The 57671-nt window shown below is 71.5% G+C and carries 40 protein-coding genes (2 of these 40 cut by a window edge); 24 read left to right on the top strand and 16 right to left on the bottom strand.

Annotated elements, in window-relative coordinates; translation table 11 throughout:
* Positions 1–197, bottom strand: the 5' end (the start) of a protein-coding gene (locus FB391_RS14220; protein WP_141895397.1) for a glycosyltransferase family 2 protein. The gene continues 655 nt to the left of window position 1, outside the view; the window shows 197 of its 852 coding nt (coding positions 1–197); the start codon lies at positions 195–197; the stop codon falls past the left edge of the window.
* A gap of 96 nt (positions 198–293) precedes the next feature.
* On the opposite strand from FB391_RS14220, the gene FB391_RS14215 reads away from it, so the two are divergent.
* The 13 genes from FB391_RS14215 to FB391_RS14155 all read left to right on the top strand — a co-directional run bounded on the left by FB391_RS14215 (position 294) and on the right by FB391_RS14155 (position 27096).
* Positions 294–2522: an LLM class flavin-dependent oxidoreductase gene (locus FB391_RS14215; protein ID WP_141895396.1), complete on the top strand. Its 2229-nt coding sequence runs from the start codon at positions 294–296 to the stop codon at positions 2520–2522.
* 262 nt (positions 2523–2784) lie between these two features.
* Positions 2785–5172 (top strand): ATP-binding cassette domain-containing protein, encoded by a 2388-nt coding sequence (locus FB391_RS14210; RefSeq protein WP_141895394.1) that lies wholly within the window; start codon positions 2785–2787, stop codon positions 5170–5172.
* A gap of 166 nt (positions 5173–5338) precedes the next feature.
* Positions 5339–11398 (top strand): Ig-like domain-containing protein, encoded by a 6060-nt coding sequence (locus FB391_RS14205; RefSeq protein ID WP_141895392.1) that lies wholly within the window; start codon positions 5339–5341, stop codon positions 11396–11398.
* A 56-nt stretch (positions 11399–11454) separates the two neighbouring features.
* Positions 11455–12426: an AAA family ATPase gene (locus FB391_RS14200; RefSeq protein ID WP_141895390.1), complete on the top strand. Its 972-nt coding sequence runs from the start codon at positions 11455–11457 to the stop codon at positions 12424–12426.
* Complete coding sequence (locus tag FB391_RS14195) at positions 12426–13688, top strand: DUF58 domain-containing protein (RefSeq protein ID WP_141895389.1); 1263 nt, start codon at positions 12426–12428, stop codon at positions 13686–13688. The genes FB391_RS14200 and FB391_RS14195 overlap by 1 nt, the downstream gene beginning before the upstream one ends.
* Entirely contained in the window at positions 13685–16123 is a 2439-nt protein-coding gene (locus FB391_RS14190) for a transglutaminase-like domain-containing protein (protein ID WP_246093532.1), read from the top strand. Before FB391_RS14195 ends, FB391_RS14190 begins: the two co-directional genes overlap by 4 nt.
* Positions 16120–17598: an RDD family protein gene (locus FB391_RS14185; protein ID WP_141895387.1), complete on the top strand. Its 1479-nt coding sequence runs from the start codon at positions 16120–16122 to the stop codon at positions 17596–17598. Before FB391_RS14190 ends, FB391_RS14185 begins: the two co-directional genes overlap by 4 nt.
* Entirely contained in the window at positions 17598–18455 is an 858-nt protein-coding gene (locus FB391_RS14180; RefSeq protein ID WP_141895386.1) for a PP2C family protein-serine/threonine phosphatase, read from the top strand. The genes FB391_RS14185 and FB391_RS14180 overlap by 1 nt, the downstream gene beginning before the upstream one ends.
* Positions 18455–19831, top strand: a complete 1377-nt coding sequence (locus tag FB391_RS20115; protein ID WP_141895384.1) for an FHA domain-containing protein — start codon at positions 18455–18457, stop codon at positions 19829–19831. The genes FB391_RS14180 and FB391_RS20115 overlap by 1 nt, the downstream gene beginning before the upstream one ends.
* Positions 19831–21471 carry a serine/threonine-protein kinase gene (locus tag FB391_RS14170; RefSeq protein WP_141895383.1) on the top strand — a complete coding sequence of 547 codons (1641 nt, stop codon included), beginning with the start codon at positions 19831–19833 and terminating at the stop codon, positions 21469–21471. Before FB391_RS20115 ends, FB391_RS14170 begins: the two co-directional genes overlap by 1 nt.
* Positions 21459–22214 (top strand): hypothetical protein, encoded by a 756-nt coding sequence (locus tag FB391_RS14165; protein WP_425462960.1) that lies wholly within the window; start codon positions 21459–21461, stop codon positions 22212–22214. The genes FB391_RS14170 and FB391_RS14165 overlap by 13 nt, the downstream gene beginning before the upstream one ends.
* A complete protein-coding gene (locus FB391_RS14160) occupies positions 22211–26659 on the top strand; it encodes a type VII secretion EssC family protein (RefSeq protein WP_141895379.1) in 4449 nt (1482 codons plus the stop codon). The genes FB391_RS14165 and FB391_RS14160 overlap by 4 nt, the downstream gene beginning before the upstream one ends.
* Before the next feature lie 167 nt (positions 26660–26826).
* Entirely contained in the window at positions 26827–27096 is a 270-nt protein-coding gene (locus FB391_RS14155; protein WP_141895377.1) for a WXG100 family type VII secretion target, read from the top strand.
* A gap of 225 nt (positions 27097–27321) precedes the next feature.
* On the opposite strand, the gene FB391_RS14150 is transcribed toward FB391_RS14155, so the two are convergent.
* Genes FB391_RS14150 through FB391_RS14140 form a run of 3 tightly spaced genes read right to left on the bottom strand, consistent with a single transcriptional unit; the run spans position 27322 to position 30692 of the window.
* The gene (locus tag FB391_RS14150) at positions 27322–27789 is read right to left on the bottom strand and encodes a recombinase family protein (protein ID WP_141895375.1); all 468 of its coding nucleotides are present in this window, start codon (positions 27787–27789) and stop codon (positions 27322–27324) included.
* A gap of 44 nt (positions 27790–27833) precedes the next feature.
* Entirely contained in the window at positions 27834–29603 is a 1770-nt protein-coding gene (locus FB391_RS14145) for a cation:proton antiporter (protein WP_141895374.1), read from the bottom strand.
* Between the two features lie 39 nt (positions 29604–29642).
* Entirely contained in the window at positions 29643–30692 is a 1050-nt protein-coding gene (locus FB391_RS14140; protein ID WP_141895372.1) for a malate dehydrogenase, read from the bottom strand.
* Between the two features lie 95 nt (positions 30693–30787).
* Between FB391_RS14140 and ypfJ the strand changes: the two genes are divergently transcribed.
* The 3 genes from ypfJ to FB391_RS14125 all read left to right on the top strand — a co-directional run bounded on the left by ypfJ (position 30788) and on the right by FB391_RS14125 (position 34824).
* The gene (gene ypfJ, locus FB391_RS14135) at positions 30788–31663 is read left to right on the top strand and encodes a KPN_02809 family neutral zinc metallopeptidase (protein ID WP_141895370.1); all 876 of its coding nucleotides are present in this window, start codon (positions 30788–30790) and stop codon (positions 31661–31663) included.
* Positions 31660–32709: a prolyl aminopeptidase gene (gene pip, locus FB391_RS14130; protein WP_246093530.1), complete on the top strand. Its 1050-nt coding sequence runs from the start codon at positions 31660–31662 to the stop codon at positions 32707–32709. Before ypfJ ends, pip begins: the two co-directional genes overlap by 4 nt.
* A 546-nt stretch (positions 32710–33255) precedes the next feature.
* Positions 33256–34824: a DEAD/DEAH box helicase gene (locus tag FB391_RS14125; RefSeq protein ID WP_141895369.1), complete on the top strand. Its 1569-nt coding sequence runs from the start codon at positions 33256–33258 to the stop codon at positions 34822–34824.
* A gap of 270 nt (positions 34825–35094) precedes the next feature.
* Here FB391_RS14125 and FB391_RS14120 read toward each other — a convergent pair whose 3' ends face one another.
* A complete protein-coding gene (locus tag FB391_RS14120; RefSeq protein ID WP_141895367.1) occupies positions 35095–35679 on the bottom strand; it encodes a TetR family transcriptional regulator in 585 nt (194 codons plus the stop codon).
* Positions 35680–35782: 103 nt separating this feature from the next.
* Here FB391_RS14120 and FB391_RS14115 point away from each other — a divergent pair, with 103 nt between their 5' ends.
* Entirely contained in the window at positions 35783–37021 is a 1239-nt protein-coding gene (locus FB391_RS14115) for an FAD-dependent monooxygenase (protein ID WP_141895365.1), read from the top strand.
* A gap of 293 nt (positions 37022–37314) precedes the next feature.
* Here FB391_RS14115 and FB391_RS14110 read toward each other — a convergent pair whose 3' ends face one another.
* The 3 genes from FB391_RS14110 to FB391_RS14100 all read right to left on the bottom strand — a co-directional run bounded on the left by FB391_RS14110 (position 37315) and on the right by FB391_RS14100 (position 42367).
* Complete coding sequence (locus FB391_RS14110; RefSeq protein ID WP_141895363.1) at positions 37315–39051, bottom strand: GMC family oxidoreductase; 1737 nt, start codon at positions 39049–39051, stop codon at positions 37315–37317.
* Complete coding sequence (locus tag FB391_RS14105; protein ID WP_185843103.1) at positions 39048–40826, bottom strand: aldehyde dehydrogenase family protein; 1779 nt, start codon at positions 40824–40826, stop codon at positions 39048–39050. Before FB391_RS14105 ends, FB391_RS14110 begins: the two co-directional genes overlap by 4 nt.
* A 140-nt stretch (positions 40827–40966) precedes the next feature.
* On the bottom strand, positions 40967–42367 hold the full coding sequence (locus FB391_RS14100; RefSeq protein WP_246093529.1) for an MFS transporter: 1401 nt from the start codon (positions 42365–42367) through the stop codon (positions 40967–40969).
* Positions 42368–42480: 113 nt separating this feature from the next.
* Here FB391_RS14100 and FB391_RS14095 point away from each other — a divergent pair, with 113 nt between their 5' ends.
* Entirely contained in the window at positions 42481–43656 is a 1176-nt protein-coding gene (locus tag FB391_RS14095; RefSeq protein ID WP_185843102.1) for a glycosyltransferase, read from the top strand.
* 41 nt (positions 43657–43697) lie between these two features.
* On the opposite strand, the gene FB391_RS14090 is transcribed toward FB391_RS14095, so the two are convergent.
* The 5 genes from FB391_RS14090 to FB391_RS14070 are packed head-to-tail and all read right to left on the bottom strand — an operon-like array spanning position 43698 to position 47731.
* Positions 43698–44963, bottom strand: coding sequence for a kynureninase (locus FB391_RS14090; RefSeq protein WP_141895359.1), 1266 nt, complete (start codon positions 44961–44963; stop codon positions 43698–43700).
* Positions 44950–45930 (bottom strand): amidohydrolase family protein, encoded by a 981-nt coding sequence (locus FB391_RS14085; protein WP_141895357.1) that lies wholly within the window; start codon positions 45928–45930, stop codon positions 44950–44952. Before FB391_RS14085 ends, FB391_RS14090 begins: the two co-directional genes overlap by 14 nt.
* On the bottom strand, positions 45930–46778 hold the full coding sequence (gene kynA / locus FB391_RS14080) for a tryptophan 2,3-dioxygenase (protein WP_141895355.1): 849 nt from the start codon (positions 46776–46778) through the stop codon (positions 45930–45932). The genes FB391_RS14085 and kynA overlap by 1 nt, the downstream gene beginning before the upstream one ends.
* Positions 46779–46828: 50 nt before the next feature.
* Positions 46829–47431, bottom strand: a complete 603-nt coding sequence (locus tag FB391_RS14075; RefSeq protein ID WP_141895353.1) for a flavin reductase family protein — start codon at positions 47429–47431, stop codon at positions 46829–46831.
* Between the two features lie 42 nt (positions 47432–47473).
* Entirely contained in the window at positions 47474–47731 is a 258-nt protein-coding gene (locus tag FB391_RS14070) for a glutaredoxin family protein (protein WP_141895351.1), read from the bottom strand.
* 146 nt (positions 47732–47877) lie between these two features.
* Here FB391_RS14070 and FB391_RS14065 point away from each other — a divergent pair, with 146 nt between their 5' ends.
* The gene (locus FB391_RS14065; RefSeq protein WP_141895665.1) at positions 47878–49020 is read left to right on the top strand and encodes a glycosyltransferase; all 1143 of its coding nucleotides are present in this window, start codon (positions 47878–47880) and stop codon (positions 49018–49020) included.
* Positions 49021–49026: 6 nt separating this feature from the next.
* Entirely contained in the window at positions 49027–50253 is a 1227-nt protein-coding gene (locus FB391_RS14060) for an acyltransferase family protein (RefSeq protein WP_141895349.1), read from the top strand.
* Positions 50254–50255: 2 nt separating this feature from the next.
* On the opposite strand, the gene FB391_RS14055 is transcribed toward FB391_RS14060, so the two are convergent.
* Positions 50256–51464: a glycosyltransferase family 87 protein gene (locus tag FB391_RS14055; protein WP_141895347.1), complete on the bottom strand. Its 1209-nt coding sequence runs from the start codon at positions 51462–51464 to the stop codon at positions 50256–50258.
* Positions 51465–51636: 172 nt separating this feature from the next.
* On the opposite strand from FB391_RS14055, the gene FB391_RS14050 reads away from it, so the two are divergent.
* From FB391_RS14050 to FB391_RS14035, 4 genes are read left to right on the top strand one after another with little or no spacing between them, the layout of a single operon-like run.
* Positions 51637–52746, top strand: a complete 1110-nt coding sequence (locus FB391_RS14050; protein ID WP_246093527.1) for a glycosyltransferase — start codon at positions 51637–51639, stop codon at positions 52744–52746.
* Positions 52739–53593: a phosphatase PAP2 family protein gene (locus tag FB391_RS14045; RefSeq protein ID WP_141895345.1), complete on the top strand. Its 855-nt coding sequence runs from the start codon at positions 52739–52741 to the stop codon at positions 53591–53593. Before FB391_RS14050 ends, FB391_RS14045 begins: the two co-directional genes overlap by 8 nt.
* Before the next feature lie 59 nt (positions 53594–53652).
* Positions 53653–55362: a polysaccharide biosynthesis tyrosine autokinase gene (locus FB391_RS14040; protein WP_141895343.1), complete on the top strand. Its 1710-nt coding sequence runs from the start codon at positions 53653–53655 to the stop codon at positions 55360–55362.
* Positions 55359–55958: an arsenate-mycothiol transferase ArsC gene (locus tag FB391_RS14035; RefSeq protein WP_141895341.1), complete on the top strand. Its 600-nt coding sequence runs from the start codon at positions 55359–55361 to the stop codon at positions 55956–55958. Before FB391_RS14040 ends, FB391_RS14035 begins: the two co-directional genes overlap by 4 nt.
* Here FB391_RS14035 and FB391_RS14030 read toward each other — a convergent pair whose 3' ends face one another.
* Together FB391_RS14030 and FB391_RS19720 are read right to left on the bottom strand one after the other, a co-directional pair.
* Positions 55959–57104, bottom strand: coding sequence for a glycosyltransferase family 4 protein (locus FB391_RS14030; RefSeq protein ID WP_185843100.1), 1146 nt, complete (start codon positions 57102–57104; stop codon positions 55959–55961).
* On the bottom strand, positions 57104–57671 hold the 3' end of the coding sequence (locus tag FB391_RS19720) for an O-antigen ligase family protein (protein ID WP_185843099.1). Its footprint extends 749 nt past the window's final position; only the last 568 of its 1317 coding nucleotides appear in the window; the start codon falls outside the window, past its right edge — the gene reads right to left on this strand; it ends in the stop codon at positions 57104–57106. Before FB391_RS19720 ends, FB391_RS14030 begins: the two co-directional genes overlap by 1 nt.

The raw sequence follows: 57671 nt of genomic DNA, 5'->3' as shown, positions 1-57671 counted from the left end.
CGCAGCACGCCGCGCACCGGCTCGTCGACCACGCGGGCTCCCGCGCCCCGGGCGACCTCGGCCGTGTCGTCGTCGGACCCGTTGTCGACGACGATGATCTCGTCGGGAGCCCGCGTCTGCGCGGCCAGAGCGGCGAGGCAGTGGCGCAGCATCTCGGCGTCGTTCAGCGACGGGATCACGACGCTCAGAGTGGCCATCGAGCGCCAGCCTACGCACGCTCGACGCGCCGGGCCGAGAAGCATGCGGTGGAATGAACAGTGGATGCCGGCGGTTGGCGTCCGCGGAGGCTCTTCATGGACTACGGACACGCGCTCGAGTTCGGCGCGTTCATCACCCCCTCGGCCGCGGCTCCCGACGCACCCGTCCTGCTGTCGCAGGTGGCCGAGGCATCCGGACTCGACGTCGTCACCTTCCAGGACCACCCGTACCAGCCCGCGTTCCTCGACACGTGGACGCTCATGTCGTTCGTGGCGGCGCGGACCGACACGATCCGCATCGCCCCCAACGTGCTCAACGTGCCGCTGCGGCCGCCGGCGGTCGTCGCCCGGTCGGCGGCGAGCCTCGATCTGCTGTCGGGCGGGCGCTTCGAGCTCGGCCTCGGCGCCGGTGGGTTCTGGGACGCCATCGAGGCCATGGGCGGCGGACGCCTCACGCCCGGCGAGGCCGTCACCGCGCTCGGCGAGGCCATCGACGTCATCCGTGCGCTGTGGCGCACCGACGAACGCGGCGGCGTGTTCACCGACGGCCGCTTCCATCGCGTGCACGGCGCCAAGCGCGGCCCGCGCCCGGCGCACGAGGTGCCGATCCACATCGGCGCGTACAAGCCGCGCATGCTCGCGCTCACGGGCCGCAAGGGCGACGGCTGGCTGCCCTCTCTCGGATACCTGAAGCCCGGCGACCTCGATCGCGGCAACACGGCGATCGACGAGGCTGCCACCGGGGCGGGCCGCGACCCCCGCGAGATCCGCCGCCTGCTCAACATCGGGCAGCTCGCGGCCGACCCTGCGGAGTTCGCCGAGCGGCTCGCGCAGCTGGCGCTCGAGGACGGCATCGGCACCTTCATCCTCGCCGCCGACGACCCGAACCTCCTGCAGCTGTACGGCGAAGAGGTCGCACCGCGCGTCCGCGAGCTCGTCGCGCAGGCGCGCGGCACCGCCGGCATCGAGCAGGCGCCGGTGCGTTCGGCGGCCGCGCTCGCCGCTCGCCGCGACGGCATCGTGTACGACGACGTCCCCGCGGGCCTGCGCGCCATCGAGCCGGGCGACTTCGATTACGGCGATGTGCGCTCCACGTACATGCGCGGCGGTGCGCCGGGGATCGTCCTGCAGCCGGCGACGGCCGCGCAGGTCGCAGAGGCGGTCGGGTTCGCGCGACGGCATCCCTCGATCCCGCTCGCGGTGCGCAGCGGCGGCCACGGCATCAGCGGACGCAGCACCAACGACGGCGGGATCGTCATCGACCTGCGGCTGCTGAACGCCATCGAGGTGCTCGACGCCGACCGTCGCCTCGTGCGCGTCGGACCCGGCGCCCGCTGGGCGCAGGTCGCCGCGGCGCTCGGCGAGCACGGCTGGGCCCTGTCATCCGGAGACTACGGCGGGGTCGGCGTGGGCGGCCTGGCGACCGCCGGCGGCATCGGCCTGCTCGCGCGCGAGCACGGACTGACGATCGACCATCTGCGCGCCGCCGAGGTGGTGCTCGCCGACGGCTCGGTGGTGCGGGCCGACGCATCGACGCATCCCGACCTCTTCTGGGCCATCCGCGGGGCCGGGGCGAACGTGGGCATCGTGACGGCGTTCGAGTTCGAGGTCGACGAGGTGGGACAGGTCGGCCACGCGCAGCTCGCGTTCCAGGTCGACGACGTGCCGGCGTTCCTGGAGGGCTACGGGCGCATCGTCGAGTCCTCGCCGCGCGACCTCACGATGTTCCTGCTGACCGGCGCTCCGCGGCGGGGGCAGCCGCAGATCGTCCAGCTCTACGGGCTCGTGGACTCCGACGACCCCGACACGATCATCGCGCGCCTGCAGCCGTTCGCCGAGCTCGCGCCGCTCGTGCAGCAGCAGGTGCAGCTCACGACCTACGCGCAGGTCATGGCGAACGCCGACCTGGGCCCGCAGCACGGCGCCGGCGAACCGCACTCGCGCTCGGCGCTCGTCGAGCACGTGACGCCCGCGTTCGCCCAGGCGGTGGACGGGATGCTGCGCACCGGCGCGGTGCCCTTCTTCCAGCTGCGGGCGGTCGGCGGGGCTGTCGCCGACGTGCCGGAGGACGCGACGGCGTACGCGCACCGGTCGGCGAACTTCTCGGTCGCCGGGCTCGGCGGCAACCCCGACCGGCTCGACGCCGCGTGGCGGTCGCTGGCCGCGCACACCCGGGGCATGTACCTGAGCTTCGACTCGTCCGACCGCCCCGAGCGCATCGCCGAGGCCTTTCCGCCCGCGGCGCTGGAACGGCTGCGCGCGGTCAAGGCCGCATACGACCCCGAGTCGGTGTTCCGCGACAACTTCGCGGTCGACCCGGCCTGACCGTCCCCCGGCCCTGGTCGCAGCATCCACCCCTCTCCGCCCGATCTTGGCGACTCGCCGGATGTGCGCGACCGTACGTGCGATCTCTGGCGACTCATCCGGCGCGGCGTCGACGGCGAATGCGGCGAGTCGCCAGATTCGCGCGGTTCCCGCCGCGGTTCTTGGCGACTCGCCGGGATCGGGCGGCGAATTCGAACGACCAGGGGGCATCGAGCAGGATTGAGGAAGCGGGATGTCCGGGTTGCCGGGCAGACTGGGGCGCATGGCATCCGAACCCCGCAGCGCCGCGCCCCACATCGCCGACTCCCATGAGGTCATCCGGGTCGTCGGGGCGCGCGAGAACAACCTCAAGGACGTCTCGGTCGACATCCCCAAGCGCCGCCTGAGCGTGTTCACCGGGGTGAGCGGTTCGGGCAAGTCCTCGCTCGTGTTCGCGACGATCGCCAACGAGTCGCAGCGCCTCATCAACGAGACCTATCCCACGTTCGTGCAGCAGTTCATGGGGCAGCTCAACCGCCCCGACGTGGACGCACTCGAGAACGTCAGCCCGGCGATCATCGTCGATCAGGAGCGCATGGGCGCCAACGCCCGATCGACGGTCGGCACGGCGACCGACGCGCACGCCATGCTGCGGCTGCTCTTCAGCCGCATCGGGCAGCCTCACGTGGGCTCGCCGCAGGCCTTCTCGTTCAACATCCCCTCGGTGTCGGGCGCCGGTGCCGTGACGCTCGAGAAGGGCGGCAAGAAGGTCAAGGAGCGCCGATCGTTCGAGATCACCGGCGGCATGTGCTCGCGGTGCGAGGGCCTCGGCGAGGTGAGCGACATCGACCTCGACGAGCTGTACGACAAGACCAAGTCCCTCGCCGAGGGCGCGATCCAGGTGCCCGGCTACAACGCCGACGGCTGGATGGTGCGCGGCTACACCGAGTCCGGCTTCGTCGACCCGGCCAAGCCGATCCAGGACTACACGGAGCAGGAACTCGCCGACTTCCTCTACAAGGAGCCGACGAAGGTCAAGATCCAGAACATCAACATGACCTACGAGGGACTCGTCCCCAAGATCACCAAGGCGATGCTGCAGAAGGACCGCGACGCGCTCCAGCCGCATGTCCGCGCCTTCGTCGAGCGCGCGGTCAAGTTCATGCCGTGTCCTGACTGCGGCGGCACGCGCCTGAACGAGGGCGCGCGGTCGTCGAAGATCAAGGGGATCAGCATCGCGGATGCCGCCAGCATGCAGATCTCGGACCTCGCGGCCTGGCTCGACACGGTGGACGACCCCGCGGTCGCGCCGCTCATGGTCGGCCTGCGGCAGACGATCGCCTCGTTCGTCGACGTGGGTCTCGGCTACCTGTCGCTGGATCGCGCGTCGGGCACGCTGTCGGGCGGCGAAGCGCAGCGCACCAAGATGATCCGCCACCTCGGCTCTGCGCTCACCGACATCACGTACGTCTTCGACGAGCCCACCGCGGGGCTGCACCCCCACGACATCCAGCGGATGAACGACCTGCTGCTGCAGCTGCGCGACAAGGGCAACACCGTGCTCGTCGTCGAGCACAAGCCCGAGGTCATCGAGATCGCCGACCACATCGTCGACCTCGGCCCCGGCGCCGGCCGCGCCGGCGGCGAGGTGCAGTACGAGGGTGACGTCGCCGGCCTCCGCGCCTCGGGCACGCTGACCGGCCGGCACCTCGACGATCGCGCGAGGCTCAAGGATGCGACGCGCGGGGCGAGGGGCGGGCTCGAGATCCGCGGCGCCACGCAGCACAACCTGAAGAACGTCGACGTCGACATCCCGCTCGGCATCCTCACCGTCGTCACCGGCGTCGCGGGCTCCGGCAAGTCGTCGCTCATCCACGGCAACGTGCCGGCGTTCGACGACGTGGTGGTCGTCGACCAGTCGCCGATCAAGGGCAACCGGCGCTCCAGCCCGGCCACCTACACGGGCATGCTCGACACCATCCGCTCGGCGTTCGCGAAGGCCAACGGCGTGAAGCCGGCCCTGTTCAGCGCCAACTCCGAAGGCGCGTGCCCCGCCTGCCGCGGCCTCGGCGTCATCATCACCAACCTCGGGTTCACGCAGAGCGTCGAGACCCTGTGCGAGCTGTGCGAGGGGACCGGCTTCAGCGACGAGGTGCTGGAGTACACGCTCGACGGCAAGAACATCGCCGAGGTGCTGGCGATGTCGGCCGACGAGGCATTCACGTTCTTCACGAAGGGTCCCGCACACACGACCCTCACGCGCATGATCGACGTCGGGCTCGGCTACCTCACGCTCGGGCAGGCGCTCAACACGCTGTCGGGCGGCGAGCGGCAGCGGCTCAAGCTCGCGATCTCGATGGCGAAGAAAGGTGCGATCTACGTTCTCGACGAACCGACGACCGGCCTGCACCTCGCCGACGTCGACAACCTGCTCGCGCTGCTGGACCGCCTCGTCGAGGCCGGCAACAGCGTCATCGTGATCGAGCACCACCAGGCCGTTATGGCGCACGCCGACTGGATCATCGACATCGGTCCCGGCGCCGGCCATGACGGCGGTTCCATCGTGTTCGAGGGCACGCCGGCCGACCTCGTGGCGCGTGCGGACACGCTCACCGCCAAGCATCTGGGGGAGTACGTCGGCGCTTCGACGGGTTCGGCGACCGGTTCCTGATCCTGTCGGCGGATGGGTGATTGTCCCCATCGCGGGGTCACAGGTTCCCAGGTGGAACCGGTATTCTGAGGCGGATCCCCGTCTTCGGTGTGCGATTCCGGCGCCCCACATGCCAGTCTTCGCCGCACGGACGACGATGCCGCCGTCCCCAGGAGGCTGACGTTCCATGAGGTCTTTCGCGTGGTTGCGCGCGCGCCCGCGCACGCTGGCGTCCGCCGGCGTCGTCAGCGCCGCTGCCGTTGCCATCACCACCCTCGCGTTCGTCTATGACGGGCTGCCCACGACCGAGGTCGATCTGCACGACGGCGGGGTGTGGGTGACCAAGCAGTCGAGTCTGCTCGTCGGCCACTTCAACCACGAGTCCGAGGTGCTCGACGGCGCGCTGCGCACGCCGAGCCAGGACTACGACATCCTGCAGTCCGGCGCCACGGTGCTGATGGTCGACGCCGAGAACTCGACGGTCTCGACGGTCGACCCCGCCAACGTCGCCCTCGCGGAGCCGGCGGATCTGCCGGGCTCCGCCGTCGTCGCCCTCGGCGCCCAGACCGTCGCCGTGCTCGACCCCGCGAAGGGCGACCTGTGGGTCGCTCCTGCGGGCGGGACGCTGAAGGTCAAGGGCGCCGACCCGCTCGCCGAGCTCGGCAAGGGCGCTGACGTGGCGGTCGGCGTGGACGGGACCGTGTACGCGGTGTCGCCCGAGAAGGGCGAGATCGTCGTCGTGCGCACCGACGCCGAGGGCGAGCCCGGCGACCCGGAGCATCGGGCGCTCGAGGGCCTGAAGAAGGACGCGAAGGCATCGATCACCGTCGTGGGCGACCAGCCTGTCGTGCTCGACTCCGACAGCGGCACCGTCTTCGTGAACGGCGCGCAGCAGAAGGTGTCGAAGGCGACCGAGCTGCAGCAGCCGTCGGCGGCCGCCGACGCGGTGGCCGTGGCCACGAGCAGCGGACTCGTGCGCGTGCCGTTCGACGGCTCGAAGCCCAAGACGACGGATGCCGGACGCGAGGGCTCTCCGGCCGCGCCGGTCTACCTCGACGGCTGCACGTACGCGGCGTGGAGCGGCTCGGGCCGTTTCGTGCGCGACTGCGCCGGCGACGCCGACGACCTCAAGAGCGACGTGAAGGGCCTGGAGCCCACCTCGGTCCTGACGTTCCGCGTGAACCGCGACGTCATCGTCCTCAACGACGTGGTCAGCGGTGCGACGTGGATGGCGGTCGACGATCTGCAGCGCGTCGACAACTGGGACGAGATCACCCCGCCCGAGGGCGACTCCGAGGACGACGAGCAGACCACCGAAGACACCACCGAGACGACGCTCCCCAAGCGGTCCGAGATCAACACGCCGCCGACGGCGACCGACGACGACTTCGGCGTGCGTCCGGGCCGCACCACGATGCTCGCCGTGCTCGACAACGACAGCGACCCCGACGGCGACATCCTGACCGCGCGGGTGACCGGCGACGGCCCGTCGTTCGGCGAGATCCAGCAGGTCGACAACGGGCGCGCGCTGCAGATCGCGGTGCCCGAGGAGGCGACCGGATCCACGAGCTTCACGTACGAGATCACCGACGGCCGCGGCGGCACCGACACCGCGACCGTCAAGCTCTCGGTGCACGGGTGGGATGTCAACGAGGCGCCGAAGGCCAAGCGCACGACCACCGTCGCCGTCGAGGCGGGCGGCACGGTCACCTACAACGTGCTGCCGGACTGGTACGACCCCGACGGAGACGACGTCTTCCTGAAGTCGGCGTACGCGTCCGACGGCGACGAGTCCGACTTCACGTCTGACGGCCGCATCACGTTCCGCGCGGTCGGCGGCACGCAGGGCCGCAAAGAGGTGCCGGTCGTGGTCTCGGACGGCAACGACGACGGCGCCGGGCCCGTGCGCTTCGACGTCAAGCCGATCGGCTCGACGATCCCGGTCACGAACGCCGACTACGTCGTGGTCCGCGTCGGCAAGACGGCGACGGTCTCGCCGCTCGTGAACGACGTCAGCTCCACCCGCGAGCCGCTGCGCCTGGCACGCGTCGACGAGGTCGCGGGCGCCACGATCAATCCGGACTACCCGAACAAGACCTTCACCTTCACGTCCGGGACGCCCGGCACGTACTACGTGCAGTACCTGGTCGCCGCGGGCGTCGAGCCCGTTCCCGGCCTCGTGCGCGTCGACGTCATCGACGAGTCCGAGACCGACCTGCCGCCCGTGGCGGTGCGCGACATCGCGCTGCTGCCGGCCGGCGGCGAAGTGCTCGTCGACGTGCTGCAGAACGACAGCGACCCGAACGGCGGCATCCTCGTCGTGCAGTCGGTGACCGCGGAGTCCACCGCGGGCATCGGCGTCGCCGTGCTCAACCACGAGACGCTCCGCATCACCGATCAGGCCGCCCTGTCCGAGCAGGTGCGCATCTCGTACCGCATCTCGAACGGATCCCAGCAGGCCGAGGCCGACGTCATCGTGATCCCGGTGCCGGCGCCCGCGCAGCTGCGCCCGCCCGTGGCGAACGACGACCAGGCCGTGGTGCGCGCCGGTGACGTCGTCACGATCCCCGTGCTCGACAACGACTACCACCCCAACGGCGACACCATCCACGTCGCTCCCGACCTGGTCGAGCCGCTGCCGGATCCCGAGCGCGGCGAGGCCTTCGTGTCGCAGGACGCCGTCCGCTTCCGCGCGTCCGACGAGCCGGGCACCGCGTACGTGACGTACGAGGTCGTCGACAGCACCGGACAGAAGGATGCCGGGTACATCACGATCCAAGTCGTGCCGGTGAACCTCGAGACCAACGCCGCCCCGCGCCCGAAGGATCTGACGTCGCGGGTGCTCACCGGCAGCCGCGTGCGCATCGCGGTGCCGCTGGACGGCATCGACGCCGACGGCGACTCGGTCGAGCTCGTCGGCATCGACTCGCCGCCGAAGAAGGGCCGCATCGTCGAGACCGGGTCGGACTACCTCGTGTACGAGGCGTTCGGCGACACGTCCGGCGTGGACGGCTTCACCTACCGGGTGCGCGACCGTCTCGGCGCAGAGGCGACCGCGACGATCAGCGTCGGCATCGCGCCGCCCGAGGCCGCCAACCAGGCGCCGTACGCCGTGAAGGACACCATCGTCATGCGGCCGGGCCGCACCGTCGCGGTGCCCGTGCTCGCGAACGACTCCGATCCGGACGGCGACCGCTTCGGTCTCGTCTCGAACGCGCTCGTGCTGCCGGAGGGCTCCGGGGTGAAGGCCAAGGTCCAGGGCGACCGTGTCGTGGTGACGGCGCCCGACAAGCCGATCGAGACCTCGCTGCAGTACTCCATCAAGGACGCCCGCGGTGCCAAGGCGACGGCGGTGCTGCAGATCACGGTCGCCGAGGACGTGCCGCTGCTGCCGCCCGTCGCCCGCGACGACTTCGTGCGCGCGACCGACGTCGAAGACGGCGTCAGCGACGTCGAGGTGCTCGCGAACGACGAGGATCCGGACGGCACGGTCGAGGCGCTGACGGTGGCCGTGAAGGATGCCTCGGCCCGCGTGGTCAAGGACGGCAAGGTCCGCATCACGCTCACCGACGCGCCGCAGCTCATCCAGTACTCGGTGACCGACGAGGACGGCAACACCGCTTCGGCGTTCGTCCACGTGCCCGGCCTGTCGAGCCTTCCGCCGGTCCTCACGACCGTGAAGCCGCTGGAGGTCAAGAGCGGCGAGACGGTCGAGATCCCGCTGGCCGACCACGTGCGCGCCGCGGACGGCGGCGCCGTGATCCTCACGGAGGTGGCCAAGGTCTCCGCGGTGCACAATGACGGCGCGGGCCTCGTCAAGGACGCGAAGACGCTGGTCTACACGTCGGCGCAGGGATACTTCGGCGACGACGCGATCACCTTCGAGGTGACCGACGGGACCGGACCCGACGATCCCGAGGGTCGCGAGGCGACGCTGACGCTGCCCATCCTGGTGCTGCCGCCCGACAACCAGCAGCCGACGTTCGCCAACGGCGCGATGGACGTCGCGCCCGGCGAGGAGCCGACCGGGCTCGACCTGAAGTCCCTCACGACCGATCCCGACAAGGACGACCTGGACGGCATGTCCTACGAGATCGTGGGCGGCTCGCCCGCGGGCATGACGGCGTCGATCGCGAAGGGCGAGCTGCGCGTGAGCGCGGCGGCCGACACCAAGAAGGGCACCGCCGCCACGATCAAGCTGAAGATCACCGACGGCGTGACCGCACCGATCGATGGCACGGTGACGGTCAACGTGACGGCATCCACTCGTCCGCTCGCGACGGCGAACGACGATGTGATCGACGAGGCCCACCAGGGCAAGACGCAGTCGGTCGCGGTGCTCGACAACGACTTCAACCCGTTCCAGAAGGAGGGCAAGCCGCTCAAGGTCACGACCGCCTCGGTCGACACCGGCGACGGCGTGGCGAAGGTCTCGGGCGACAAGGTCGAGGTCACGCCGAGCAAGGACTTCTTCGGCACGATGGTGGTGCGTTACCGCGTTCAGGATGCCACCACGGACGTCGACCGCGAGGTCGAGGGCCGCATCCGCCTGACCGTGCAGGGCCGTCCGTCGACGCCGGGCACGCCGATCGTGTCGAGCGTGCAGGACCGCACCGTCGTCCTGTCGTGGACGCCTCCCGCCGACAACGGCGCCGAGATCACGGGCTACACCGTGACCTCGACGACGGCCGCCTACACCAAGCAGTGCACGTCGACGACGTGCACGCTGGACGGGCTGACCAACAACGTGAAGTACAACTTCACCGTCGTGGCGACCAACCGGGTGGGCGACTCCGACCCGTCGGCCCCGTCGGCCGAGGCTCGTCCGGACGCGCGTCCCGACACGCCGCAGGCGCCGACGCTGACGTTCGGCGACGCGAGCCTGACGGTGACGTGGGTCACCCCGCCGACGCCGGGCTCGCCCGTGGAGTCGTTCAACCTGCAGATCTCGCCGGCGCCGCCGTCGGGCGTCGCCCTGAAGAAGGGCGTGACCGGCAACTCCACGGTGTGGACCGGACTGGAGAACGGCGTCTCGTACCAGGTGCAGGTGCAGGCCGTGAACCTCGCACCCGAGCCGTCCAGCTGGAGCCCGTGGTCGCTCGGCGAGGTGCCCGCCAAGGCTCCCGAGCCGCCCGCAGCCCCGACGACGAACCGTCTCGATTCGCTCGGCACCCAGTCGCAGCTGGAGGTGGTGTGGAGCCAGCCCACCACGAACGGCGCCGCTATCTCGGGCTACGAGGTCCAGGTCTGGAACGGCTCGACGCTGACGAACACCGTCCCGGTGGCGGCATCGTCGACGCGGCAGGTCGTCAACGTGCCGAACACGACGACCAACTACACGTTCAAGGTGCGCGCGCAGAACAAGGCGGGCTGGGGCAACTGGAGCGCCGCGTCGGCGGCCAAGCGTGCGTTCGGCGCACCGGGCATCCCGCCGAACGTGTCGCTGTCGACCCCGGACGCCAACAGCGCTGTCGTCGTGGCCTACGGCAATGCGCCGGGCAACGGTGCGACCACCGACGAGGTCAAGTACGAGTACTCGCTGAACGGTGGCAACTGGGCGGCCATGCCGGCGAACAAGACCATCGGCGGGCTCTCGAACGGCACCACCTACACGATCCGCGTGCGGGCGTACACGTCGATGGACGGCGTGCGCTACACGGGCGACCCGTCGGCGCAGTCGAACGGGGCCATCCCGTACGGTCCGGTCAAGACGCCGGGCGTCACCGCGACGCGCAACGGCCAGAGCATCGACTACACCTGGAGCGCGCCCGCCTCGAATGGACGCGCGATCACGCAGATGCAGGTCCGCTTCGACGGAGGCGCCTGGCAGAACGTCGCGAACAATGGCTCGACGACGAAGAACTACGGCTACAGCCAGACCCACAAGATCGAGGGTCGCGCGCAGGATGCCGCAGGCCAGTGGAGCGCCATCGCCAGCGATTCCGCCACCACGGTGGCGCCGCCGGCGGTGGTGGCCGAGACCCGCAAGGGATCGCAGCACAACTCGTCCACCTGTTCCAATTCCTCGTGCGCCTACATGGTGCTGCACGTCGAGAACTTCCCCGCGGGCAACTACACGCTCGCGTGCAACGCCACCGGACCTAACGGCGGAACCTGGAGCAGCAACACCTACTACGTGCCGTCGGACGGCAATGTCCAGCTCAGCTGCTACTTCGGCGACCCGGGCGAGCAGGCGTGGGTGAGCATCAGCGGCCGCGCCGACGCCAGCAGGATGACCTGGTACTAGCCGCGGCATCCCCTCTTCACGAACACGACACGACGCAACGAGAGAACGAGACTCACATGACGATGACCCCTGAACAGGCGGCCTGGTTCCAGGGCACCTTCGCGCGACTTGTCGACAACGTCGACCAGGCGCTGATGGGCAAGCGCGACGTGGTGGCGCTGGTGCTGTCGGCGATGCTCGCCGAGGGCCACGTGCTGCTCGAGGACGCGCCGGGCACCGGCAAGACGAGCCTCGCGAAGGCTCTCGCCGCCACCGTGCAGGGCACGAGCACGCGCATCCAGTTCACGCCCGACCTGCTGCCGTCCGACGTCACGGGTGTCACGATCTACGACCAGACGTCGCGCCGGTTCGAGTTCCACCGCGGCCCGGTCTTCGCGTCGATCGTCCTGGCGGACGAGATCAACCGCGCGTCGCCCAAGACGCAGTCAGCGCTGCTGGAGGTCATGGAGGAGTCGCGGGTCACCGTCGACGGTGTGGCGCACGAGGTGGGCCGCCCGTTCCTCGTGATCGCGACGCAGAACCCCATCGAGCAGGCGGGCACGTACAAGCTGCCCGAGGCCCAGCTCGACCGGTTCCTGATCAAGACCTCGATCGGCTACCCCGACCTGGCGGTCGCCGAGCGCATCCTCGCGGGCGCCGCCGACCGCAACCCGTCGGCGCACCTGCCCGCGATCATCACGACGGGCGCGGTCGCCGACATGGCCGACCTCGCCGCGACCGTGCACGTCGACCCCGCCGTGCTGCGCTACACGGCGCAGCTGGCCGAGGCCACGCGTGACGACAAGGCGACGCGACTGGGTGTGTCGGTGCGCGGCTCGCTCGCCATGATCCGCATCGCCAAGGTGTTCGCCGCCGCACAGGGCCGCCACTTCGTGCTGCCCGACGACGTGAAGTCGCTGGCCGGCCCGGCGTGGACGCACCGCATCGTGCTCGACCCCGAGGCCGAGTTCGGCGGCACCACGGCCGAGACCGTCATCGCGCGCGTGCTCGAGTCCGTCGCGGCGCCGCAGGCGAGGTCCGCGGCCTGATGGCGACGGAGGCACTCGGGTCGCAGGCTGCGGCACAGGATCGCACCGCGGGGTTCGGTCGGCTCGCGCTGACCGCACTGCGCGCGGTCGGTCGCGTGCTCGGCCGCGTGTTCGGGGTCGTGCGCCCCGTGGCCTGGGTGCTCATCGCCGCGACGATCACGCTGTGGATCGCCGGGCAGTCGCTCGGCTGGTGGGAGCTCACCGTCACCGCCGTCGTCATCGGAGCCGCGCTGCTCCTCTGCCTGCTGTTCCTCATCGGCCGCACCGCGTACGACGTGTCGCTCGACCTCAATCGCACCCGCGTGGTCGTGGGGGAGCGCGCCGTCGGTGCGCTGACGCTGTCGAACACCGGCACCCGCGCCATCCTGCCGTCGCGCGTCGTGCTCCCCGTGGGCAACGGTCGCGGCGTCTTCGACGTGCATCGGCTGTCGCCGGGCGAGCAGGCCGAGGAGCTGTTCGCGATCCCGACGTCGCGGCGCGCCGTGGTCAAGGTGGGGCCGGTGAGCGTCGTGCGCGGCGACCCGCTCGGGCTCTTCGAGCGCGTGCACCGCCGCGACGAGCCGGTCGACCTGTTCGTGCACCCGCGCACGGTGCTCTTCGACGGCCAGTCGCTCGGGTTCCTGCGTGACCTCGAAGGTCTCCCCGCGACCGACCTGTCGCCGGACGACGTGTCGTTCCACGCGCTGCGCGAGTACCAGGCGGGCGACGATCTGCGTCACGTGCACTGGAAGTCCACCGCCCGCACCGGGCACATCATGGTGCGCCAGTACGAAGAGACCCGGCGCTCGCACTTCGTGATCGGCCTGTCGACGAGCCCCGCGGACTACCGCGACGACGACGAGTTCGAGCTCGCCGTCTCGGTCGCCGGCTCCCTCGGGCTGCGGGCGCTGCGCGACTCGCAGCGCGTGGAGGTGCGCGTGCAGGAGCGCGCGCTGCCCGCGGCCACGGGCAAGCAGTTCCTCGACGCGCTGTCGGGCCTGGAGCACTCCCGTGCGCGCGCCGGCGGCATCGTCGAGCTCGCCGGCTCCGTCGCCGCGAGCCTCGCGCTGGCGAGCGTCGTCGTGCTGGTGTGCGGCACCAAGGTCGACGCGAACGACCTGCGCACAGCCTGCAGCCGGCTCCCGTTCGGTGCCCGGGTGCTCGCCGTCGTCGTCTCTCCGGCCGGCACCGCGCCGTCGCTGCGGCGTATCGGCGACGCCGACGTCATCACCGTCGGGGCCCTCGAGCAGCTGCCCCTCGCCCTGCGGAAGGTGCTCGCATGACCGCGCCCGCACCGCAGCCGCCGGCACCTGTGCTGAGCGAGGGACGAGACGAAGCACCCACCCGCACGGCCCGCGCCGCCCAGAGCGCCCGGCCCGCTCCCGAGCCGCTGTCGCTGCGCCGCTGGGTCCTCGACCTCGCCGCCGTGGCGGCGCTCCTGCTGATCCCGATCATCGGGTTCTGGCCGACGTTCGACGGCCCGCGCTACCTGGTCGCCGGCCTCGGAGGCCTCGCGCTCGGAATGGGCATCGCGGTGCTGGGGCGGGTGTTCCGCTGGGGCGTCCTCGTGATCGCCGCCGCGACCATCGCGGCGTACTTCCTCTTCGGCGGCGCGCTCGCCCTGCCGGCGACGACGGTCGCCGGCGTCGTCCCCACCGTGCAGACCCTCGGCCTGCTGGCGCTCGGTTCGGTCATGTCGTTCAAGCAGCTGCTGACGACCATCGCCCCCGTCGCCGCCGACGACGGCCACATGGTCGTCCCGTTCCTGCTCGCGCTGGTGGCCGCGGTGCTGACGACGTCTCTCACGCTGCGGCTGCGCAGCGCGGGGTGGGCGCTGATCCCCGCGGGCGCGTTCCTGGCCGCCGAGATCGCGCTCGGCACCTCCCAGCCGTTCGCCCCCGTCGTGCAGGGCGTCGTCTTCGGGCTCGTCGCCGTGGTGTGGCTCGCCCTCCGGCAGGCGTGGCTGCCGCAGGCCGCCGCCGTCTCGGTGGGCGAGGCCGGGCCCTCGCACGGCGCCGGCGTCCGGCGCGTGCTGATGGGAGCGGGCGTCGTGACGCTCGCGGGCGTCGTCGGCGTCGCGACGAGCGCGTTCGCGGCGCCGCAGTCGCCTCGTTACGTGCTGCGCGACGTCGTGATCCCGCCGTTCGACATCCGTGAGTACGCCAGCCCGCTGCAGTCGTACCGCGCGTACGTCCGCGACCACTCCGACGACACGCTCTTCACCGTCAGCGGTCTGCCGAAGGACGCCCGCGTGCGCCTGGCGACCATGGACGAGTACAACGGCATGGTCTACAACGTGTCCGACAAGGGCGCGGGCTCGTCGGGCGCGTTCTCGCAGGCGCGCACGAACATGTCGGCCGAGGCGAAGGGCGTCGAGGCGACGGTGCGGGTCGAGATCGGCGACCTCGAGAGCGTGTGGATGCCGGACGCCGGCGCCGTGCGCAGCATCACGTTCGACGGCGACCACGCCGACGACCTGCGGCGTACCGCCCACTACAACGAGTCCACCGACACCGGCGTGGTGACCGCGGGGCTGGGCAAGGGCGACGCGTACACGCTCGACAGCGTGATCCCCGAGGTGCCCAGCGACGAGCAGCTCGCGAAGCAGAAGTTCGCGCCGGTGTCGCTCCCGAAGCAGCAGGGTGTGCCGAAGGACCTGGCGGATGTCGCGTCGACGGCGGTGGCCGAGGCATCCACTCCGATCGAACAGGTCCGCGCACTGCAGCAGTTCCTGTCGGAGGACGGATTCTTCAGCCACGGCCTCGAAGGACAGCCGCTCTCGCGCGCCGGACACGGTGCGGAGCGCATCTCGACCCTCCTCGGCTCGCAGCAGATGGTCGGCGACGACGAGCAGTACGCGACCGCCATGGCCCTGATGGCTCGCGAGCTCGGCATCCCCGCGCGCGTGGTCATGGGCTTCTACCCCGATGAGGACCAGGCGGGCGGGGCGGTCTTCGAGGCGAACGGCGACAACCTGCACGCGTGGGTCGAAGTCGCGTTCGACAAGGCCGGCTGGGTGCCCTTCGATCCCACGCCGCCCGAGGACCAGGTGCCGAGCGACCAGACCACGAAGCCCAAGGCCGACCCGAAGCCGCAGGTGCTGCAGCCGCCGCCCCCGCCGCAGGAGCCCGTCGACCTTCCGCCGACGGTGGCCGACGACCGCGGCTCGGAGGACGAGAACGGATTCGACCTCGGGCTGCTCTGGATGATCGTGTCGATCGGCGTGGGCGCGCTCGGCGTGCTCGCGGTGCTGCTCGCCCCGTTCATCGTGATCGGCGTGCTGAAGGCCGCCCGCCGTCGCAAGCGCCGCCAGGCCGAACGCGCCGCCGACCGCATCAGCGGCGGCTGGGACGAGCTCGTCGACCGGGCGTCGGACCTCGGTGCTCCGGTGCGTCCCGGTGCGACGCGGCAGGAGGATGCCGGCGTGCTGACCGCCGCGTTCGCCGAGCCTCGAGTGGGCACGCTCGCACATCGTGCCGACGTGGAGGTCTTCGGGCCGACCGAACCCACACCGGCCGACATCGACGCGTTCTGGGCGGAGGTGGATGCGCTCGTCGGGGGGATGGGTCGCAGCCGCTCGTTCTGGCGCCGCCTGCGGGCGCGCCTGAGCATCCGCACACTTCTCGAGGGCACCCGATTCGCGCTGCCGCCGCGCAGCACCGCCGATGCCCGGCGCGCGCCCGAGCGCACCGACCCCCCAGCACAGGAGAACGAATGACCAACAGCCCGTCCGGCGGCGAGGCCCCGGCGTCCCTCGGGCGCCGCGTCGGCGCGTACGCCATCGACACGGCGATCGCCTCGGCGATCGGGGCCGTGCTGATCGGCATCGCCGCCGGCGTCCTCGTCGGCGCAGGGCAGGGCATGTCGCCGACGGCGCTGGTGGCCGTCGCGCTGCTCGCATACCTGGTGATCGGCCTGCTGCTGTTCGCGTGGATGCTGGTCTACACCGCGATGCAGGCCGGTCGCGGCTCGATCGGCCAGCGCGCGCTGCACGTGCGCCTGCAGGACGCGACGACGGGCGCCCCGATCGGCTTCTGGCGCGCGGTGTGGCGCAACATCGTCTTCGGTCTGAGCTGCGCGATCGTCGTGGGCTACTTCACCCCGCTGTTCGACCAGAGCGGACGCCGTCAGGGATGGCACGACCTCGCCGCCAAGGCGGTCGTCGTCGATGCCCACGCTGCGGCCTCGCCCGCCTCGCCGGCCGTCCGCCCGGCGACGGCGAACCCGTATCTTCCGCCGCCGACCGGGATGCCGGCGGCCATGGCCGCCGCGCCGGCACCGGTGCCGGCCCCCGCACCCGGCTTCATGCCGGCCGACGACGACATGGTGGGCGCCACCGAGCTGCGTCCCTCGGCCCCGGCCGCCGCGTCCGGCTGGACCACGCAGAGCGCCCGCGTCGCGGGCGTCACGCCGCCGGCGGCGGCCGCGCGGCCGACGGTGCCGGCGGGTGTCATCGCCCAGGTGCCGTGGCACACGTCGAACCCCGGTGACGCCGCCATCGCGAAGGCACCGCCGGAGTTCCCCGAAGAGACGACGCCGTTCCCCGCGGCGACGACGACCGAGCCGCTGGACCCGTTCTCGGCGCTGTTCGGCACGTCGACCCGCGACCAGCCCGACCCCGTGCCGGTGGCCGCGCCGCCGGTGCCGACGCCGACGGTCGCCCCACCCCACCTCGCACCGGTCGTCACACCCGTGCCGGTGCCGGCCCCCGCACCCGCGACGGCCGCCGCCCCGGTCGTGGTGCCGGCGGCACGTGTGCTGAGCGAGCGACGGGACGAAGCATCCTTCCCCGCGCATGGCGCGGACGACCTCGACGCGACGCGCATGGCCGTCGCGCCGCCCGCCCAGCGTGCGGCGCTGTACCCCGACGCGCCCGTGATCGCGGTGCTGACGTGGGACGACGGCACGCGCATGGCCGTCTACGGCCGCACCCTGTACGGTCGCAACCCGGCCGGGGAAGAGGGAGCGGTGGCGATCGCCGTCCGCGACGAGACGCTGTCGCTGTCGAAGACGCACTTCGAGATCGGCGGCGACCCGTCCTCTGCGTGGATCGTCGACCGGCATTCGACGAACGGCACGATCCTGGTGCGCGACGGCGGGCGCATCCCGCTCGTCGCGGGCGTGCGCACGAACCTCCGTCCGGCCGACCGCCTCGAGTTCGGCGACCGGGCCGTCACGGTGGGGGCCGCCTGATGGCCGAGACGTCCGCACCCATCGTCGTGGCGTGCGGTGCCGCGACCGATCCGGGGCTGCGCCGCCGCATCAACGAGGACTCGTACCTCGCGCAGGCGCCGCTGTTCCTCGTCGCCGACGGCATGGGCGGCCACAACGCCGGCGAGGTCGCGAGCGCGGCCGTCGTCGAGGTGTTCTCGCAGCTGGTCGGCCGCCCGAGCCTCACCCAGGACGACATGCACGCCGCGCTGGCCACGGCCCGCCGTCGCGTCGCGTCGCTGCCGCCCGGCGGCGGTGCAGGCGCCGGCACGACGCTCGCGGGCGTCGTGGTCGCCGACATCGACGGCGAGGGGTACTGGCTCGCCGTCAACCTCGGCGACTCCCGCACCTACCACCTGAGCGACGGTCACTTCGAGCAGGTGAGCGTCGACCACTCCTTCGTCCAGGAGCTCGTGGATGCCGGCGAGCTGGCCGCCGACGACGCCCACCGCGATGCGCGCCGCAACGTCATCACTCGCGCGATCGGCGCCGGCAGCGACGCCGCGGCGGACTACTGGCTCATCCCCGCCGAGGAGGGCGACCGCATCCTGGTCTGCTCGGACGGGCTGTCGGGCGAGCTCGAGCAGGACGCGATCCACGGCATCCTGCTGGCCGAGACCGACCCGCAGGCGGCCGCGACCCGGCTCGTGCACGAGGCGATGGTGCGCGGCGGTCGCGACAACATCACAGCGGTCGTCGTCGACGCACTCGCGGTGCGCAGCAGGACCGACCGTCCGAACGAGCGCGATACGGTTCCGGTAGGAGCGCCCGCCGTCGCCGCCGATTTCGACATCGACGCCGACACCCTCCCCCGGGCTGCTGTCACTGGAGGTTCCTGATGCCGATGCTGTACGCCCCCGGCTCGACACCCGTCGTGGTGACGCCGCGCGGCTTCGCGGTGTTCGAGCACGGAGCGTCCGCGGCGCTGCTCGCGCGCGTGAGGTCGGTCGTGGCGGACGGGCGGGGCCTCGGAGGCGTGATCGAGTCGCTGACCGGCGCGTACGGGGCGTCGCTGACGGCGATCCCGTCCTTCGCGGTCGCGCTCGCCGAGGGCGACGGCGTGCGCATCGCGGTGCGCGGCGATTTCGCCTTCGACATCGACGCCGACGTCCCCGAGCGGGTCTCGGGCGCCGGCGTCACGACCTGGACCGAGCGCGTCGTCCGCGGTGTGCGCCGGGTGACGCTGCCGTCGGGACCGGGCGAAGGCACCGACCCCCCGGAGCTGCCGGTGGCCGACGGGGTCGTGCTCGCCGCGACGATCGTGTGGGATGCCGCGGGCCCGGCCGTTCCGGCTGCCCCCGCTGCTCCGGGTGAAGCCGCGCCGACCGCCGCTCCGGCCGCGGCCGCGCCGGCCGCCGCCCCGACCGCCGAGGCCCCCGCGCCTGCGGCCCGGGCGACCCGCGCCGATCTGGCCGCGGCATCCCTCTCGTCGGCGCAGCACCCGGCGCCTGCGGCGCCCACGCAGCAGCCGGCCGCCGCACCACCGGTCGTGCCCGCACCGGCGCCGGCCATCGCGGGCGTTCCGGGCATGATCGACTCGAGCACGGTGCAGAGCGTCGCCGGCGATGAGACGCTGCTGCCCGAGGACTCCGAGCTGTCGCAGCCCCGGCCCGAGGCTCCCGCGCGCGGCGACGACGTCGCGTCGACCACCGGCTACGACCACCTGTGGGGCGCGACGGTGATCCGCTCGGTCGAGGACGCCGCCGTGCGTCCCGACGAAGAGGATGGGGCACCCGCCGCCCCGGCTGCGCCCGGCGATCACGACGGTGCGACGATCTCGCTCGCGCAGGCCCGCGCGCTGCGCGCCGGTCGTGCCGCCGCCGAGCAGGCGCCGTCGTCGACCACACCGCCGCTGGCGCCGCCGCGTCCGCCGGCGCCCGGGCGCATCCGGGTGTCGACGGGGCAGGTGCTGCTGCTCGACCGCACGGTGGTGATCGGCCGCCGGCCGCGATCGACCCGCGTGAGCGGCACCGACCTGCCGCACCTCGTCGCCGTCGACAGCCCGCAGCAGGACATCTCGCGCAGCCACGTCGAGCTGCGCGTCGAGGGCGAGAGCATCGTCGCGACCGACCTGCGCACGACGAACGGCACGACGCTGCTGCGTCCGGGCTCGGACCCGGTGCGGCTGCACCCCGGTGAGGCCACCGTCGTGATCCCGGGCGACGTGCTCGACCTCGGCGACGGCATCACGGTCGCGATCGAAGGGCTCACCTGATGGCCAAGCGCGCGCCCATGGCGCCGCCCGACCTCCCGGGCTTCACGTACGTCGACCTGCTGGGGTCGGGCGGCTTCGCCGATGTCTACCTGTACGAGCAGGCGCTGCCGAAGCGGCGCGTCGCGGTCAAGGTGCTGCTGACCGACCGCATGTCGAGCGACTCGGTCGAGGAGTTCACCGCCGAGGCCAACGTCATGGCGATGCTCTCGACGCATCCCGCGATCGTCACGATCTATCAGGCCGGCGTCGCCCGCGACGGGCGCCCGTACCTGGTGATGGAGTACTGCCCGCGGCCGAACCTCCAGGTGCGGTACCGCCGCGAGCCGTTCTCGATCGCCGAATCGCTGCGTGTCGGCGTGCAGGTCGCGGCGGCCGTCGAGACCGCGCATCGCGCCGGCGTGCTGCACCGCGACATCAAGCCCGCCAACATCCTCGTGACCGAGTACAACCGGCCGGCGCTCACCGACTTCGGCATCGCGTCGACGACGACCGCCGCGGCCGAGTCCGCCGGTCTGTCGATCCCGTGGTCGCCGCCGGAGTCGTTCGCCGATGTGCCGCGCAGCGACCCGCGCTCCGACGTGTACGCGCTCGGCGCGACGGTCTACACGCTGCTGGCGGGCCGGTCGCCGTTCGAGCTCCCCGGCCAGCGCAACAGCGCCGCCGAGCTCATCTCGCGGATCGAGACGCTGCCGCTTCCGCCGCTCGGACGCGCCGACGTGCCGGCCTCCCTGCAGCGCGTGCTCGACCGCGCGATGTCGAAGTCGTCCGCCGATCGCTACGAGAGCGCACTCGCCTTCGCCCGGGCGCTGCAGACGGTGCAGATCGAGCTGTCGCACTCGGTGACGCCGATCGACATCCTCGACGACCAGGCGCCCGAAGACATCGAGCAGGACGAGGACGACGGGCTCACCCGCGTGCGCGGCGTCGTCAGCATCGACCCCGAGACGACGCCCGCCGCCGGCATGACCCGTCCGTCGGCGACCACGACGCCGGTCGCGCCGCGCTTCGGCCCGCCGCCCGTCACGACCGGCTTCCCGCCCGCGACGGCACCCGCGTTCGAGCCCGCCGAGGCATCGACGGTGCTGCGCGCCGCCCCCGCGGCGACCGCCGAGACCATGCGCCGCGAGCAGGTGTCGCTTCCCGTCTCGCTCGACGAGACCGTGATGCGCGCGCCCGTCCCGCTGCCCACGGCGGCGCCTGACGAGCAGGAAGCGGGTGCCGCGCCCCGGCGCCGTCGGACCGGACTGTGGATCGGGCTCGGCGCCGCGGCCCTCGTGGTCGTCGCGATCATCGTGGGCGTCTCGCTGCCGGGCCTCCTGGGCGGCACGCCCGCGCCGCAGCAGACCGAGGAGGAGTCCGACCCGCAGGACCCCGTCTCGACCTACGTGGAGCCGGTCACCGATGTGGTCGGCACGGTGGGGGCGGACGGCGTCACCTTCACGTGGACGAACCCCGACCCCCAGGAGGGCGACTACTACATCGTCGAGCCGGTGTCGCTCGGCGGCGACGCCCAGAAGGTCGACGACACCGTGGCCACCGTCCCTGCGGCCCCCGGTCAGACGTGCATCGATGTGACCCTGGTCCGCGCGAAGGGCACGCCGCAGGACTCGAACACCCCGACCCGGGGGTGCACCCCGTGACCCCGCCCGCCACCGACCAGCTGAGCGTCGAGTTCGCGGGCGAGGAGTTCGAGGTCGCGCCCGACCAGGTGTTCACCGTCGGCCGAGAGGGCGACCTCGCGATCGACGACAACCTGTTCCTGCACCGCAACTTCCTCACCATCCAGAACGTCGAGGGGCTCTGGCTGCTGTCGAACGTGGGCACCCGGCTGTCGGCCACCGTCACCGACACCGGCGGACGCGTGCAGGCCTGGCTCGCGCCGGGCGCGCGGCTGCCGCTGGTGTTCGCCGCGACGACCGTCGTCTTCAGCGCGGGCCCGACGACGTACGAGCTCACGATCCACGCGGCCGAGCCGACGTTCCGCGAGACGCAGCCGCCGCTCGACGACGATGACGACGGCCTCAGCACCATCGGCGAAGTACCCCTGACGCACAGCCAGAAGGTGATGATCCTCGCGCTCGCCGAGCCCGTGCTGCGTCGCGAGGGCACCGGCATGAGCGAGCTGCCGACATCGGCCCAGGCGGCCGAACGCCTCGGCTGGACCCTCACACGGTTCAACCGCAAGCTCGACAACGTGTGCGACAAGCTCGACCGCTCGGGTGTGCCCGGGCTGCGCGGAGGTGTGCGCTCCTATGCCACCAACCGCCGCGTGCGCCTGGTGGAGCACGCGATGTCGGCCCGTCTGGTGACGCGCGACGACCTTCCCCTCCTCGACCTCGAGAAAGAGAACTCTCACGCCATGAACGGAGAAGATGACGCGTGAGGGTGAAGTTCACGCTCCACCGGTCGCCTGCGCCGGTGGATCTCGAGGTGACGGCCGACGGCACGTCGACCGTCGGCGACCTGGCCCGCGCACTCGTCCTCGCTGATCCCCGCGGAGCCGCCGATCCGGGCAGCGTGACGCTGGCCGCGGCCGAGTCCGCGGGGCCGCGGCTGATCGACCCGACCCGGGCGGTCGCCGAGTCCGGCATCCGCTCCGGCCAGACCGTGCAGGTCGTCGCGGCGCCCGCCTACATCGGCGACGATGCGCCCGCCGCCGTCGTGCGCGTGCTCTCGGGTCCGCTGGCCGGAAGCGAGCTGCCGCTGCGGGCGGGGTCCAACGTGGTGGGCCGCGACCCGGGGGCCGACGTCGTCCTCGATGACGCGCTGGTGTCGAAGCGCCACGCGCGCATCAACGTCGACGCGGGCATCGAGATCATCGACCTGGGATCGGCGAACGGCCTGGTGATGGGCGGCGAGCAGATCGCACGCACCTCGCTCTCGCCCGATGACGTGGTGCTGCTGGGCTCGACCGAGATCTCGGTGATCCCGCTCACGCGGCCCGGCACCGTGCACGCGTCCACGTCGACGGTCGAGGTGGTGCGGACGCCGCGTGTCGTGCCGCGGTACGAGAAGCCGGACTTCCCGGCCCCGAAGCCGCCCAAGGCGCTGACGCCGCAGCGCCTGCCCTTCATCGCGCTCATCGCGCCGCTGCTCATGGGCGTCTTCCTGTATGTGATCACGCAGAACGTGCTGTCGGTGGTGTTCATCGCGCTGAGCCCGCTCATCATGCTCGCCGCGTGGCTCGACCAGGTCCTCTCGGCGAGATCGCAGTACAAGCGGGACGTGCAGCGGTTCGAGGCATCCCTCGAGCATTTCGAGACGCTCATGGAGCGCGAGCAGGGCGAGGAGCGCGCGGTGCGGATCGCCGAGGTGCCCGCGCTCGCCGACGCGCTGTCGTCGCTGTCGTCCTGGGGCGACCTGACGTGGACGCATCGCCCCGAGCACCCGCAGTTCCTGACCGCGCGGCTCGGCACGGGCCGACTGCCCTCACGCGTGGGCATCGAGCTCAACGGTCTCGACGAGACCGAGCCCGACTACTCCGACAGGCTGCTCGCCGTGCGGGAGCGCTTCGCGCTGATCGACGACGTGCCGGTCGTCGCCGACCTGCGCGAGGCCGGCAACGTCGGCTTCGCCGGAGGGAAGGATGCCGCAGACGCGGCCCGCGCGTCGCAGAGCGCGACCGCCGCCGCGCGCGCGTTCGCCATGCAGCTGGTCGCGACCCACTCGCCGGCCGAGCTCGTGGTGACGGCGTTCACGTCGCCCGCCACCCGTCGGGTGTGGTCGTGGCTGGAGTGGCTGCCGCACACCAGCTCGCCGCACACGCCGCTGGACGGACCGCACCTCGCAGCCAACCCCGGCACCGCCGCGGGCCTGCTCGCGCGTCTGGAAGGGCTGGTCGAGGAGCGGTCGGGCGGCAAAGAGGGCACTGCGCTGCGCGGGCCGGTGCCGTCGGGGGCCGAGCCCGAGCCGGCCGCACCTGCCGTCCCGGCCGTGGTGGTGCTCGTCGAGGACGGCGCGACCGTCGACCGCGCGCGCCTGACCCGTCTCGCCGAGCGCGGGCCCGACGTGGGCGTGCATCTCGTCTGGGTCGCGGCGACCGCCGCGGCGATCCCTGCCGCATGCCGGACCTTCCTCGTGGTCGACGGCGCCGCCGAGGGCACCGCCGCCGGCATCGTGCGCCGCGGCCTGTCGACGACGCCGGTGCGCGTCGAGCTGCTCGACGAGGCCACCGCGGTCGCCTGGGCCCGCGTGCTCGCCCCGACCGTGGATGCCGGAGCCCCCGTCGACGACGAATCCGATCTGCCGCGCGCCGTGTCGTTCATCGACCTCGCCGACGCCGACATCGGCGCGGATGCCGCCGTCATCGCCGATCGCTGGCGCGAGAGCGACTCGATCACGGTCCGCGACGGCCGCCCGCCCGAGCGCCGCAAGAAGGAGGGCAACCTCCGCGCGCTCGTCGGCCACGGCGGGGGCGGGGCATTCCACCTCGACCTGAGGTCGCAGGGCCCGCACGCGCTCGTCGGCGGCACGACGGGAGCGGGCAAGTCCGAGTTCCTGCAGTCGTGGGTGCTGGGCATGGCGTCGGCGCACAGCCCTGACCGCGTCACGTTCCTGTTCGTCGACTACAAGGGCGGCTCGGCGTTCGCCGACTGCGTCGACCTGCCGCACACCGTGGGGCTCGTCACCGACCTGTCGCCGCACCTCGTGCGCCGGGCGCTGACGTCGCTGCGGGCGGAGCTGCGGTACCGCGAGCACCTGCTGAACCGCAAGAAGGCGAAGGACCTGGTCTCACTCGAGCGCACCGGCGACCCCGAGACGCCGCCGAGCCTCATCATCGTGGTCGACGAGTTCGCCGCGCTCGTGGGCGAGGTCCCCGAGTTCGTCGACGGCGTGGTGGACGTCGCGCAGCGCGGTCGTTCGCTCGGGCTGCACCTGATCCTGGCGACGCAGCGGCCCGCCGGCGTCATCAAGGACAACCTGCGCGCCAACACGAACCTGCGTGTCGCGCTGCGCATGGCCGACACCGAGGACTCGTCCGACATCCTGGGCACGCCCATGGCCGCGCACTTCGATCCGTCGATCCCCGGCCGCGGCGCCGCGAAGACCGGCCCCGGCCGTATCGCGACGTTCCAGACCGGGTACGTCGGCGGCTGGACGACGGATGAGAAGCCGCAGCCCCAGATCGACATCCGCGAGCTCGACTTCGGCGTCGGCGCGCGCTGGGACGTCCCGGCGGCGGAGGTCAAGGCGGCGGCCGATCCGGGGCCGACCGACATCGCCCGGATCGTCCGCACCGTGAGGTCTGCGGCATCCGCCCTCGCCATCCCCGCACCGCGCCGACCGTGGCTCGACGAGCTCGCCGCCGCGTACGACCTCGCCCGGCTGCCGAGCCCCCGCACCGACGAGCGGCTGCTGCTGGGCGTGCTCGACGACCCCGCCACGCAGTCGCAGCCGACGACCTCGTACGAGCCCGACCGCGACGGCAACGTCGCGATCTTCGGCACCGGCGGCTCGGGCAAGAGCACCGCGCTGCGCACCCTCGCGGTCTCGGCGGCCATCACGCCGCGCGGCGGCCCGGTGCACGTGTACGGCCTGGACTTCGGCGCTGGCGGTCTGCGCATGCTCGAGGGCCTGCTGCACGTCGGCGCCGTGATCGACGGCGACGACGGCGAACGCGTGACGCGACTGCTGCGCATGCTGCGCGACATCGTCGACGAGCGCTCCGCGCGGTACGGCGACCTGCGCGCCGGAACGATCACCGAGTACCGGCGCCTGGCCGAGCGGCCCGACGAGGCGCGCATCGTCGTGCTGATCGACGGACTCGGTGCCTTCCGCGAGCAGTACGAGTTCGCGCCGGGCAGCGCCGGATGGTTCACGCTGTTCTCGCAGATCGCGGTCGACGGCCGCCAGGTGGGCGTGCACTTCGTGATGACCGGAGACCGCCCCAACGCCCTGCCGACGTCCATCGCCTCGACCGTGCAGAAGCGCTTCGTGCTGCGCCTGGCGACCGACGACGACTACCTGCTCGTCGGCGCGCCGAAGGACGTGCTCACCCCCGCCTCGCCTCCCGGACGTGCGATCCTCGACGGCGACGAGATGCAGTTCGCCGTGCTGGGCGGCAGCGCGAACATGGCCGTGCAGGCCCGCGAGCTCGAACGGCTCGCGACGGCGATGGAGCGCCAGGGCGTCGTCGCCGCGCCCCGCGTCGGCCGCCTGCCCGAGCAGGTGGCGCTCGCGTCGCTGCCCGCGACGACCGCGAAGGGCGACCTCGTCATCGGCCTCGCCGACGAGGACCTCGGCCCGCTCGGGATCGACCCGCACGGGGCGTTCCTGCTGGCCGGGCCGCCGGCATCCGGCCGCACCACCGCACTGGAGACGATCGGCCGCGCGCTGCGGCGGAGCGACCCCGCGCGCCCGCTCGTGCACCTCAGCGCGCGGCGGTCGGGACTGCGCCTCGCCTCAGACCTGCGGTACGCCGCGACGGGGCCGTCGGCGGTCGCCGACCTCGCCGGGCTGCTCGTCGACGCGATCGACGCGGGCACCCTCGCCGCGCCGGCCATCCTCGTCGAGCACCTCACCGAGTTCAGCGGAACCGAGGCCGAGTCGCCCCTGGACCGGCTCATCCGCGCCGCCGACCGCGCCGAGGGGTTCGTCGTCGGCGAGGGCGAGACGTCGACCTGGGGTCAGGCATGGACCCTCGCACAGCCGTTCAAGGCGGCGCGGCAGGGGCTGCTGCTGGCGCCGAGCGACGTCGACGGCGACACCCTGTTCGGGCTCTCGCTGGGACGCGTCAAGCGCGCCGACTTCCCGGTCGGACGAGGTTTCGCCATCCATCAGGGTCGTGCGCGCCGCGCGCAGATCGCCGTCTCGGACGGGACGGCATGACGTATATGACCGATGGGGAATCCTCCCCATCGCTGCCGCGTCCACGGCCCCGATAGCGTCAGGGACGTGAGGGCGGAACGCTCGCCCTCGACGGACTTCCCGGGCTTTCGGGGGCCTGTACCGGAATCACACCGCCCGCACCGCGGGCACAACATGAGGAGAACAACATGGCCGTTTGGGGTCTTGATGTCCAGCAGGTCCGCGAGCTCTCGAGCCAGCTCAACGGCAAGGCGAGCGAGATCCAGTCGATCCTGTCGCAGCTGACGTCGAAGCTGAACTCGACCCACTGGACCGGCCCGGACGCCGACCAGTTCCGCAACGAGTGGTCGGGCGAGCACACCGCGTCGCTCAAGAAGGTCATCGCCGCGCTGCACGACGCCGGCCGCAAGGCTCAGGCCAACGCCGCCGCGCAGGAGAGCACCTCCTCGTCGCTCTGATCGACGGATCCTGACACGAAGGCGGTCCCCCTCGGGGGACCGCCTTCATCGTCGTGGCGAGTCGCCAAGATCGGCGCGCGGTTTCGTCCCCCTGTGGCGAGTCGCCACATCCCAGCGTGCACGGCGGACGTGGCGAGTCGCCGAGCTCGGCGACGGACCTCCCGCTTCTGTGGCGAGTCGCCACGATCGGCGGAGTGGATGCCGGCGGCCGCGGCCGCGCCGCGCTCAGCGCCCGGCGTCGTAGAGGTGGCGTCCGCCGTGGCTGACGACCTTCACCACGATGCCGCGGCGGTGCAGCTCGGTGACGGTGCGGGTCTCTTCGTCGATGTCGCGGCCGAGCGCGTGCACGTTGGCCACGACGACGACGTCGCCGCGCGTGAGGCGGCCGAACAGGCGCGTCAGGCGCTCCTCCCACGACTCCAGCGTCTCGGGCGCGGGGTGGCGGAATCCCTCGATCGGCACGCCGAACCGCGTCAGGTCGTTGCGCTGCTCGACCACCGACGGCATGTCGTCGCGCGCGATCACGAGGCCGACCAGACGGGATCCCGCCGGTCGCGCGAGCCACCACGTGCGGTCGCCCTGCAGCTCGGTGAAGCACTTCGGGCACTCGGCAGCGGTGTGCGGAAGGGTGAGCGGCGCGGTGTCGGGCGTGACGGCATCCTCGGATTCCGCCTGCCGTGTCGTGTCGCTCATGTGAGTGCCCCCTTGCTCGGCCCCCATTGTCTCACCGTGCGTGCTCAGTCGTCGCGCAGGCGCAGCTCGACGCTGAGCTGGTCGGCGTCGAGTTCGGCCAGTGCGCGACGCAGGGCCGCGGTGCTGTACGCGCCGCCGTGGCTGAGCGTGCCGAGCTCGGCGCGCATCGCCTCGATCGACGCCAGCCGCAGTTCGAGCATCTCGCCGGTGAGTGCGCCGAGCTTGTCGTCGCGGGGCTCCATGATGCGCGCGTTGCGCGCCATCAGCTCTGGCGAGAACGGGGTGCCGTCGCGTCGCGTCAGCTTCGGATCGCGCAGAGCGGACGCCGCAGCCAGGCGCAGCTCGTCGTCCAGGCGATCCAGCTCGAGCTGGAGGTTCCCATCGCCCGCCGACACCGGGAACTTCAGCAGCTTCACGAGCCACGGGAGAGTGAACCCCTGGATCGTGAGGCTGCCGATCGCCACGGCGAACGCGATCAGCACGAGCAGCTCGCGCGCGGGCGTCTCGCGCGGCAGCGTCTGCGCGGCCGCCAGGGTGACGACGCCGCGCATGCCCGCCCACACGATGACGGTGCCGTGCTTCCAGCCGAGCGGCTCGCCCTGGTAGTAGTCGAGATCCTGCAGCATGCGGGTGACGCGGTGGCGCATCGACGTGAGGCGACGCTGGGCCCTCGGATCCTCGACGCGCGGCGGCGGCGCGTTGCCGCGCACGGGGAACGGTGCGGACCCGTCGGCGATCTGGTCCAACCGGTCGTTGAAGGACTCCAGCCGGGCCTTCGACCTCTGCTTGCGCCGCGCCCGCCTGCTCTGGCCCCACACCAGCACCGACACGTAGGCGGCGCGCACCGCGACGATCACGACGAAGGCGAGGGCGGCGATGCCGAGCCCGGTGCCCAGGCCGTTGTGCTGCGCGAAGTTGGCGCCCACGATGTCTTCGAGCTCGAGGCCCATGATGAGGAAGACGGCGCCTTCGAGCACGAGCTCGACGGTGCGCCAGTTGAGCTCGTCCGACCGGCGCTGCTCGGGCGTGTACCAGCGGGCTGCGCCCTGGCCCGTGACGATGCCCGCGACGACGGCGGCGACCAGGCCCGAGCCGCCGAGCTGCTCGGTCGGCAGGTACGCGACGAACGGCACCACGAACGCGATCGCGGTGTTCGCGGCCGAGTGGGGGATCAGCGCCCGCAGTCGCAGGTTGAGCCAGCCCACGATGCCGCCGACGACGACGGCGATGAACACGCCCCACGCGAACGCGGGGAGGAAGCCGAACGCGGCGTCCGTCGCCTCGACGCCGCCGGTGGCCGAGATCGCGAACGCCGCCGAGGCGACCATCGTGCGCATCAGCACGAGCGCCGTGGCATCGTTGAGCAGGCTCTCGCCCTCGAGCATCGTGACCACGCGCCCCGAGATGCCGAGGCGCTTGACGATCGAGGTGGCGACCGCGTCGGTCGGGCTGAGGATCGCGCCGAGGGCGACCCCGAGGAAGATGTCGACGCCCGGGATCATGGCGTGGAACAGCAACCCGAGCGCGATCGAGCTGATGAGCACGAGCACGAACGCGAGGCCGGCGATCGGACCGAAGTCACGGCGGAACTCGATCGCGGGGATCGACACCGCCGCCGAGTACAGCAGCGGCGGCAGCACGCCGACGAGGATCCACTCGGGGTCGATCTCGGGCATGTCGACGAACGGCAGCAGCCCCACGACGACCCCGATGACCACGAGGATCAGCGGACCCGCGATCCGCACCTTCGGCGCGATCGCCGTCGCGACCGCGATCGCGATGACGGCCAGGATCACGACGACCAGCGCTTCCATGGCTGAGAGCCTATTGCGCGGGCCGCCTCGCGCTGCGCGTCAGCCCAGCACGCCGAGCGCCCGCACGGCGTCGCGTTCGGCGACGAGTTCGTCGACGGATGCCGCCAGCAGGCGCCGTGCGCGATCGTCGAGGTCGAGGCCCTCGACGATCTCGTACCCCTCGCCCTCCGACCGCACGCCGCGGGAGCGGACGGGGAACGAGCTCACGAGTCCTTCCGGCACGCCATACTCGCCGCGCGAGACGACGGCGGCCGACGTCCACGTGCGGCCGGGCGTGCCCAGCTGCTCGTCGCGCACGTGGTCGATCGCGGCGTTGGCGGCCGAGGCGACCGACGACGAGCCGCGCACCTCGATGATCTCGGCGCCGCGCCTGGCGACCCGGGGGATGAAGGTGTCGTCGAGCCACGCCCGCGCCTGCTCGGTACCGCCCAGACGCTCGGCGAGCGCCTCGAGCACCGGCATCCGCTCCATCACGCCCTCTCGCACGTATGCGTGGGCGACGTCGGGGAACTGGCTCGCGGAGTGGTTGCCCCAGATCGTGACGTCCTCGATGTCGCCCGCCGGCACCTGCAGCGCCTCGGCGAGCCGGCCGACGGCGCGGTTGTGGTCCAGGCGCGTGAGCGCGGTGAAGCGCTCGGCGGGAACGTGAGGAGCCGCGGATGCCGCGGCGATGAGAGCGTTCGTGTTGGCGGGGTTGCCCACCACCACCACGCGCACGTCGTCGTCGGCCACGGCGCCGATCGCCCGGCCCTGCGGGCCGAAGATGCCCGCGTTCGCGGCGAGCAGGTCGGCGCGCTCCATGCCTGCCGAGCGCGGACGGGCGCCGACGAGCATCGCGATGCGGGCGCCGCTGAAGGCGGTGAGCGGATCGTCGGTGACGTCCACGTCCACCAGCTGCGGGAAGGCGCAGTCCTGCAGCTCGAGGGCCGCCCCCTCGGCCGCCTTCATGCCCTGCGGGATCTCGAGCAGCCGCAGCCGCACCGGGCGGTCCGGCCCGAGCATGTCTCCTGCTGCGATGCGGAACATCAGGGCATATCCGATCTGCCCGCCGCCGCCGGTGATGGTCACGGTCGTGGGTGCGCTCGCCATGCCCCGAGCCTATGCCCGTAGCATCCCGAGCCGGATCCCGCCATATCCCCGGCCATTCCGTGCCCCGATCAGGCTGTCGCGGTACCGTGACAGACATGACGTTCAACGAGAACGCCAACGTCGGGGGGAACACGGCGAGGCGTCGCGGAGCGGGCGTGGCTGTCGCAGGCGGCGGGGTCGTGGGCCTCGGCGCCATCGCGGTCCTGCTCCTTCAGCTGTTCACGGGGCAGGATTTCTCCAGCGTGCTGCCCCTCGGGCCGGGCACCGAGGCGTCCGGCGGCGGCGACACCGAGATCGCCCAGTGCGAGACCGGGGCCGACGCCAACGCGAACGACGAGTGCCGGCTCGCGGCCGGCAGCGTCGTGCTCGACGAGTACTGGGCGACACAGGTAGAGGGCTATCGCCAGCCCACGCTCGTGATCGTCAACGGGTCCGCGTCGTCGTCGTGCGGCACGGCATCCAATCAGACCGGGCCGTTCTACTGCCCGCCGGATCAGGCCGTCTACGTCGACCCGACGTTCTTCGCCCTCATGCGTCAGCAGTTCGGCGCATCGGCCGGCGACCTCGCCCAGCTGTACGTCCTAGCCCACGAGTACGGGCACCACGTGCAGAACATCACGGGCATCATGGACCAGCACCCGAACAACGGCACCGGTGCCACCAGCAACGGTGTGCGCACCGAGCTGCAGGCCGACTGCTTCGCCGGCGCGTGGGTCGGGGCGATGACCGAGCAGATCGACGACAACGGGGTGCCGTACCTGGAGCCGCCGACCCAGGCGCAGATCGCCGACGCGCTCAACGCGGCGGGCGCCGTGGGCGACGACAACATCCAGGAGCGATCCGGGGGCTTCACGAACCCCGAGACATGGACTCACGGCTCCAGCGAGCAGCGGCAGCGCTGGTTCCAGCTGGGCTATCAGGGCGGCGTCTCCGCCTGCGACACGTTCGGCGTTCCGGGGGGAAGCCTATGAACGAGCATCTCGACGACATCCTGTATCCGCCGATCGAGCCGTACGACACGGGCACGCTCTTCGCAGGCGAGGGCAACCGCCTCTACTACGAGCAGGTCGGCAACCCCGACGGCAAGCCCGTCGTCTTCCTCCACGGCGGTCCCGGTGCCGGAGTCTCGGCCTGGCACCGCCGCTTCTTCGACCCCGCGGTGTACCGCGTCATCCTGCTCGACCAGCGTGGCTGCGGGCGCTCCACGCCGCACGCCAGCGAACCCCGCGCCGACCTCCGCCACAACACCACCTGGCACCTCGTGGCCGACCTCGAACTGCTGCGGCGCAACCTCGGGATCGCGCGCTGGCAGGTCTTCGGCGGCTCGTGGGGGAGCGCCCTCGCGCTCGCCTACGCCCAGGCGCACCCCGAGTACGTCAGCGAGATCGTGCTGCGCGGCATCTTCACGCTGCGTCGCCATGAGCTGGAGTGGTTCTACGAGGGCGGCGCGGCATCCATCGTCCCCGATCTGTGGGAAGACTTCATCGCCCCCATCCCGATCCTCGAGCGCTCGCGCATGATGCAGGCCTACCACCGCCGGCTCGCAGATCCGGACCCCGCCGTGCACGTGCCCGCCGCCGTCGCGTGGACCCGCTGGGAGGCGGCGAACCTCACCCTGCTGCCCGACCGTCAGCTGGTCGCCGCGATGACCGACGAACGCGCCGCCGTCGCGTTCGCGCGCATCGAGAACCACTACTTCCTGCACGGCGGCTGGTTCGAGCCCGAGCAGCTCATCGCCGGCGTCGACCGCATCCGCCACATCCCCGCGGTCATCGTGCAGGGCCGGTATGACGTCTGCACCCCCGCCATGACGGCGTGGGACCTGCATCGCGCCTGGCCCGAGGCCGAGTTCGTGATGATCCCGGATGCCGCCCACGCGGCCTCCGAGCCCGGCATCGCCCGCGCGCTCCGCGCCGCGACCGACCGCTTCGCCGGCGCGGAAGGCGCTCCGGTGGCTTCTTCGGAGGCCGAGGAGCGGGATCGCATGCCCGAGCCCGACGGCGCCGAGCCCGTCTGACGCCCCCGCCCTCCCCCTGCCTCGCGCGACCACGCCCTTCCTCGCGCGACCTCGCCCCTTCCCGCGCGACCATGCCTCTTCCTCGGCGAGCATGCCCTTCTCGCGCGACCGTGCCCTTTCCCGCGCGACCGTGCCCTTTCCGGCCCGACCGTGCCCTTTCCCGCGCGACCGTGCCCTTTCCCGCGCGACCGTGCCCTTTCCGGCGCGACCGTGCCCCTTCGTTGGCGAACCCGCCCCTTCCTCGCAGGGGCATGCTCGCGCCGAAAGGGGCATGCTCGCGACGGATGGGGCATGGTCGGGAGCGGGAGGGCATGGTCGCGGGGCGGGTGGGCATGGTCGGGGATGCGGGGAACGCCCAGCCACCCACTGGTAGGGTGGAGAACCTTGCAGCGCCTTCGTGCGCTTCTCGCGTCGTAGAACGCTTCCCTCGCCGGCATCCGGATTCCCGATCCGAAGCACCCGGCTGACATCTTTCGTACGGCGACCCGCGGGCGAGATCCGCCCCGGCCACCGACAGGGCACCGTCGTGCCCAGAGACAGACATTCATGACCGACATGACTTTCGGCGCGCTCGGCGTGCCCCAGCCTCTTGTCACCGCGCTCGCCGCGGCCGGCAAGACCACCGCGTTCCCGATCCAGGTCGACACGCTCCCCGACACGCTCGCCGGCCGCGACGTGCTGGGCCGCGGCAAGACCGGCTCGGGCAAGACGCTCGCCTTCTCGATCCCGATGGTCGCGCGCCTGGGCACCACCCTCGCCGGCGGACCGCGCCGCAAGGGCCGCCCGCTCGGCCTCGTGCTCGCGCCGACCCGCGAACTCGCGACCCAGATCGACGCCGTGCTCGCGCCGCTCGCGAAGGCGTACAACCTCACCACGACCACGATCTTCGGCGGCGTGAACCAGAACCGTCAGGTGAACGCGCTGAACGCCGGCGTCGACATCGTCGTGGCGTGCCCCGGCCGCCTCGAGGACCTCATGAAGCAGGGCTTCGTGCACCTCGACGCCGTCGAGATCACCGTCATCGACGAGGCCGACCACATGGCCGACCTCGGCTTCCTCCCCGGTGTCACCCGCATCCTGGGCGCGACGCCGTCCGGCGGCCAGCGCCTGCTGTTCAGCGCGACCCTCGACAACGGGGTCGACAAGCTCGTGAACCGCTTCCTGCAGAACGAGGTGCTGCACTCGGTCGACGAGGCGCACTCGCCCGTCGCCGCGATGACGCACCACGTGTTCACGCTCGCCGACGCCGACGCCAAGAAGGACGTCGTCAAGGCGCTCGCCTCGGGCATGGGCCGTCGCATCCTGTTCATGCGCACCAAGCACCAGGCGAAGAAGCTCGCCAAGCAGCTCACGAGCCAGGGCATCCCGGCCGTCGACCTGCACGGCAATCTGTCGCAGGCGGCGCGCGACCGCAACCTCGCGGCGTTCTCGTCCGGCGAGGTGAAGGTGCTCGTCGCGACCGACGTCGCCGCCCGCGGCGTGCACGTCGACGACGTCGAGCTGGTCATCCACGTCGACCCGCCCATGGAGCACAAGGCGTACCTGCACCGCTCGGGCCGCACGGCCCGCGCGGGGGCGGAGGGTGCAGTGGTCACGCTCGTGCTCCCCGAGCAGAAGCGCGACGTGTCGCAGCTGCTGCGCAAGGCGGCGATCTCGGTCGAGCCGGTCGCCGTGACGGCCGAGTCGGCCGAGGTGACCGCGCTCGTCGGGCAGGTCGCCCCGTACGTGAAGCCCGCGCCCGTCGCGGCTCCCGTCCGCGGCGGTGGCCAGAGCCAGGGCGCCAACGCCCAGCGCAAGCGCGCTGCGCGCGAGGAGCGGACGGATGCCGGCGGCCAGGGCCGCGGCTCCGGCTCGGGCGGCGGCCGCCGTCGCCGGGGCGGTTCCGGCCAGGGCGGGCAGGCGCAGGCTGCCGGTCAGCGCCGGGATGCGGCATCCACTCACGAGAAGTCGTCGCACCAGCGTCACGACCAGAGCGCCGGACACGCGCGCACGGGCCAGCAGCAGGCGGGCAACCCGCGCACGCCCGGCCGTCGCGCGTCGTCCGGCGGCACCGGCAAGCTGATGGTCGGCTCGGTCGTCCGTCAGAACGGCGGCAACCGCCGCGGCGGCCGCTGACCCGGCATCCACTTCGCGAAACGCCCCTGTCGCCCCGTGCGGCAGGGGCGTTCCTGCGTCTGCCCCTGGGGTCGATCGTGGCGAGTCGCCAGGATCGGCGCGGGTGGCGTGCCGTTCTTGGCGAATGGCCAGAAACGTCCCGGGGGTTCGAAGCCGCTACGGGTCGTGGCGGGCGCGAACCGCTGTGCGTCAGGGGCGTTTCATGTGCGCGCGCTGGAGCGCGCTCCGCTCAACGACCGGGGGTCGCGGCGGGGCCGGAAGCGCTGTGCGTCAGTCCTCGGTGCGCCCGCGGTCACCGGCGATCGCCGCCACCGCGCGGGCGAGCTCGTCGCCGGTCGGCAGCGAGTCGGGGCTGATGATCCACAGCAGGCCGAGGCTCTGGACGAGCACGAACTCGAGCTTGGCGATCGCGTCGAGGTCGGCGGCATCGAGCTCGGGACGAGCGGAGCCCAGCACCTCGACGATGCCGAGGTGCGCCTCTTGCATGGCGCCCGCGAGCGTGCGGCTCGCAGCCGCGTCGCGCCAGACCATCACGGAGTTCTCGAAGCTCGCGACCAGGGCCTCGCGGTTCGCCGCGAAGATCTCGGGCATGCGGTCGAACAGCGCGGAGAACCCGTCGAGCAGGGGGAGTGCGGCGGTCTCGTCGACGACGGCCTCCATGGCGTCGCCGATGCCGCTGCCGAGGGATTCCGTGAGCGCGGCGCTGATCAGCTCGTCCTTCGAGCCGAAGTGATACCCGATCGCCGCGAGGCTGACGCCCGCGGCGGCGGCGATGTCACGAGCGGTCGCCCTGGCGACGCCGCGCTCGAGGATCACCTGTCGTGCACCGGCCAGAAGGTCTTCGCGATTGCCCATCAGCCCATCGTACCCAGTCGTCTGAGACATCCGTACTAGACAAACGTCTAAACGCTCTGTTAGACATATGTCTCATACAAACGTCTTAGAGATTGGATGCCTCATGAACGACTTCGACCGCACGCCCCGGGTCCTCGTCTCCGGCGCCGGCATCGCCGGCCTCGCCCTCGCCCTGCAGCTCGTCCGCTCGGGCGTCCACACCACGATCGTGGAGCGGGCCGCGGCCCCGCGGCCCGGCGGGCAGGCGGTCGACCTGCGCGGCGCGAGCCGCGAGGTCGCCGAGCGCCTCGGGATCATGGCCGACATCGACCGCTACCGCGTCCACGAGGAGGGCATGTCGTACGTCGATGGCGAGGGCAGGGTGTTCGGCCGCATGTCGATGGCCGACTTCGACGGCGAGGGCGCGGTGGCCGAGATCGAGATCGCCCGCGGCGACCTCGCACAGGTGCTGCTCGACGCACTCCGCACCGCCGCCGACGCCGCTCCCGGCCTGCTCGATCTGCGCTTCGGCGACCGCCTGACGGCCCTGACGCAGGATGCGACCGGCGTCGACGCCGAGTTCGAGCACGCAGCTTCCGGCCGCTTCGACATCGTGGTCGGCGCGGACGGCGTGCACTCGCTCACTCGGCGTCTCGCGTTCGGGCCCGAGGAGCAGTTCGCCACCTACCTGGGCGGGTACGCGGCGTTCTTCACGATGCCGACGCCGGTCGACCTCGAAGAGAACTGGTTCGCGATGCGGTTCGTGCCCGGTGCCACCTTCGGCATCCGTCCCGACCTCGACCCCGCGACGTCCAAGGCCATCCTCACCTTCCGCATGGACCGCGACCCGTCGCTGCGCGGCGACCGGACCGCGCAGGAGGCGCTGATCCGCGAGCGGATCGCCGGTGCGGGATGGCACGCCCCGGTCGTCCTCGAGGCGCTGGGTGCGGCATCCGATCTGTACTTCGACGAGCTCGTCCGCATCGACGTTCCGGATGTCGCGAACGGTCGCGTCGTGCTGCTGGGCGACGCCGCGTCGTGCGGCTCGCCCATGACCGGACAGGGAACGGCCACCGCGCTCATCGGGGCGTACCTGCTGGCGGCGCGGATCGCCGCGACGCCCGACGACGCCCCCGGTGCGCTGCGTCGCTACTCGGCCGATATCGCGCCGTTCGCCGAGAAGGGCAAAGAGATCCCGGGCGGCGGCATCAAGCGCATGGTGCCGGCCACGAAGTTCGAGGCCGCCATGTCACGCGCGATGACCCGGGTGATGTTCTCGAAGGCCATGCTGCCCCTCGTGCGCCGCATGTTCTCGGGCGGCACGTCCCTGCCGCTGCCCGACGTGGCGGTCCCGGTGGCGTGACGCGCGCTCAAGAGGGGGAGTGGATGCCGGCGCCCCGGCATCCACTCCTTCTTGGTATCGCGTGACCGCGGCGCGATCACTGCGGTGCGGACTTCGTGCAACAGGTCAACCGCGCGTCTGCAGGAGGATTCGCGCGAGGTTCTCCTGCGGAAGCGCGGTTGACCTGTTGAACCAGCGAGACGAAAGGCTCCGGGGGCGGGTCCGGGGCCGAGGCCGACCTTGTGCTCGGCGCGTTTCGTCTCGCTCGTTCCTCGCTCGCTCAACGGCCGGGGCCGGGGCCGTACCCCGAAGGATCAGCGACGGCCGCGCAGCAGGTCGGCGGCGACCTCGCCGATGACGATCGCGGGGGCGTTGGTGTGGCCCCGGATCACCGTGGGCATCACCGACGCGTCGGCCACGCGCAGGCCGGAGACGCCGCGCACCCGCAGCTCGGGGTCGACGACGGAGGCGGCATCCGTCCCCATGCGCGCCGTGCCCACCGGGTGGTAGAGGGTGTGCGAGTAGCGGCGCATCGACAGCTCGGCCCGCTCCTCGGGGGTCATGCGCTCGCCGCCCTCCGGCTGCACCCAGCCGCCGGTGGTGACCGTGCGCATCGCGTCGGTGTCGAGGAGGCGCTCGCATTCGGCGAGGCCGGCGAGCATCGTCGCCGCGTCGAGACCCTCGGCGTCAGAGAGGTAGGCGGGGTCGATCAGCGGCGCAGCCAGCGGATCCGCCGACGCGAGCCGGATGGTCCCGCGACTGCGGGGGCGCAGCAGGATCGCTCCGACCGTGAGCCCGTGGCGGGGCGTGGGCACGAGCCCCTCGCCCACGTACGGGACGGGCGCGAAGATGATCTCGATGTCGGGGAGGCCCTGCGGCATGCCGGCGCGATCCGCCACCGGCGTGCGCACGAACCCGTACGCCTCGCCGACGTTCGAGCTCAGCATGCCCCGCCGGCCGGTCAGGTACCGCACGAGCTCGATCGCCTTCTCGGCGTCGTACAGCGTGCCCGCGTCGGCGGCGGGCGCCAGGCCGGCGACCAGGTGGTCCTGCAGGTTGGCACCGACGTCCGGGGCGTCGACCACGACGTCGATCCCGTGCTCGGCGAGATGTGCGGCCGGCCCGATGCCGCTCAGCATCAGCAGCTGCGGCGTGTTGATCGCGCCGCCCGACAGGATGACCTCGCGCCGTGCCCGGATGTGCCGCGTGATGCCGTCGATGTCGACGTACACGCCGGTGGCACGCGGTTCGACAGGCTCAGCGCCCGCGACCGCGGGCGCATCGACCGCGGCGCCGACCGCGGCGCCCGGACTCCCCGTCCCGGTCCCTGCCGAAGGGGCGAACGTCACGCGCCGCACGTGCGCGCCGGTCACCACTCGCAGCCCCGCGCGCCGCTTCGCCGGTCGCAGGTACGAGTCGGCGGTCGACGCGCGACCGCCGCGGTGCTCACTCACCATGGTCTGTGAGAAGCCCTGGCCGGCCGGCAGATTCGGGGGAGTGACGGGATGCCCCGCCTCGCGCGCGGCGGCCAGGAACGCCGCCGTCTGCGACCGGGGGTCGCGCTGGTGCTCGACGGCCTGGGCGCCGTCGACGCCCTGTGTCGGATCAACGGGGTCGGCGGTGCGCTCGACGCGGCGGAAGTAGGGGACCAGGGCGTCCCACGACCAGCCTTGGCCGGCGGCATCCGCCCACTCGTCGTAATCGGCGGCGAAACCGCGGATCCACATCATCGCGTTGAGCGACGACGATCCGCCCAGGGTCTTGCCGCGCGGCCAGTACACGGTGCGGCCCTCGAGCTCGGGCTGGGGGACGGTGTCGTAGTTCCAGTCGTAGGCGCCGCGGAACAGCTTCGAGAAGGCGGCGGGGACGTGCAGCTCCAGTGCCTTGTCGGGCGCACCGGCCTCCAGCAGCAGCACCGACACGGTGGGGTCCTCGCTGAGGCGGGCGGCGAGGGCGGCCCCCGCCGAGCCCGCGCCGACGACGACGTAGTCGGCCTCGAGCCCGTCGACGCCGAACGCCTCGCGCCGTCCGGAGGCGCCGCGTCGGCTCATGCCTGCATGGCCTTGGTGAGCGTCGCGACGAGGCCGGGCAGCTTGCCGTCCACGAGGTAGCGGGTGAGTCCTGCGCTCACCTCGGCGCCCGTGCGCGAGCTCACGAACCACGGCGGCGTCGGCAGGATCGTGAACACGCCCTTGCCCACCGAGCGCGGGAACGGCCGGAACGGACCGCGCGCGACCGATCGCTCGACCCGGTCGAGCAGCAGCGCGTTGTGCACGACGCCGATGCCGCTCGACACGTCGGCGAGCGTCGCGCCGGGGAGCCCGCCCCACGTGAGGCGTGCGGTCAGGAAGTTGAACGCCGTCCACGTGTTGATGGCGATGTCGCCGTACCGCAGGTCGGCGATCGCCCGCTCGAAGCCGTCGCCGAGCGCAGCCTCCGTCACGGGATCGATGAGGACGTTGGCGCCGAGCGTGCCGGTGAGCTTCGCGTTCGCGTGGGCGACGGCCGCGTCGAGGAACTCCTGCCCGGTCCCCGCGACCTCGACGACCCCGAGGATCGGCGCGAAGTACTCGATGGTCTCGACCGGCGCCGGGTCGTCGCCGCCCTTGACCTCGACGATCGCGCGCGTGTGGTCGGCGCTCCACGCGGCGTCGGGATAGCTGGATGCTGCGTCCCCGAGCCGCTCGTCGCTGCGCGGGTACCACACCGGGCGTTCGGGAGCCGCGGCGTACGCCTCGTGCAGGCGGTGCAGGAACTCGGCGCGCTGCGGCCAGTCCGAGCTGACGATGACCACCTGGCCGGCGATGCAGTTGTGCCCGGCGTTCACGAGGCGCATGGTGGCCACGTGCTCGGCCTGGTACTTCAGGTCGGCAGCCGACCATTGCCCGGGCACGACGATGATCGGCGAGACGCCGCCCAGCTCCGCCGTGATCGGCACCTTCAGCTTCGGAGTCTCGCGCGTCGCCCCCTCGGTCGCGGAGCCTGTCGATGCGCCCCACACGATCGCGTCGAACGTCGCAGCCGATCCGGTGATGTGGACGTGCACGAGCCGGGGATGCGACGTGAGGAACGCGCCCGTCGCGGCTCCGCCGCGGACGATGCGCACGAAGCCGGGCTCGATGAGCGGCGCGAGCGCCCGCTCGAACACGGGCACGAGCGCGTCCTGCGTCGGATTGACCTTGAGGAGCGCCACGCGGTTGTGGGCGAACAGCTCGTACAGCACGTCGGCGACGGGGATCGAGGTGACGTTGCCGGCGCCCAGCACGAGGCCGACGCCACCGGGCTCGGTCGGCGTCAGCTGTGCGAGGCCGGCCTCGCGGCGCGCGTCGACGGCGGTCACGCCGGGCTCGAACCACACCTCGCCGGTGAAACCCGACAGCAGGAACCGCTCGGTGCCGTTCAGCGGGAACGTGTGCGCCCGCAGGCGCCCGCCCGGTGCGGTGTCGAGCTTCACGCCGTCGAGCGGGCTCCTGCCCTTCGCCAGCGCCTCGAGCGTCTCGCGCAGCGCGTCGAGGAGCCCGATGATCGCGTACGGGCCGCCGAGCCACTCCTCGCCCGACAGCGCGTGGCCGGGCTCCAGGCCCTTCGACATCGTGGCGGCGTCCGCCCACTCCTGGGCGACCGCACCGACGGCGTCGCGCACCCGGCCGAGCAGTCGCGCACGCTGGTCGAGCGTGAGCGCGGCCCACACGCGCGAGCCCTCTTCGAGGCGGTCGATGTCGGCGTCGAGGGCGGTGCGCTCGTCGTCCGCCAGCGTGGTGCCGGCATCCTTCGGCGCGGCCTTCTGTGCCCGCGGCTTCGCAGGGGTCGACGAGGTGGGGGCCATGGTGCTCTCCTTCGAACTCGTGCCCGGAACCCGGGTCGGGTGAGTCCGTCACCGGGCATCCTACGTCACGGGTCGCGTGCGCGGTACGCAGTTTCAGAGGTGGTGCGACTCGGTATCAGTGGATGCCGCCACCCGCCGTGTCACCCCAGGTCGATGTCGTCGCGCCGCAGCGGGTACCGGGCGAGCGTCACGAGGCTGACCGCGATCAGCACGGCGGGCACCAGGCTGAAGCTGACGACGATGCCCGAGACGGCGGCATCCGGTTGCTCCACGACCTGCCCGGCGGCGCGCGAGACGTACCCCGTCAGCGCCAGGATCAGCGACAGCGTCGTCGCGCCCAGCGCGAAGCCGACCGTCTCACCCGCCGTCCAGACGCCGCTGAACTCGCCGGCCCGCCCTGGCCCGTGCGAGCGCTCGTCGTGCGAGATGACGTCGGGGAGCATCGCCATCGGGAGTGACTGCATGCCCGCGTACGCGATGCCCGCGATGCCGACGGGGACGTAGATCCAGTCGCCCGGCGCCCACAGCACCCCCAGGATCGACAGCGCCGCGACGCCGAACACGACGCTCGCGATCGCGAACGTGCGCTCCTTGCCGATGCGCCGGGCGACGACGCCCCAGCCCGGCGCAGCCAGCAGCGCCGGTGCGATGAGCGCGACGAACAGCAGCTCGACCGCGGCCTCCGAGTGCAGCACCCAGGTCGCCACGTACTGCGCGCCGGCGAGCATGAGTCCGGTCGCGAGCGCCTGCAGCACGAACGTGGCGAGCAGCATCCGGAAGGGCCGGCTGCGCCGGAGGGCGTGGATGCCGGCGGCATAGTGCTCGCGGATCCCGGCCTTGTCGCCCACGGGCGCCGTCGCGGGCGCGGCGGCCGGCGCCGCGGCCGCACGTCGCGCAACGGTCGTCGACACCAGCATCCCGAGTCCGATGACGACGCCGCACACGATCCCCATCACGAGATAGCCGACGACGGGATCGTCCGACACGCGACGCAGCGCCGGACCGCCCGCCCCGAAGAGGAGGATCGCGAGCGTCAGCACCACGACGCGCCAGGTCAGCAGCCGGGTGCGCTCGTCGTACCGCGGAGTCAGCTCCGCGGGCAGCGCGATGTACGGCACCTGGAAGAGGCTGAAGGCCGTGGCGGTGAGAGTGAAGGCCACCAGCACCCAGATGCCGGCGGCGATCGGTCCGAGCGCCGGCGGCACGGCGAACGTCAGGGCGAACAGCACGGGCAGCGCGCACGCGCCGATCAGCATCAGCCGGCGCCGGCTGCCGTGCCGCGCGAGGTCGTGGTCGGTGAGCGCCCCGATGACGGGATCGATGATGACGTCCCACACCTTGGCGATCGTGATGACGGCGCCGGCCGCCAGCGCCGCGACGCCGAGCGAGTCGGTGAGGTAGTAGGTCAGGACGAGCCCCGGCAGGGTCGCGAAGCCGCCCGTGCCGAGGGACCCGGTCGCGTAGCGCGCGATCGTCCCGGCGCCCAGGCGCGAAGAAGTGGATGCCGCGGCTTCGGGTGCCGCCGGAGCCTCATTGCTCATCGCGCCAGTGTAGGTCAGCCCTCGAGGCGCCGCGGGGCGCACAGGCCGTATGGTCGGAGCGAGGCGCGCGCGAGCGCGCGGGAGGGGTGGCGTCGGCCGTGCGAGTGCTTGTCGTGGATCACACTGCACAAGAGGGCGGCGCGGAATCCGCATTGCTCCGCGTCGCCCAACGGATCGGCGAGGCCGACCTCACCGTGCGGGCGCTCCTGTTCGAGGACGGCCCGTTCCGCGAACGCCTGACCTCCGCGGGCATCACGACGGCGATCCTGAGTTTGGACTCGCACACGAACCGGACGTCGCGCGACCGCGTCCTGAGCCCGGTCACTGCGCTTCGCACCGCTGCGGCGACCCTCGGGTTCGTCCCGCGCCTCGTGCGCGGGATCCGTGGTTCGCAGTGCGACCTCGTCGTCGCGAACTCGCTGAAGTCGGCGGTGCTCGTGTCGCTCGCGGCGCCGCTCGCGGGTCGGCGGTGGGTGTGGCACCTGCACGACCGACTGGCCCGTGACTACCTGCCCGGTCCACTCGTCCGGCTCATGCGTGTCCTCGCGCTCGCGGGGCCGCGACGCATCGTCGTCAACTCCGAGGCCACGCGGGACACGCTGCCTTCGCGCGCCCGGCGCAAGGCAGTGATCGCCTACCCGGGTCTGCCTCCCGAGGCGTTCGAGGTCGCCGAGCCCGACGTGCACCATCCCGTCGTGACGGTGATCGGCCGGATCAGTCCGACGAAAGGTCAGCGGGAGTTCCTCGAGGCGGCTGCGGCGCTCGCCCAGACCCGGCCGGACGTGCGCTTCCGGATCGTCGGGGCTGCACTGTTCGCCGAGCAGGAGTACGCGGACGCCCTGCCCGCGCTCGCCGAACGGCTCGGCCTGGACAGCAGCGTCATATTCACGGGCTGGGTGTCCGACCCCGGTGCCGAGCTGCGCGCATCGACGGTGCTGGTCCACGCGTCGCCCGTACCCGAGCCGTTCGGCCAGGTGGTCGCTGAGGCGATGGCCGCCGGCATCCCCGTCGTCGCCTCCGACGCGGGCGGCGTTCGCGAGATGCTCGTGCCCGACGGAGGGCGGGAGGACGCACCGGCCCCGGTTCGCACGACAGAACTCGGCGTGCTTGTGCGGCCAGGCGACGCATCTGCTCTCGCGACGGGCATCACGCTCGTCCTGCAGGATCCGGATGCCGCTGCGCAGCGCGCACGCGCGGCCCGCGCCGTTGCCGGCGCGCGGTTCGGCATCGACGACACCGTCGCCGTGATCCGCGAGGCGTGGCTTACGGCCGCGCCCGGCCATCGTTGATCAAGCGACGACGGTTCCCTGGCAATCGCCGGAGCCGCGGATCAGGCTTCCGCTTGCGCAGCTGACACCGCCACCGCGACCGATTCCAGCCCGGCGAGGGTCTCGGCGAACGACGTCGACAGCGGCGACAGGCCGATGCGCAGGCCGCCCGGGTCGCGGTAGTCGGGGATGACGTCCTGCGTCCACAGCCGTGCGGTCACGGCGCGCATCGCGGGATGCGACAGGGTCACGTGCCCGCCGCGCGCCGACGGGTCGCGCGGCGACGCCACGGTGACGCCGAGCGGGGCGAGCTGCGCGTCGGCCACGCGGACCGCGAACGACGTGAGCGCCACGGACTTGTCGCGCACCGCCTCGATCCCGACCTCGTCCAGCAGCGCGAGCGTGTCCTGCATCGCCAGCATGCCGACGATCGGCGGCGTGCCCGAGAGAAACCGGCGCATCCCGTGCGCGGGTCGGTAGGCCGGCCCCATCGCGAACACGTCGTCGGCGCCCATCCAGCCCTGGATCGGCTGCGCGAGGCGATCCTGCAGCCGCGTGGCCAGGTACGCGAAGGCCGGCGACCCGGGACCCCCGTTGAGGTACTTGTAGGTGCACCCGACGGCGAGGTCGAACTCCCACGCGTCGGCCTGCACGGGCACCGAACCGGCGGAGTGGCACAGGTCCCACACGATGAGCGCGCCGGCGTCGTGCGCGATGCGGGTGAGGGCCGCGGCATCCGCGAGGTATCCGGAGCGGTACGCGACGTGCGACAGCACGACGACCGCGGTCGCCGGCCCGACGGCGGAGCGCAGCGCGTCGGCGTCCACCCCCGCGTCCAGCGGGGCCTCGACCCAGCGCACGCGCCCGCCGCGCTCGGCCGCGATGCCCTCGACGATATAGCGGTCGGTGGGGAAGTTGTCCCGGTCGACCACGATCTCGACGCGGGCGGGGTCGGCGGCCACGGCGGCGTCGAACGCGGCGCGCACGAGCTTGTACAGCAGCACGGTGGTCGAGTCGCCGATCACCGTCTGGCCCGGCGCCGCACCGAGGGCGGTGCGGCCGAGTGCGTCGCCGATGTCGAACGGCAGCTGCATCCACGATTCGTCCCAGCCGCGGATGAGGCGGCCGCCCCACTCCTCCTGCACGAACCGCGCGAGACGTCCGGCCGTCGCCTGCAGCGGCCGCCCGAGGGAGTTGCCGTCGAAGTAGACGAGGGATGTCTCGGCGCCGACGAAAAGGTCGCGTCGATCGCGCAGTGGGTCGGCCGCATCGAGAGCGGATGCCTCGTCCGCGAGCGTCTTGACGGCGAGGGGGTCAGCACTCGTCATGGATGAGCTCCTCGCTGGGCACGACGGTGGCGCCGCGCAGCCAGGCGGCGACCTCGTCGAGTCGCGTGGGCGCATCGCCGGGTACGAACGTCGAGACGCCCGACGGCGGCGCCGCGGCCGGCCACGGGTCGGCCATCGCGGCGATGAGCGCCGCGCCGCGCACGCCCGCCCGGTCGAGCTCGGCGACCTCTTCGGCGACGACGCCCACCGGCCGGTCGCCGTTGCCGAGGTCGGTGCCGTACAGCACGCGTCCGCCCGCGGCGGCGAACCCCGCCAGGTTGAGCCGGGCAGCCTCCGCGGCTTCGGCGTCGCCCTCGTGGATCGCGAGGGTCGAGATCCACACCTGTCCCGCGGCGACGGCATGCGCGAGGAACGCGCGGCCGACGAAACCGCTGAACGGCGTGTGCGCGAACGCGTCGACGCCGGCGGCGGCGGCGAGCTGCGGCATCCCGTCGCCTTCGGCGTGCGCGACGACCGGGAGCCCGCGGTCGTGCGCCGTGGCGATGATCGCTTCGAGGGTGCCGGCGTCGGGGACGGGACCGGTGACGCTGTTGAGCGCGACCTTGATGACGGATGCCCCGAAGGACGCCTGCTCGTCGACGGCCGTCGCGGCGCCGCCGGGAACGCCGGGGTGCGTGGAGGCATCGACGATCTCGCGCACGATCTGCGGCGGCGCCCACGGCCGCCCGGCGGGATAGCCGCCGGGGGCGGTGAGGAAGGCGCCGGCATATGCCACTCGGGGAATGGAGTCCGCAGGCCGCTGGGCGAGGCCGACCGGGTCGCCGCCGAGGTCGACGACCGCGGCGATGCCGCCCGGCGCGAGAGCCTGCTCGTCGATGAGGTGCAGGTGCACGTGGTGGTCGGTGAACGGCGGCAGCGACACCCCGTGCTCGCCCGTGATCGCCCGGCGGCAGAGGGCGGCGTCCGGGCCGAGCAGTTCGCGCAGCGCGAAGGGATCGCCCGGCATCACAGCTCCGTCCGGACGGCGTACAGCTCGGGGAAGAACGTGAGATCGAGCGCGCGCTGCAGGAACGGCACACCGCTGGAGCCGCCGGTGCCGACCTTCAGCCCGATGATGCGCTCGACGGTCTTGAGGTGGCGGAAGCGCCACAGCTGGAAGTTGTCCTCGAGGTCGACGAGCTCCTCGCACGTCTCGTACGCCGCCCAGTGCGTCTGCGGGTCGCGGTACACCTCGGTGAAGACGGGCACGAGCTCGGGAGTGTACGTCCACGCGGTCGTGACGTCGCGTTCGAGCACCGACGCCGGGATCGGGTATCCGGTGCGCGCGAGCAGCCGCAGGAACTCGTCGTACAGGCTCGGGGCCTGCAGCGCCTCCTCGACCAGGTTGTGGGCGGCCGGATCTGCGGCGAACACCCGCAGCATGGCGGCGTTCTTGTTGCCGAGCGTGAACTCGACCGCCCGGTACTGCGCAGACTGGAACCCGCTCGCGTTGCCGAGCACCCCGCGGAACTGGGCGTACTCGGCGGGCGTCAGCGTCGCCAGCACCGACCACTGCTCGGTCAGCGTCTTCTGGATGTGCTTGACGCGGGCGATGCACTTGAGCGCCGGCGCGAGCTGGTCCTCGCGCAGCAGCCGGCACGCGGCGCCGAGCTCGTGCAGGACCAGCTTCAGCCACAGCTCCGTGGTCTGGTGCTGCACGATGAACAGCAGCTCGTCATGGTGCTCGGGATCGCTCAGCGGCCGCTGGGCCGACAGCAGCGTCTCGACATCGAGGTACCCGCCGTAGCTCATGCGGTCCTGGAAGTCGGTGACGACCGATCCCTCGATCTCGCGGGTGTTGCGTTCGACGCTCACGGCTTCAGCCTAATGAGCGCGGGCACCGTGGCGGCAACAGGTCGATCGCGTCAGTCCTGCGGGGCGATGTGCGAGTGGTCGCCGAGGCGATGCCAGGCGCGGTTGTAGTAGACGAGAGCGTCGCCCGGCTGCCCGGGCTCGACGTCTCGGGCGATCGCGGACTGCAGAGCCTGCGCGGCGATGACCGTGGAGCCGCCGGCCTCCATCCGGCTCACGACGGCGCACCGAACCCACGCGCGCACCCCGAGAAACAGAGGTTCTCCTGTCACCAGCCGTGTCCACATCGTCACGTCCGAGAACCGATCCACGCCACGGGCGGCTCCCAGCCGCGCGAGATCGAGGTCGTTCGCGTCGAGCAGGTGAACGACGATGCTGTCCGCGTTCGCGATCGCGGGTGTGGACGACGAGAGCGAGGACAGCGAGAACACCAGCAGCGGCGGGTCGGCGCTCACCGATGCGACAGAGGTCGCAGTGAGCGCGACCGGCCCGTTCTCACCTTCGGCCGTGATGACCGCTACGCCCCCCGGATGTCCGCGGAACAGCGACTTGAAGTCGTCTGCCGACAATGACTGACCCAAGCTGCGCGTCGACGATTCTTCCCCCGTGTGATCCGCCGGATCGACGAATTCGGGGGTGCTCCCCAAGCTCCCCATGGATCGACGGTACCAGCCGACCGCCGATCGGTCACCTCAGGATTAGATCAGCGACAGCTCGCGGAGCTTGGCTTCGACGTCGGCATTCGACGGCTCGACGTGGTGCGAGGCGTCGGGGTAGACCACGACGGGGATGTTCGTGCGGCCCGAGATCTCGCGGGCGACGTCGGCGGCAGCGGGGTCGACGACGAGGTCGACGTAGGTGTACGAGATGCCGAGCTCGTCGAGCTGCTTCTTCGTGCGGATGCAGTCACGGCACCAGTCGGCGCCGAACATGGTGATCGTCGAGGGGGAGGTCATGACTCCATTCTCCGGGATGGAACCTGGGCGAAGGGTCCACGGCGTTGTACACGGGCAATTCATAACCGCCGGGCATTTCGTGAGGCGTGCCCGGCGTGCGACGATGGTTCTCGCGCCATTGGGGAGGCGCAGCCGGAGGGACCGCCATCGACCTTTCGATCATCGTTCCGACGTACAACGAAGCTCCGAACGTCGCGGAGCTGGTCCGTCGTGTCACCGACGCGGTACAGAGTCGGCAGACCGAGATCGTGTTCGTCGACGACAGCACGGACGACACCCCCGACGTGATCCGGGAAGTGGCGGAGACGGCCGGTGTATCGGTCCGGCTCATCCACCGTGACGAGAAGACCGGCGGCCTCGGCGGTGCGGTCGTCGAAGGACTCCGCCAGGCGCAGTCCGACCTCTGCCTGGTCATGGACGGTGACCTGCAGCATCCGCCGGAGAAGATCCCCGACGTGCTGGAGCGGTTCGAGCGCGGCGACGTGGATGTCGTCGTCGCGTCCCGCTACGTCGGCGGCGGCACCGCGCACGGACTGGCCGACAGGACGCGCGTCCTCGTGTCGAAGGCGTCGACGGCGCTCACGAAGGCGATGTTCCCTGTCAAGCTCCGCGACGTGACCGACCCTATGACGGGGTTCTTCCTGATCGACCGTCGGACGGTCGACCTCCAGACACTCAAGCCGCGCGGTTTCAAGATCCTGCTCGAGATTCTCGCTCGCAAGCCCTTTCGCGTCGCCGAGGTGCCGTTCGATTTCGCCGACCGGCACGCGGGCGAGTCGAAGGCGTCACTCGGGCAGGGGATGCACTTCGTCGCGCAGCTCACTGCACTCCGATTCGGCAAGATGTCGCTGTTCGCGCTGGTCGGGGGACTCGGCGCTGTCGCCAACGTCTTCATCGTGTGGGCGCTCACGCAGCTGGGGGTCGACTATCTGGTCGCGGCGATCGTCGCCGCGGAAGTGACGATCATCGGCAACTTCCTGCTCATCGAGCACTTCGTCTTCCAGGACATGCGGGGGGCGGCCTCGGGGGTGTGGATACGTTTCGCGAAGTCGTTCGCGTTCAACAACGCCGAAGCCGTCGTCCGCATCCCCGTCGTCGCGCTGATGGTCAGCTCCGGGCACGTGTCGGCCGTTGTCGCCACCGCGATCACTCTCGTGGTCGCGTTCTTCGTGCGCTTCGTCTTCCACTCGCTCGTCGTCTACGCGCCGAAGCGGACAGGCAAGCACTCGGTCGCTCGTGAGGTGCTGGAAGAGATGGATGAGCAAGCCCTGCAGCCCGGCGAGCTCTGAACAGCCGTGACGCAGTCGCAGGCATCGCGTACGACGCCGCACTCGGGCGAACCGGGCGGCGGAATGCGGCCCGAGATCCAGGCGCTGCGAGCCGTCGCGGTCACGCTGGTGCTGCTGTTCCACCTGTGGGAGTCGCGCGTTCCGAGCGGATTCATCGGCGTCGACGTCTTCTTCGTGATCTCGGGCTTCCTGATCACGACCCAGCTGCTCCGTGAAGTGGAGCGCACAGGATCCATCAGGCTGCTCGACTTCTGGGCTCGCCGCATCCGCAGGCTGCTGCCGGCCGCGTTCGTCGTGATCGCCGTGACGATCCTCGCCGTGACGGTCGTTCTGCCGCAGTCTGCGCGAACGCCGAGCCTGCTCGAGGCGGCCGCCAGTGCCCTCTACGTCGAGAACTGGGCGTCGATAGCGCGTCACCTCGGGTTCCTGCCGTGGGTGGACTATCCGCTGCCGGTGGAGCACTTCTGGACGCTGTCGGTCGAGGAGCAGTTCTACCTGGTCTGGCCCATACTCATCCTCGCCGGCCTCGGCATCGCCGCAGTCGGAGGCCGCCGTCGTGGGATGACCCGGGGCCGCCTGCAGATCGTCGCCGTCGTCATGGTGTGCGCGCTGCTCCTCTCGTTCGCGTACTCCCTCTGGCTGACGCTTCGACACCCCTTCCATGCCGAGCGCAGCACGCCGTCGGTCGTGTGGGAGTTCGCGGCGGGTGGACTGCTCGCCCTCGTGCCGAGGCTGCCGGAGCTCCGCCTTCGCGCGCGCGTGATCGCCGCGATGCACTACGTCGCGTCGTGGGGCGGCCTCGCGATGATCGTCGGCGCCGCGCTCGTTCCCGAACTCATGCTGCATCCGGCTCCGGGGGCGCTGCTCCCTGTGGCCGGAACGGTCCTCGTCATCTGGGGCGAGACGAGACGGTCGTGGCTCAGTCCGACGCGCTACGGCTCAATGAGGCCGGTCCAGTTCGTCGGCGACGTCTCATACGGCATCTACCTGTGGCATCAGCCGATCTACGTGCTCGTGCTCCTGAGCACGGGCACCAATGTCAGATCGGTGGGAGCCCTCGCCGTGGTGGCGGCGTCGATCCTGCTCGGATATCTCTCCAAGCGGTTCATCGAGGACCCGTTCCGTACCTCTGCGTTCTGGAAGCCGCTGCCACGCACCTACGGATTCGCCGCGGGCGGGATGCTTCTCATCGCCGCGCTCGCGGCCGTGGCCATCGCCATGTCGGGCGGCTGATCTCAGACGACCACGGCCTCGTCGTGGATCTCGGACACCCTCGTCCGGCGGTCGAGTCGGGCCGACATCGTCACCGACACGGCCAGCGCGGCGACCGACGACAGCACGACGGCGATGTACTGCGGTGTGCTCTGGCCGAACTGGTTGTCCAGCGGCGGCAGACGGAAGACGATGACCCACCACACGGCGAGCATCGCGACGGCGAGCAGAGAGTCGATCCGCCGCGTGCCCTTCAGCGCGTGGGCGACCCATGTCCAGAGCAGTGGGAGCGCGAGCAGGAAGTACCACAGGTGGCACACCGGGATGAGGAGCACGACCCCTGTCGCGATGTTCCACATCGACAGCGCGTCGTCGCCGGGGCGACGCAGCGCGATGACGATGAGCGTGACCACGACGGCCGCAAGCAGCCACGACACCGCGGTGCCCAGTGCCGGAGCCGCGAACAGCGGGTCGAGTGCGGGCGACTGCGTGAAGAGGTGTCTGCCGAACCCCCACACCGAATAGGCGACGAGGTCCTGCTCGCTGAGGGTGAGGGTCCGATCGATCCACTCCGCGAAGATGCCCGGACCGTGAACGACGAGTGTGAGCAGGAGGAGGGTCGCTCCGGTGGTGACCGTGGCGACGATGAGGCGGGCTCGGTGCGCCACGCCGCGGCGGAACATCCACAGCCCCAGCCCAACAGGCCAGCTCTTGATGATCGCGCCCATGGCGAGCGAGACACCGCTGGCGACCTGCCGGTTGCGCGACGCGAAGAACACCGCGAGCGCCGCCACGAGAGGCAGGAACGGATCGGTCTGCCCCAACCACAGATCCAGCGACAGCAGCGGGCTGTAGAGGGCGGTGACGAGCCCGACACCGGCGAGCAGCGGACGCTGCCACCAGGACAGCGCGTGCCAGAAGGTGGCGGTCACGGCCGCGACGGCACCCCAGAGCGACGCGATGGAGGCCGCGGTCCACGGGCCCACCGCTGCATCGAAGTCCGGAAACGGCAGGAGCAGCCACGCGACGAAGGGCGAATAGACGTAGCCGAACTCGGTGTACGGGCTGCGCCCGTGGCGGATGTGGTCGGCTGCGGCGACGAAGGTGCGCAGGTCCGTGCCGATGTCGCTGCCCACCGCGTCGCGGTAGCGCTGAAGGCTCAGGTACAGGGCCACGGCGGCGACCGCGACCCACATCAGCAGTGCGACGACACGCCTCGCAGTGGTTCCCATTCGGCTTCTCCCCAGAATGCCTCGGCGACCAGGCCCCACGACCAGCCGTGGCAGAAGACTAGCCCACTGGTGCGCGCCGCCTCACGGGCCGATATCCTGACCGGGTACCGGCCTCGGGGATGCCGGTCGCGGGGTGATTCGTCGTCCCGAACCGTCGTGGAAAGTGGGCCACGTGAACATTGCTCTCGCGCATGACTACGTGACGCAACGCGGCGGCGCCGAACGCGTCGCCCTGGCGATGATCCGCGCGTTCCCCGGCGCACCGCTGCACACGACGCTGTACGACCCCGCGGGGACCTTCCCCGAGTTCGCGGATGCCGACATCCGGACCATGCCCATCGACCGCTGGGGCGTGCTGAGGCGGAATCATCGCCTCGCGCTGCCGTTCCTTGCGCGGGCGGTCTCTGGATATCACGTCGGCGCCGACGTGCTCCTCGCCAGCTCCAGCGGCTGGGCGCACGGCATCCCCACCAGCGGACGAAAAGTCGTGTACTGCCACGCGCCCGCCCGCTGGCTCTATCAGTCCGACCGCTACGCCGGACGAGAGGATGCCGGTGCTCGCGGCCGGGCAGTGCGAGCCGCGATCGGCGTGCTCGGTCCCGGGTTGCGTGAGTGGGATCAGGCGGCAGCGCACAGCGCAGATCGGTACCTGGTCAACTCGACGGTGGTGCAGGCCGCTGTCCGGGAGGCGTACGGCATCGAGTCGGAAGTGCTCGCTCCGCCCCCGGCGCCGGTCGCCGCAGGCGACGCCGAGCCCGTTTCGGGTGTCGGGCGGCCGTTCGTCCTGTGCGTCGCGCGCCTGCTCCCGTACAAGAACGTCGACCACGTGATCGAGGCCGTCGCCGCGCTGGGAGGCACGGAGCTCGTCGTCGTCGGCGACGGACCGGAGCGAGCGCGGCTCGCGGAGCTCGCCGCGCGCACCGGGACCACCCACCTCGTCGGTCGCGTCTCGGACGCTCAGCTGCACTGGCTCTACCAGAACTGCGAGGGGCTCGTCGCGGCTTCCTATGAGGATTTCGGCCTGTCGCCGCTGGAGGCGGGATCCTTCGGCAAGCCGACCGCCGCATTGCGCGACGGCGGCTACCTCGACACGGTGGTCGAGAGGACCAACGGGGTGTTCTTCGACGGGCCGGATGCCGAGGCGATCGCAGCCGCCGTGCACGACATGCTGCGCATATCGTGGTCGGCATCAGCGATCCGCGACCACGCCGGCGGATTCTCGGAGGAGCGGTTCGCGGCGCGCCTGCGCGCGGTCGTCGCGGAAGAAGCGGCGCGTGTCTGACGCCGGTGCGGCCAATCGTCCTCGCCGGTTCGCGATCCTGGCATGCTGGTACGCCGCAGGATTCGTGGCTCTGTACGCGACGGCGATCGGCACCTCGCTCGGGCAGTTGATCGATGCCGGCTCACTCGGCGTGATGAGCTGGCTTCGCAGCGACGCATGGCTCGCGTTCTACGACGGGCGCGATGTGGTGCTCTATGGGGTGCTGGGCGCGGCGGTCGTCGCCGCCATCGGGGCAGTCGTGGATCGCCGGATCCCCCCGGTGGTCTATGCGGCGCTGCTCGTTGGCCTCACGGCCTTCGCCTCGATCCTCATGAAGGAGCTCCTGCCGCGGCCGTACTTCGGCGACTTCGCCTACGCGCACAACACCTTCCCCAGCGGTCACACCGCGATCACCCTGGCTGCGGCGATCGCGACGATCTGGTGTCGACCGCGATGGATGTCGCGTGTGCTGGTGCTCGTACTCGGCGCGCTCGTCTCGTTCGTCGCCCTCGCGTCGGTGCTGTCCTTCGCGCATCGTGCGAGCGACAGCGTGGGAGGCGTTCTGCTCACGGGGGCACTCTCGTGCGGGCTGGCCGCGGTGGCCCGCGCGACGGCTCCGCCGCCGTCCCGGGCGCGCAGAGTCACGGCCGTGAGCGCTCTGGTGGCGATGGGGGTGGCAGCCGTGTACCTCGTCGCGGCCGTCGGCTTGCTCGGCGACGGAGACCGCACGACACAGTTGGCCGTCGCCCTGATCCTCGGCACGCTCGGGGCCGTCGTCTCGGTGTTCGCCGTGCATCGACCCTTCCCCGTGAGGGTCGAAGATGTGCAGCCGCTGAACCGCAATGACGCATACGACGAAGGCCTGTAATCTAGACCACGTGCGTCCCGTGGTAGCCAGGGGCCACCAAGGCCTATGGGGGACAGCTTTTGACGCTCCGACAGATTCTCGATGTGCTGTGGAAGCGCTGGTGGATCATCGTCGCCGTCACGATGATCGCGCTCCTCACGGCGTTCGCGTATCTGCAGATCCGGACGGTCACTTACCAGAGCCAGGCGGTCATCCGGCTCAGTGATGTGGTCTCCGAAGGCGCCGTCACCGGAAAGGTCGGCGGGGTCGCGGTGGACGTGGGCCTCGAAGCGGCGGCGTCCTCCGCCGTGATGGATCCCGCCGCTGAGCAGACCGGCGACGACCCGGACACCCTGCGGGCCGCGGTATCCGGACAGGTCGATGATTCCAGCGCGCTCGCTCGTGTGATGATCACGGCGACCGGATCGACCCCCAGCGAATCGCAGGCAAGAGCCGCGGCACTCGCCTCGTCCTACTCCGCGTACGTGGACGCGCAGATGGCTTCGGCCCTCACCACGCTGCAGCAGCGGCAGACCGAGGCGATTCAGACTGCTCAGACGCTTCAGCAGACGGTTAAGGACAACCCCGGGGACTCGATCGCTGCGACGAATCTCGCCACTGCGCTGTCGAAGATGACGTCGATCAACCTCGCCATCGAAAGCGTCAACGACGCCGGTGCGGCCACGGCGGTCGTGGCCAACCCGCTCCCGGGCGAGTCCACGGTGCCTTCGACCGTCATCGTGCTGCTGCTGGCGCTCGCCACCGGCCTGATCGTGGGCATCGCCGCCGCCCTCATCCGCGACCAGTTCGACAATCGCCTGCGCGGCGAGGACGAGATCGAGGCGATCGCCGACACGCGTTCACTCGGCGAGCTCAACTGGGACCGCGGCGTGTCGAGCATGAAACCGCCGCTTCCCGTCTCGCGCAATGAACGGACCGATCTGAGTGAGCGACTGCGTACGCTCAGATCCACCCTGCAGGTGTTCCTGCCGCCACGTGAAGCGGTGGTGGTGATCACCAGCGTGGAACCCGGCGACGGCAAGTCCTTCGTGTCGGCGAACCTGGCGATGGCGTGGGCGCGCGCGGGCAAGAGTGTGATCCTGGTGGGCGGTGACCTGCGCCGGCCGGACCTCGGCCGCTACTTCGACGACGCGGCAGACGGCGAGGGGTTGTCCGACATTCTGCAGGAGCATGAAGTGGGGGAGCCGCTCGAACCGCGAGCGGTCGACGCGCGACTGAACACCACCCGGTATCGCCGTCTCCGGCTGCTGCCCGCAGGCGCTGAACCGCCCGACCCGGCAGATCTTCTGGCGCACCCGGTCCTCCGTGATGTCGTCATGCATCTGCGCGGTCTCGCTGACATCGTCATCATCGATTCGCCTCCCGCGATGGGCATGGCGGATGCCGCGCTCCTCGCGCTGCAGTCAGACGGGGCTGTCGTGATCTCGTCCATCCGCAGGACCGACCGGGTGATGCTCGCCGACGCGGTCGCCGCGCTGCGGGCGGCCGGAGCCGAGGTCATCGGCGTCGTGGCGAACCGTGGGCGCCGCAAGCTGCCCAAGACGTACTCCGCCTACTATGTGTCGGCGCGTTCGACCGAGCCGACGACCCCGCGTCCCGAGACCGCCGATGTCGCGCCCGGGACGGTCGAGGAGCTTCGACGGCTCCTCAACACGTCGTCTGAGACAGCTTCACCGCATAATGGCACACCGGACCGGGCCAGCAGGAACGCCGAAGCCAGGGCAGCAGTCTCGGGTGCTGAGCGGAAGAGCCCCAGCGACGCGTCATGACGGCATCCCCCGACCACGCGTTTCCGTTGGGTTCGCCCGAGCCTGTCCCTGGGGTCACGCAGATCCTGATGGTGTGCCAGGCCAACCGTTGCCGGTCGCCGTTCGCCGCCGCGATCGCGCGTCGACTCGCCGATGATTCGCTCGCTGTCTCATCCGGTGGCCTCATGCCCGGTGGCCACCCCATGCCGGTTGCGGGGATCGAGACGGGCGCGATGCTGGGTCTCGACTTCTCTTCGCATCGAAGCCGAGAACTCGATCGGACCGACCTCGACGGATTCGACCTCATTCTCACGATGGCCAGGTCGCAGGCCCGCGAGCTCGTCGCCGACAATCCGGCCCTCATTGGGCGTATCTTCACTCTCAAACAGTTCTCGCGGTGGATCGGTGAACACCCGAAGCCGCGACGCATGGTGCTCGGCAGCTGGCTCGACAACGTCGAGCAGAATCGTTCGCGCACAGACTTCCTCGGCGAGGATGAGGCCGACGACATCATCGATCCCATTGCCTCACCGGTCCCTGAATGGATTCGGATGGCGAGCGAGATGACGGGTCTTCTCGTGCCCATCGTCGATGCGCTCGGCTCGCGACGAGACTGATCAGCCGATCTCGTCGAGCACGGCGCGCAGCTGCTGCCACGAACGCCGCCACGAGCGCTCCTCCGCGCGTCGGCGGGCGCGGACTCCGAGGGTCTCGCGCCAGGCGTCGTCGTCGATGACCGAGCGGAGCGCCTGGGCCAGTGCGGCCGGGTCATCCGCAGGGATCAGGATGCCGGCATCGCCGAGCACGCTGGGAATGCCCCCCACCCTGCTCGCGACGGTGGGAAGCCCGGTCGCCATCGCCTCGGCGACCGTGAGGCCGCTGGGTTCTGCCCATCGGGATGGTGCGACGAAGACGTTCGCGGATCGCAGGAGCGGCGCGAGGGCGTCCCGGTCGGCGAACGGCCGAAAGGTCACCGTGCCCTGCACGGCTGCCGCCAGTGAACGAAGCTGTTCCTCGTATGGCGACTTTGCCGCTCCTGCATCGAATCCCTGGCTTCCGACTATGACGATCTCGACGTCGTCACGTGCCAATTGAGCAGCAGCGCGAAGGAGGACGTCCGGGCCTTTCTCGGGGACGACGCGGCCGACGAACATGACCCGTGTGCTGTCGCCCGGCTGCTGACCGTCGCCGGGCCGGAAGGTTTCGGTGTCGACGCCGTTCTCGACCACGCGGATGCGGCGGGCGACCCCCGACGATACGCGACTGGCGATGCGGGTGGCGAGGTCGTCGCTCACGGCCACGATCGCCGTTGCCGGTTCGAGCGCCCGCGTCGCCTCACGGGTGGACATCCCTCGCGGGAGATCGTTGTGTGCGTAGAACACGGAAGCGTGCGATGTGGACGAGAGCATCCGGGGCAGGATGGGGGCGTTATGGGCGACGACGACGCCGGAGGGCAGATCGCGCACCGCATCGACGAGCGGCCGGTACGACCGCTGCGCGCGCACGCGCGGCATCCCCACGCGTGACAGGCCGAGATCGAGCGCACGCTCCCAGGACGCTGGGTAGCCGGCGCCGACATACTCGATGGCCTCCGCGCTCTCATAGCGAGGACGATATGTCGATCCGTCGACGAGCACGCTCTGCAGATAGTCCTTGTCGCCGCAGGCCGCCCCGGCCAGGCCGTGCACGACCGTGGGAATCGCTGAGCCGGTCCGGGGCGAGAAATGATCCCCCGGCGTGAGCGCGTGAATGATCCCTCGCATCAGATCCGCACACCGCGGGTGCGACGCCACACCGTCTGCACGGGATGCGGTGTCCGCACGATGCCTTCTGCCCGGTCGCGCTCCTGGATGCCGTAGCAGATGCCCGCGATGATCCACAGCAGCGAGGCGTGGCCGGCGACCCAGTAGAGGTCGAACTGGCCCTGCGTGAACTTGGCGGCGACGACGGCGAGGCCGAGTGTGCCGTATACGGGGTTCATTCGTGCGAGAAGCCAGAGCGCCCCGACGAACATCCCGAGAAAGCCGATGAGTCCGAGGACGCCGACGGTGGTGAGGACTTCGAGTTCGGCGTTGGGCGGCTGGAATCCACCGAATCCGGTGTGCCAGGTGGTCCACCATCGGTGCCCCACGCCGAAGAGGGGCGACTGCATCCAGACCGTGATGGATGCCTCGTACCACGTGAGTCGCTGCACCGCTGAGCTGAAAACGTCGTCCGAGGCGAGCTGCTCGGCGACCTCCTGATAGACGAAAGCGCCGACGGGGATGAGGACGAGCCACATCCAGCGCGACCGTTTGCCGTTGTGGAATCGCGGCCGCAGCCCGATGATG

Source organism: Microbacterium kyungheense (assembly GCF_006783905.1).
Lineage (GTDB): Bacteria > Actinomycetota > Actinomycetes > Actinomycetales > Microbacteriaceae > Microbacterium > Microbacterium kyungheense.
The sequence above is the reverse complement of the archived record's forward strand: the minus strand, read 5'-3'. Positions and strand labels throughout refer to the sequence as shown.

Excerpts from the sequence above, each read along its gene's own strand:
- FB391_RS14215 (WP_141895396.1), top strand. The coding sequence starts at position 294 with ATGGACTACGGACACGCGCTCGAGTTCGGCGCGTTCATCACCCCCTCG.
- FB391_RS14210 (WP_141895394.1), top strand. The coding sequence starts at position 2,785 with ATGGCATCCGAACCCCGCAGCGCCGCGCCCCACATCGCCGACTCCCAT.
- FB391_RS14205 (WP_141895392.1), top strand. The coding sequence starts at position 5,339 with ATGAGGTCTTTCGCGTGGTTGCGCGCGCGCCCGCGCACGCTGGCGTCC.
- FB391_RS14200 (WP_141895390.1), top strand. The coding sequence starts at position 11,455 with ATGACGATGACCCCTGAACAGGCGGCCTGGTTCCAGGGCACCTTCGCG.
- FB391_RS14195 (WP_141895389.1), top strand. The coding sequence starts at position 12,426 with ATGGCGACGGAGGCACTCGGGTCGCAGGCTGCGGCACAGGATCGCACC.
- FB391_RS14190 (WP_246093532.1), top strand. The coding sequence starts at position 13,685 with ATGACCGCGCCCGCACCGCAGCCGCCGGCACCTGTGCTGAGCGAGGGA.
- FB391_RS14185 (WP_141895387.1), top strand. The coding sequence starts at position 16,120 with ATGACCAACAGCCCGTCCGGCGGCGAGGCCCCGGCGTCCCTCGGGCGC.
- FB391_RS14180 (WP_141895386.1), top strand. The coding sequence starts at position 17,598 with ATGGCCGAGACGTCCGCACCCATCGTCGTGGCGTGCGGTGCCGCGACC.
- FB391_RS20115 (WP_141895384.1), top strand. The coding sequence starts at position 18,455 with ATGCCGATGCTGTACGCCCCCGGCTCGACACCCGTCGTGGTGACGCCG.
- FB391_RS14170 (WP_141895383.1), top strand. The coding sequence starts at position 19,831 with ATGGCCAAGCGCGCGCCCATGGCGCCGCCCGACCTCCCGGGCTTCACG.
- FB391_RS14155 (WP_141895377.1), top strand. The coding sequence starts at position 26,827 with ATGGCCGTTTGGGGTCTTGATGTCCAGCAGGTCCGCGAGCTCTCGAGC.
- FB391_RS14150 (WP_141895375.1), bottom strand. The coding sequence starts at position 27,789 with ATGAGCGACACGACACGGCAGGCGGAATCCGAGGATGCCGTCACGCCC.
- FB391_RS14145 (WP_141895374.1), bottom strand. The coding sequence starts at position 29,603 with ATGGAAGCGCTGGTCGTCGTGATCCTGGCCGTCATCGCGATCGCGGTC.
- FB391_RS14140 (WP_141895372.1), bottom strand. The coding sequence starts at position 30,692 with ATGGCGAGCGCACCCACGACCGTGACCATCACCGGCGGCGGCGGGCAG.
- ypfJ (WP_141895370.1), top strand. The coding sequence starts at position 30,788 with ATGACGTTCAACGAGAACGCCAACGTCGGGGGGAACACGGCGAGGCGT.
- pip (WP_246093530.1), top strand. The coding sequence starts at position 31,660 with ATGAACGAGCATCTCGACGACATCCTGTATCCGCCGATCGAGCCGTAC.
- FB391_RS14125 (WP_141895369.1), top strand. The coding sequence starts at position 33,256 with ATGACCGACATGACTTTCGGCGCGCTCGGCGTGCCCCAGCCTCTTGTC.
- FB391_RS14120 (WP_141895367.1), bottom strand. The coding sequence starts at position 35,679 with ATGGGCAATCGCGAAGACCTTCTGGCCGGTGCACGACAGGTGATCCTC.
- FB391_RS14115 (WP_141895365.1), top strand. The coding sequence starts at position 35,783 with ATGAACGACTTCGACCGCACGCCCCGGGTCCTCGTCTCCGGCGCCGGC.
- FB391_RS14110 (WP_141895363.1), bottom strand. The coding sequence starts at position 39,051 with ATGAGCCGACGCGGCGCCTCCGGACGGCGCGAGGCGTTCGGCGTCGAC.
- FB391_RS14105 (WP_185843103.1), bottom strand. The coding sequence starts at position 40,826 with ATGGCCCCCACCTCGTCGACCCCTGCGAAGCCGCGGGCACAGAAGGCC.
- FB391_RS14100 (WP_246093529.1), bottom strand. The coding sequence starts at position 42,367 with ATGAGCAATGAGGCTCCGGCGGCACCCGAAGCCGCGGCATCCACTTCT.
- FB391_RS14090 (WP_141895359.1), bottom strand. The coding sequence starts at position 44,963 with ATGACGAGTGCTGACCCCCTCGCCGTCAAGACGCTCGCGGACGAGGCA.
- FB391_RS14085 (WP_141895357.1), bottom strand. The coding sequence starts at position 45,930 with ATGCCGGGCGATCCCTTCGCGCTGCGCGAACTGCTCGGCCCGGACGCC.
- FB391_RS14075 (WP_141895353.1), bottom strand. The coding sequence starts at position 47,431 with ATGGGGAGCTTGGGGAGCACCCCCGAATTCGTCGATCCGGCGGATCAC.
- FB391_RS14070 (WP_141895351.1), bottom strand. The coding sequence starts at position 47,731 with ATGACCTCCCCCTCGACGATCACCATGTTCGGCGCCGACTGGTGCCGT.
- FB391_RS14055 (WP_141895347.1), bottom strand. The coding sequence starts at position 51,464 with ATGGGAACCACTGCGAGGCGTGTCGTCGCACTGCTGATGTGGGTCGCG.
- FB391_RS14035 (WP_141895341.1), top strand. The coding sequence starts at position 55,359 with ATGACGGCATCCCCCGACCACGCGTTTCCGTTGGGTTCGCCCGAGCCT.
- FB391_RS14030 (WP_185843100.1), bottom strand. The coding sequence starts at position 57,104 with ATGCGAGGGATCATTCACGCGCTCACGCCGGGGGATCATTTCTCGCCC.